We start from the raw sequence: 57,671 nt of genomic DNA on the forward strand, positions 1-57,671 counted from the left end.
AATCAAAACGGACTGGGCATCCCAGATCAATCCCGCGAATGTGTTGCCCGAATATCCTCGTCCCATCATGGAACGGAGTGACTGGAAGAACTTGAACGGACTGTGGAATTATGCCGTTATAAATAAAGGTGAGCATCTTCCGGCAGAGTTCGAAGGGCAGATACTTGTTCCTTTTGCCATCGAATCCTCCTTGTCCGGAGTTGGAAAAAGAATCAATGAAAACCAGGAACTGGTCTACCAGCGCAGTTTTGAAATTCCTTCTGCCTGGAAGGGAAAACAAGTGCTGTTGCACTTTGGCGCTGTCGACTGGAAAACGGATGTATGGGTGAATGATGTGAAAGTAGGCAGCCATACGGGGGGATTTACTCCGTTCTCTTTCGATATTACTGCCGCCCTTTCTGGCAAAGGCAATAATCAGTTGGTCGTAAAAGTTTGGGACCCAACGGATAAAGGACCTCAACCCCGTGGAAAGCAGGTCAGCAATCCGGAAGGTATCTGGTACACTCCCGTAAGCGGTATCTGGCAGACGGTATGGATGGAGCCGGTTGCCGGAAAACATATCAAGAACCTCCGTATCACTCCCGATATTGACCGTAATCTGTTGACAGTGAAGGCTGAATTGAATAGTGCATGTCCTTCCGACTTTGTGGAAGTGAATGTGTATGACGGCAATCAACTGGTAGCCACCGGCAAAAGTATCAATGCAGAGCCGGTGGAGGTGTCCATGCCCCGGAATGCCAAGTTGTGGAGTCCGGATTCCCCCTTCCTCTATACGCTGAAAGTGACTCTGAAAAGCGGAGGCAAGGTAGTGGATAAGGTGGACAGCTATGCTGCCATGCGTAAGTACTCCACCCGTCGTGACGCGGATGGCATCGTACGCCTGGAACTAAATAACGAGGCTTTGTTCCAGTTTGGACCGCTGGACCAGGGTTGGTGGCCCGACGGACTGTATACAGCTCCCACAGACGAGGCTTTGCTGTATGATGTACAGAAGACGAAAGATTTCGGTTTCAATATGATTCGCAAGCATATCAAGGTGGAACCGGCACGTTGGTACACACATTGTGACCGTTTGGGTATCATCGTATGGCAGGATATGCCGAGCGGTGACCGTAATCCGGAATGGCAGAACCGCCGCTATTTCGACGGAACAGAACTGAAACGCTCCGCCGAATCCGAAGCCTATTATCACAAGGAATGGAAGGAAATAATGGATTGTCTCTACTCTTATCCGTGTATCGGTACATGGGTACCGTTCAACGAAGCCTGGGGGCAGTTCAAGACGGTAGAGATAGCCGAATGGACGAAACAGTATGACCCGACCCGTCTGGTGAATCCGGCAAGTGGCGGTAACCATTATACTTGCGGTGACATGCTCGACCTCCACAACTATCCCCAACCGGAGATGTATCTGTATGATGCACAGCGTGCCACGGTTTTGGGTGAGTATGGCGGCATCGGCCTTGTCTTGAAAGACCATATCTGGGAACCGAACCGCAACTGGGGATATGTTCAGTTCAACTCTTCCAAAGAAGTGACTGATGAGTACGTGAAATATGCCGATATGCTGTATCAGATGATAAAAAGAGGTTTCTCGGCAGCCGTCTATACACAGACCACGGATGTGGAGGTGGAAGTGAACGGTCTGATGACTTACGACCGCAAGGTGATAAAGCTGGATGAGAAACGCGTGAAAGAGATAAATACACGTATCTGCAATTCACTTAAGAAATAGGGGCATTTACAATTTACCATTTACAAAGTACAATTTGGCTGCGCTGTCATCTGCATAGTTAAATTGTACTTTGTAAATGGTAAATTGTACATTAAAAATGTTGTTATGAAACGATTGATTATAAAGCTTTTCCTTAGTCTGTGCCTATGGGCGGTATTGCCGGTCTGTGCGCAGGATGCTGTTCATTACTATTTCAGAACGATGGATATCCGGAACGGTCTTTCGCAGAACACCGTGTATCAGATTTTGCAGGATAGGAAAGGCTTTATGTGGTTCGGAACCAAGGACGGTCTGAACCGTTATGACGGATTGTCTTTCCGTATTTACAAGAAAGAGAACTCCGGTTTAGGAAAGAACTTCATAACTGCGCTCTACGAGGACCGCCGGGGAAATATCTGGATTGGTACCGATGGGGGAGTCTTTATTTACGACCCGGTACTGGATTCCTTTACCGCTTTCGATGAGGCCAGTGATAACGGCAGTATCATCAGGGATTTCGTCACCATGATTGGAAGTGACGAGGACGATAATATCTGGATATCGGTAGAAAACCAGGGGTTGTTCTGCTATAAACCGGATGAAGGGAGGCTGCTGAACCATCTGCACGATTCGGGACTGCCCAATGTAACCCGCTTTTGGCTGAATGGGAATACGTGTTGGCTGGCCTTGTATGCGGATAATCTTTACTATACGAAAGCTGACTTTGAAACTCCTCTGCAGCCTTTCAAGGACGCGGAAGGAAATGAGATTTTCAAGAATGATATTATCAACTGGCAGGTCAGCGGACCCCATAACTGCGTGTATATCGCTTCGCTGAACGGGTTGACAGAGATAAATCAGACTACAGGCAAGACGCGGAAACTGCTGAACACCTATGTGAGGGCTTTGCAGTTCAAATCTGACAACGAGCTGTGGGTGGGCGCAGAGTCCGGCTTGTATATTTACAATCTGACGAATGACAAGATTACCCATTTAACCGTTCCCGACCAGGATGATTTGTATGCATTGTCGGACAATGCCATTTATTCGCTCTGTTGCGACAAGGAGAACGGCATGTGGATAGGTTCTTATTTCGGTGGAGTGAATTATTGTCCTTATCAGTGGACTTATTTCGAGAAATTCTATCCGAGAGACAATCTCAGGCATTTCGGCCGTCGTGTACGGGAAATCTGTGAAAGTAATGATGGCACCTTGTGGATAGGTACCGAAGACAAAGGCTTGTTCAATTACAATCCGGAAAACGGAAAGATAGAGCCTTTTGAGCATCCGGCCATTTATCAGAATGTCCACGGCCTTTGCCTGGACGGGGATGATTTGTGGGTGGGTACGTTCTCCGGTGGTCTGAACCGGGTGAATCTTCGGACCAGGCAGGTGAAACATTATGCCAAGGGTGAGAGTGAGAATTCCATGGTCGCCAATGACGCCTTTACCATTTGCAGGACCACTACGGGAGACGTGTGGATAGGCACCACGTCCGGTCTGTTGAAGTACAATCGCTCTACAGATGACTTTACCCGGATTCCTCAGCTGAAGAATATGTTTACTTATAACATTCTGGAGGACTTCAACGGAAATCTGTGGTTTGCTACTTTCTCCAATGGAGTGTTCTGCTACAATGTAAGAAGCCAGCAGTGGAGGAATTATCTGTCTAATGAGAATGATTCGACCTCTCTTCCCTACAATAAGGTAATCAGTATCTACGAAGACAGCAGGAAGCGTCTGTGGTTCATGACGCTGGGTGAGGGCTTTTGCCGCTACAATCCGGAAACGGACAATTTTACCCGTTATGACATGTCGAAAGGATTTCCGAGCAACACTATCTACAAGATGGTCGAGGATAAGCGGGGTAACTTATGGATTACTTCCAATTATGGTCTGGTCTGCTTCAATCCCGATACGGAGAGCAAACATGTCTATACCACGGCAAACGGGCTGCTGAGCAACCAATTTAATTTCCAGTCCGGTTACATTGACAAGAAGGGACGCATCTATTTGGGAAGTATCAACGGATTCATAGCCTTTGACCCGGAAACTTTTGTGGAGAACACTTTTCTCCCTCCCGTAGTGATTACAGATTTTTATCTGTTCAACAAACGGCTTTCGGTGGATAGTCCGGATTCTCCTTTGGAGAAGAGCATCACCTATGCGGATGAGATAGAGCTGGATGCCGACCAGAATTCTTTCTCTTTTCAGGTTGCAGCCCTGAGTTACCAGGCACCCGAAATGAATGGTCTTGAATGTAAGCTGGAAGGCTTTGACCGCGACTGGTATACGGTAGGGCGGAATTCCATCATCAACTATTCAAACCTTCCTTATGGAAGCTATACATTGCGTATAAAAGGTTCCAACAGCGATGGCAAGTGGAACGCGACGGAACGTGTGCTCGACATCCATATTCATCCTCCTTTCTATCTCTCCACTTGGGCGTATGCTGTTTATACGGTATTGGCGTTATGTTCACTGGCTGCTGTAATTATCTATTTCAGAAAACGGACCCGGCAGAAGCATCAGCAGGCTATGGACAAGTTTGAGCGGGAAAAGGAACGGGAGTTGTATACTGCGAAGATAGACTTCTTCACGAATGTGGCGCATGAGATACGTACACCGCTTACACTGATAAAGAGTCCGCTCGAGAATGTATTGGCTTCCCGTTCTGTTTCGGATGACATCAGGGATGATTTGGAGACCATGGAACTGAACACCAACCGACTGCTTGATTTGGTGAACCAGTTGCTGGACTTCCGGAAGACGGAGACACAAGGCTTCCAATTGAATTTTGTGGAATGTGACGTGTCTGAGCTCTTACAAAAGACGTATAAGCGTTTCAAGCCTTTGGCACGTGAAAGGGGGCTGGCATTGAGTATAGAGACTCCCGAAAGCTTGTATGCTTCGGTTGATAGGGAAGGGCTTACCAAGATTATCAGCAATCTGCTGACCAATGCGATAAAGTATTCGGAGACCTATATACGCATCAGGCTATATTCGGAAGGTGAAAGACTGCTGCTTTCTGTATGCAATGACGGCCTTGTCATTCCGGTAGAGATGCGCGAGGAGATTTTCAAGCCGTTCATCCAGTATAAAACCGGTACCTTGCGCTCTGTACCCGGCACCGGTATCGGGCTTGCACTTGCCCGTTCATTGGCCGAACTCCATGAGGGTACGTTGTACATGGAAGATTCGATGGAGAACAACTGTTTCCTGCTGTCACTTCCGCTGAAGCACGAGCAGACGGTGGCTATGGAGCATAAAGAACCGGTAACGGGCGGGGAATCCTCTGAGGAAAGTGGTGCAGGTACTGCCTTGGAACAGCACCGGTATACTCTTTTGGTGGTGGAAGACAGTCTGGAAATGCAGGCATTTGTTGTGAAACAGCTCTCTTCGGAATATCGTGTGCTGACTGCCGTGAATGGGGTGGAAGCTTTGAAGGTGTTGAAGGAACATACTGTAAATCTTGTCATTTCAGACATTATGATGCCCGAGATGGATGGATTGGAGCTGTGCGAGCATCTGAAGTCCGAGCTTGACTATAGCCATATACCGATTATCCTGCTTACGGCGAAGACGACTCTTCAAGCCAAAATAGAGGGAATGAAGCTGGGGGCTGACGTATATATAGAGAAACCTTTCTCCGTGGAATATCTGAAAGTTTGTGTGGCCAATCTGCTGAACAACCGTGAGAAGCTACGGGCTTCTTTTGTCAATTCTCCCTTTGTGCAGACGGGCAGTATGGCAATGACAAAGGCAGATGAATCTTTCCTTAAAACATTGAAGGAAGTGGTGGTTGCCAATATGCAGAATCCGGATTTCTGCCTGGATGATATGGCAAGCCTGCTGAACATGAGCCGGTCGAGCCTGAACCGGAAGATAAAGGGCATATTGGATATGACTCCCAATGACTACATCCGTCTGGAGCGGTTGAAGAAAGCGGCGCAGCTTTTAAAGGAAGGAGAGTGTAAAATCAATGAGGTTTGCTATATGACCGGCTTCAATACTCCTTCCTATTTTACCAAGTGCTTCCAAAAACAATTTGGTATTCTGCCCAAAGACTTCGTGAAATGATAGCATGGAATGCTTGCTAAATATAACAATCCAATCAAATGCCCCTGAGGTGTCTCTCAGGGGCATTTTTTGGATTTATAATTGCATAGATTGAAGCGATATTTGCATTAATTTTAGCTTTATGCGGATATATTTGCATCCGAAAGCCAACAATTTATAATACTATGACCCCTATGCCTATGACGTAACAAATCCTAATCAATGTTCTATGATTGGCAGAAGTGACTAATCACTTTCTGCGGTGTATTTAAAAAGCGGGCGTTAGTTTCCGCATAGTTTTAAAATCTAATTCTATAAAAAATGATCAAGAAAATCTTATTCTTATTCTTTGTTGTGTTTGCAGCTACCGCTTATTCACAAGATGTGACCATAACGGGAACGGTGACGGATGCAAATAGTGAGCCTTTGGTGGGCGTGAATGTATTGGTGAAGGGTACTACCACGGGTGCCATTACCGATATTGACGGTAATTTCTCAGTGAGTGGAAAAAAAGGAAGTACACTCGTTTTCTCTTATATCGGTATGCTTACGCAGGAAGTTGTCTATAAGGGAACTGCCTTGCGCGTGGTGATGAAAGATGATTCGAAAGCACTGGAAGAAGTGGTTGTCATCGGTTATCAGACCGTGAAGAAGTCCGACTTGACTGGAGCGGTTGCCGTTGTTGATACCAAGGAAATGAAGAAAAGCGCTGCAGGAACACTGGTCAGCCAGATGCAGGGTTTGGCAACCGGTATTAACGTACGCAGTAGCGGTAGGGCGGGCGAAGATGCCTCTATTGAAATTCGCGGTGTCGGTTCTTTGAGTAATAACTCTCCGTTGTGGGTAATTGATGGTATGATTACAGATCCGGGAGTTGACTTCAACCCTGCAGATGCAGAATCCATCCAGATTCTGAAGGACGCTTCTGCTGCTGCCATCTACGGTTCGCGTGCTGCCAATGGTGTGATTATCGTTACTACCAAGAAGGGTACGAAAGGTCCCATGAAGGTGAATGTAAGCGTAAAGGAAACATTGGAATGGAGCCCGAAATTTGATTTGATGAATGCGGCAGAATATATCAAGTATAATGATATTGCCTATAATGAAGCTATCAAAGATGGCATTGCTACTGTAAACAGCACTCAGAAACACTCACAGTATGATACCAACTGGCAGGATGAAGTGTTGAAGACCGCATTGGTGCAGGACTACAACGTATCACTCTCCGGTGGCGGTGACTCCGGTAGTTATTTTGTATCAGCCGGCTACTATAACAATGACGGCGTTTCTTATGGAAATACTTTCGACCGTTATAGCTTCCGTGTCAATACACAAGGTAAAAAGGGCTGGTTCTCTTTTGGTGAAAACTTGGCTTATTCACTCACAAACACAGACCCGAACCAGACCAATACCTACAATGACTTTTTGCGTATGATGCCTACTATTCCTATCTATGATGAGAATAATCCGGGTGGATATGGCTATGGTGATGCTGCCAAATACAATACTTTTGGTGTGAACCCGATTGCCCGTGAAGATTTGGAATACCGTCATTTCCGCCAGAATCGTCTGAATGGTTCTTTATGGTTGGAATTCAAGCCATTCGAATTCCTTTCCTATAAATTCAATGGTGGTATTGACCTTTACTTTTATGAGAATTCATGGTTCCGTGGAGAAGGTAACTGGACTCAGAATCAGGAACACCGTGATCCGGAAAGCCAGAAGGCGCGTGACAATACCTACAACATGTTGATTGAGCACACGTTGAACTTCAATAAGGATTTTGGCAAGCATCATGTGGATGCTGTAGTCGGTACTACTTACCAGCACCATGAATGGGAAGGCTTGTGGGCTTCCCGTCTGAACTTCCCGATGTTGGGTAACGGTGATTATCTGACTGTATTGAATGCCGGACAAAGCAACCAGCAGAATTCAAACAGTATCAGTGAGAATGCGATGATTTCTTATTTGGGACGTGCGAACTACATTTATGATGATAAATACTATCTGACTGCCACCTTCCGTCGTGACGGAACCTCCCGTCTGGCTAAGGAAAACCGTTGGGGTAATTTCCCGTCATTCTCCGGTGCCTGGAGAATTTCAAAAGAGGAATTCTTTGATGTGCCTTGGATTAATGATTTGAAGATTAGAGGTAACTGGGGCCGTCTTGGTAACTCTTCCATTGGCGATTGGGATTATATTGGAACTATCAATCAGAGTATTGTAACTGTATTCGGAGGTGCTATTGTTCCGGGTTCTACTCAGGTGAAACTTGTGAATGCAGGTCTTGTTTGGGAAACGAAAGAAACGGTGAATGTAGGTTTTGATGCCAGCTTCCTTAACCAGCGCTTGACTGTCAGCGCAGAGTATTACAACTCAAAGACCAGTGATGTATTGGCAGAGACTCCGATTGCCATTTCTACCGGTAACCAAGGAGGTTCTCCATGGAAAAATGCTGCCAGCTTGCGCAACAAGGGCTTCGAGTTTACACTTGGTTGGAAAGACCAGATTTCGGACTTTAAGTATAGCGCTTTGCTGAATGTGACTACTATGGATAACGAAGTATTGAGCTTGGGCCGTGATGGTACTAATAGGGATTATATTGATTCCGGTCAGGCAAGAACCAAACCGGGCAGATCTTTGGCTGAATTTTATTTGAGAAAGACAGACGGTATTTTCAAGACACAAGAACAGATTGATAATTATGTGACATCTACGGGTACCCCCATTATGATTGAGGGAAAGCGTCCTCAATTGGGAGATGTCAAGTATCTCGATTTGAATGATGATGGAGAGATTACTGATGCCGACCGTGGTTATTGTGGTAGCCCCTGGGCCAAGATGCAAATGTCATTGGTATTCAATGCAGAATGGAAGAACTTCGATTTCAGTATGATGTGGAATGGTCAGTTCGGCAATAAGATATACAACGTATCCCGCTGGCAAGGACGTCTGTTTGCAGACAACTCCAACTATATCCGTTTTAAAAAGGGTGAAGAACCTTACCAGGTAAATCCTAACTCCAATACCCCGCGTATCATTTACGGTGATTTCCGCAACTCCCGTGATGCCGACCGTTTCCTGGAGAATGGCTCTTACTTCCGTATGAAGAACATTTCCATTGGATATAACTTCAGACAAGATTGGTTGAAGAATTTGGGAGTCGAGAAGCTCCGTCTGTTTGCTACCGGCAGCAATTTGATTACCATCACCGGATATTCCGGCTTGGATCCTGACTTCAAGGGTGCGAATTCCGTTTGGAACAGTGGTACGGACAGCTTTGCATATCCCAATACCCGTTCGGTAATGTTTGGATTGGATTTGACCTTTTAACTTATAAATCAGCTTATAAATTATGAAAAAGATATATTATGGATTAATGCTTGCAGGTGCCTTGACGTTGTGCACCGGATGCAGTTCGAGTTTATTGGATATTGATAATCCCAATGAAGTGACCAATGATACTTATTGGAATAAGCCGGAAGATGCGACAGCCGGTGTGAATGCCTGCTACAGTTTTCTTTATAAGGAAGGTACTTGGATGCGTTGGCTCTCTTTCCGCTATGATTTGACTTCGGACGAAGGATGGAGTTCTTCTCCTTGGATTGAATTGGGCGACTGGACACGTTTCCTTTACAACAACTATAATTTTTATGAAGGCAACAACATACATTGGGAGCATTTCTATGTAGGTATTTTCCGTTGTAATCAGGTGTTGGCTCATGTTCCTTCTATTGAAATGGACGAGACGACGAAAAACCAGGTACTGGCACAAGCTTCTTTCTTGCGTGCATTGTGGTATTTTCAGGTAAATCTGTTGTGGGATAAAGGAACTATGCCGTTGGAGCCTAAAGATGCTTCCTATATACCGGAAGATGCTTCCGAGCAGGAAATATGGGACCAGGTAGAGAAAGATTTGACTTTTGCCATGCAGTATTTGCCGGAATCTTGGGATGCTGCCAATCTGGGACGTGCTACCAAAGGTGCTGCCAAGGCATTGTTGGGCAAGGCTTATATGCAACAACATAAGTATGACAAGGCAAAGGAACAGTTGCAATGGCTGATTGATAAAGAGGGCTCTTTGTACGGTCTTATTGCCAACCGTGAGGATAACTTCACCGACTTGGACGAGAACAACAAGGAAGGCATCTTTGAAATTCAGTTCGATGACCAGAACAAGGGTGGCACGGGTAATGACGCCAGTATGGCATTCGGTTTCCAGCGTACTCAGTTCTATGCTCCGAGTGGTATAGGTTGGGGAGACGGTAAGGCACGCCGCTGGCTGGTAGACGAGTTCTTGAAAGAGAAGCGTGTGGACGGAAAGAACGACTTGCGTTTGTACGGTAGCATTTTGTACCGTGGATTCTCACAAGACTTCCCCGACCAGCCGAAAAGTTACTATAGATTTGAAAATGCCGATTGGAATGACGGTTGGGGAACTGACCCGGAAGACTGCTATATCCGTAAATACAATACTTCGTACTATCGTAGTGCAGAAGATTATTTTGCCCGTAACAACTATCGTATCATGCGTTACGCAGATATACTGATGAACTATGCAGAGTGTCTTGTTGAAACGGGAACCAATCCTGCCGATGCTGCTGTTTATGTGGACAAGGTAAGAGAACGTGCCGGTCTGGCCAAGTTGGAAGACAGTCAGTGGAAAGACTGCTTGAGCTCTAAAGATGCCTTTATCAAGCGTCTGCAGATGGAACGTACATTGGAACTCTGTTTCGAAGGTTGGCGTTGGGCTGACTTGAAGCGTTGGGGATTACTTGATTCCCAGGCTGGAATTGATGAACTGAAAGCTCGTGACAAGGACTTTGACAACTTTATTGTCGGCAAGCACAGACGTCTGCCTATTCCAAGAGATGAGGTGGAAAACAGCACAGTAGGTGGTGTTGCACATCTTACTCAGAATCCTAACTATTAATAACCGAAGAAGGCTATGCCCGGAAGCCTGTTCCCATTCAGGATGCTTCCGGCATAGCCTTTTCTTTCTTAAATCTTATACCATATGCTTGTCTGTAAAAAACTACTATTACCATTCGCTTTTGCCTGTTGCGGCGCTTTGTTTGCGCAGAACATCCAGAATCCGGTACTTCCGGGAGTGGCGGATGCCGGCGTAATGAAATACAACGGCAAATACTATATTGGCGGGGTCCGTACAAACGGGGATTTCTATGTGTCCGATGACCTGGTTCATTGGGGGAAACCTATCCATGTCGTATCCATGGACAATGACTGGACCAGAGGCAGCGGAGCCGGAAATGACCAGATTCATGCCAATGACATGTTCTATCTGAACGGAGATTTTCATTTGTACTGGTCGGTCAATTATTGGGGGAAGGACAAGCATGCCGTTCACATTGTACATGCGCAGAGCAAAGATGCCCTGGGCGCTTACACAGAGCCGAACAAGAAGACATGGATGGATAACCGTATCGACCCCAAAGTTTTCAGAGATGATGACGGGCAACTATACATGTATATGGTACGCTTTACCGATGGGAATACCATCTGGGGACGTAAAATGAAGAACCCGGCAGAATTTGCCGGCGAACCGGTGTGCCAGTTCGCCTCATTGCCGGACACATGGGAAACGATGGATAACAGAGTGGCGGAGGGACCGTGGGTCATGAAGTATAGAGACCGCTACTATATGATGTACAATGCCAACCACACCTCTACAGAGTGGGGCAATTATCAGTTGGGAGTTGCTGAGGCAGACTCTCCTTTAGGTTTTCAAAATGGTAATAAATATAGCTATCCGGTTGTAGGCTGCAATCAGACACAACTGGAGGAGAAGCAAGTGGATTTATTGCGGTATGGCCGCACGTATGAGCCGTTGTTTGCTTATACGGAGAGCAAACCGGGAAGCGATTGGACAAAAGTGACCTACGATGACTCCGGCTGGGCGAGGGGGGAGACCGGCTTTTCGTCCCGTGAAGTGAAAGGTTCCACCACCCGGCATCTGGGCACCTTGTGGAATACGCCCTCCTTATGGTTGCGAAAGACTTTCTCTGCCGGTAGCGAAACCGGCAACCTGGCATTGCGTGTCGCTCACGACGGAGATACCCGGATTTATCTGAACGGAACACTTGTCTACGAGAAGCAGGGGCGTGATTATTGTATCGTGAACCTGGACAAGAAGCTGCGTGCTGCTTTGAAGGAAGGCACGAATCTGCTTGCCGTAGAAACAAACAAGGGACGTTCGCAATTCTTCGACGTTTCTCTGTTCGATATGAAAGACGGTATTGCCGATGATATTCTGATGACTCCCGGTCAGCCCAATATTTTGAGAGGCCCCAACGGATTTGAATGGTGGCTGATTTATATGGCAAACAAGAACGATGAGCATCGGGGGCAATATATCAACCGTGTCCAGTTCTTCGACAAGACGTTGTTTGTGGATGGTATCACCGGCCCTCGCACGGCAGGTTATCATCCCGAACCTTCGATGCCTACCTTTGCGGGTAAAGGCGAGACAGCTTCGTTCGGTGTGTTGCAACAAGTACAGCCGTCCGTGGCTTACTTGTTCGAGACGGGAGTCAAGACCGAGGGTGGAGCCGGCATCGTTGCCTGGTGGAAGGATGCGGATAACTGTGCCTATGTCGGTCTGGATGCCGAGAACCGGAGCTGGTACCTGCGTACACTTGTCGGCGGTAAGGAAAATAAGGAATCCTATGCCCTGCCTGAAGATTTCCGTTGGGGTGTGTACCATCATCTGCGCATTGAGCGTAACGGTGGCTGTCTGAAGATTTGGCTGGATGAGATTCCCGCACCGGGGAGACATGTCTTTGCAGAGGCTCTTCCGGTAGAAGAAGCGGGTGTTCCCGGAGTATTTGACGAGACAAAGTCTGCCTTGTTCGAAGGGGCTACCTATACCATCGGCTTCGATGATGTGCATTTCCAGCTTTCGGGGAATGAGGAGTTGTTGAAGGGCGATTTCTTGAACGATTATGAATTCAGCTTCCAGTTGTCCGGCTTGTCCGGACAAGACAAGGCAGGAAGCTATCCGGTTTATGTGGATAAGGATAACTATGTGAAGGCTCAGTTCGATGGCATCACCCGTATGCTTGAGGTGACAGCCGTGAAGAAAGGGAAAACTGCCTGGAAGAAGGAATTCCCGTTGGGATGCCTGCAAACGCTCTATCCGGATGTGAAGTATACCGACTTCATTGAGAAAGGTTATCGTTTTGCCGCACCTGCATGGTTGGATACACTTTACCTGAATCGTCACGAAGCAGGCAATAAATCCGAATTTGTGGATGACATGTTCGGCAAGTTCGACATAGAATACCTGAATGGCGGCGAATGGCATCCGATAGAAAACAAAGATAGGGGGATAGCAGAACATCCTGCATATAATTATTGTACCTTTACTCCGGTAAAGGCAGAAGGCATCCGCTTCATCAACAAGGAGGCGGAGGATTTGGAACGCCATATCTATAAGATAGGTGTACATGAATTGTGGAAGGAATCCTATAATTTCCGTGCCGTGCGTCGTGCAGACAAGCTGTATCTGTTTGTCGACGGCAGGGAGCTGGGAGCTTTGGATATACGCTACCCTGCATCCCGCATCGGATTCTGTTCGGAGGGCGGCTCTCCGGTTTATAGTGGTACGTTGTATTATCATGTAGGGCAGAGGCGCGATTAGACGCAATCGTGGGATGTGCCGTTCCGTATATATGTAATGAAAAATGTATATAGAAGCTGGTGTTTGTATTTCCTTGTGAATCAGTGTGATGGACTGGGGTGATTCAGTATACGACTGAATGTATTTCAGTATACGATTGAATAGGATTCAGTATACGACTGAATAGGGTTCAATATACGGGTGTAACGGAACATCTTCTTGAAAGTAAATATTTATCATCATAACAATTGTTTAAGAAAGAATCATGAAAAAGAATTTTATATGTATGTATCTGTTTCTGTTGGCCACGCTGGCTTCCTGCCAGTCCTGCTCTTCAGACTATAAGGATGTGGACGATATTGTTGTCGAAGGAGTTGAAACGCCGGTGCTTTTGGGCGACCCGTTCATCATGTTGCACGATGGCACTTACTATGCCTATGGCACCCATGCGGATGACGGCATCGAAGTCTATACCTCCGATGATTTGAAGACTTGGAAGTATAAGGGCATGGCGCTCCAGAAGAAGGATGTCTGGGCCGATCGCTGGTTCTGGGCACCGGAGGTCTACGAAGTGAACGGGAAGTTCTATATGTATTACTCGGCAGACGAGCATATCTGTGTGGCAACAGCAGACTCACCTGCAGGACCATTTACCCAAAGTAAGAAGGAACCGATGATTGCCGATGAGAAATGCATTGACAACTCTCTGTTCATTGATGATGACGGCACGCCTTATCTCTTCTTCGACCGTTTCAACGACGGGCTCAACATCTGGGTGGCCGAATTGGAGAAAGACCTCATGACTATCAAGAAGGAGACCATGCACCCTTGCATCCACGTCTCTCAGGCATGGGAGGAAGTGTGGCCCCGCGTGAATGAAGGTCCGTTTGTCATCAAGCACAATGGACTCTACTATATGACCTATTCCGCCAACAGCTATGAGAGTCCTTTCTACGGCATAGGTTGCGCCACAGCTACCGATTTGATGGGTACCTGGACCAAATACGAGGAGAATCCCTTGCTGCAGAAACCCGGAGAACTGGTTGGGGTGGGGCACAGTGCCACCTTCACCGACAAGGCGGGCAAGCTTCGTATCGTTTTCCATGCCCATAAGGACAAGAGTAGCATCCATCCGCGCGCCATGTACATCAGTGACGTTTCTTTCGAGAAAGTGGACGGTGTGGACCGCATGAGAATCAGCAAGGACTATATGACACCCAAAATAGTAAAATAAGAGATGGATATGAAGAAGAATTATATATTGCTGCTGTTGCTTTGTCTTTGCTTTGCAGGCTGCAAGGAGAAGACGGTTGTAGAATCAGACTATCTGCCGATTGCCGACCCTTACGTAATGCTTTACGACGGCAAGTATTATGCTTACGGCACCGGAGGTACGGTGGAGGGGGAGGGCTTTGCCTGCTTCTCTTCCGATGACCTGAAAAGCTGGACGCGTGAAGGCCAGGCATTGTCGGCTACCGACTCCTACGGCACGTGGGGATTCTGGGCACCGGAAGTCTACTACATCGGGTCGAAGAAGAAGTTCTATCTGTTCTATTCCACCGAAGAGCATATCTGCGTGGCAACGGCAGATGCTCCCCAAGGTCCGTTTCGTCAGGAGGTGAAGCAGCCGATATGGGATGAGAAGAGTATCGATACCTCTCTCTTCATCGACGATGACGGCACGCCTTACCTCTATTTCGTGCGTTTCACGGATGGCAACGTCATCTGGGTGGCAGAGATGAACGATGACCTGACCGGCATCAAGCAGGAGACACTGACGGAGTGCATCAAAGTAGGGGAGCCTTGGGAACTCTCGCAGGACAAGCCCGCCAAAGTAGCCGAGGGGCCTTCCATCTTGAAGAGAGAGGACGTTTATTACCTGGTTTATTCGGCCAATCACTTTGAAAGCAAGAACTACGGAGTGGGTTACGCGACTTCGAACAGCCCGATGGGACCGTGGAAGAAATACGAGGGAAATCCGATTCTGCAACATGCCGACGGCTTGATGGGTACCGGTCATGGAGCACCCTTCTGCTGTAAGGACGGTAGCTGGAAATACATTTTCCATGCACATTGGGATTCCACGAAAGTACAGCCGCGCACTTCGTATATCAAGGATTTTGCCATTTCCGACCAGGGAACGGTTTCTATCGGTGGCTCTCTTATCCGTCCGCAGGTATTGGGCAGTACATCACTCGAAAAGTAAAATGAAAGAATGAAAAGAATACATTGTATGAAGAAGTTTCTTGTATTATCAGTGTTATGCAGTCTGATAGCCTGTTCCTCGTCATCGGCTACAAAAGAGGATAAACCGGAAGAACAACAGCCGAAGAATGTCTATCGCAATCCGGTGATAGATTATAGTTTGCCAGACCCTTCTGTCATTGAGGGAGATGATGGATACTACTATTTGTATGCCACCGAGGACATACGCAATCTGCCGATTCACCGTTCCAAGAACCTGGTGGATTGGGAGTATGTAGGTACTGCCTTTACGGACCGTACGCGGCCTGATTTTGAGCCGAACGGCGGTTTGTGGGCGCCGGACATCAACAAGATAGGTGATAAATACGTGCTCTATTATTCTATGTCTGTTTGGGGAGGCGAGTTAACTTGCGGCATCGGTTGTGCTACTGCCGATAAGCCTGAGGGACCTTTTACGGACCACGGAAAGATGTTCCGCAGCAATGAAATCAATGTACAGAACTCCATCGACCCTTTCTATATAGAGGATGGAGGGAAGAAATATCTTTTCTGGGGCAGTTTTCGAGGAATCTATGCGATTGAACTGTCTGATGACGGACTCTCTCTGAAGGACGGCGCCACACCGCAGCAAGTGGCAGGAACCGCTTACGAAGGTACCTATATTCACAAGAAGGACGGGCATTACTACTTCTTCGCTTCCATAGGAAGTTGTTGTGAGGGATTGAAGAGTACTTACACTACTGTTGTAGGCCGTTCAGATAATCTTTTCGGCCCCTATGTCGACAAGAATGGCGGTAGCATGATGGATAACAAGCACGAAGTGCTGATTCAGAAAAGCAATTCCTTTGTGGGTACCGGTCATAATTCGGAGATTGTGACGGACAATGCCGGCAATGACTGGTTCTTTTATCATGCGGTGAGCACAAAGAAGCCTGAAGGCCGTGTATTGATGTTGGATAAGATTAGCTGGGAAGACGGATGGCCGACGGTAGAAGGCTCCGTTGCATCCACGGAAGCGGAGAAACCGAAATTCTGACAAGTATGAAGAAATCTATTTTAATCTCCTTGTTGGCCCTATTGATGATGGGCTGTCAAGTATCGGGTGGCAGTTCCTTGAAAGTGGAGGAAACCACTGTTGAAATGCGGAAGAATCCCGAAGGAGTAGCTGTATCGGCTCCCCGTTTCTCATGGCAACTGGTAACCGACAAGCAGGATGTGATGCAGACTGCTTATCAGATTGAAGTGGCGGACTCGGAAAAGGGCTTGCAGGCCGGCTCCGGGCTGGTATGGAACAGCGGTCGTGTGGAGTCTGGCCAATCGGTGCTAGTGAAGTACGCAGGGGCGTCTTTGGAGTCGGGACAGAAATATTGGTGGCGTGTCACTGTATGGACAAATACCGGTGACAAGGCGCAAAGTAGTATCCAATATTGGTCAATGGCTTTGCTGGACAGTTCGGACTGGAAAGCCGGCTGGATTGGACTGAACGACAGTACAAACTTGAAACTGGACGGTGAGCGGACCATCCTTCCGGCACGTTATCTGCGGAAGGAGTTTGATTTGCCGTCACAGCCGAAGCGTGCAGTCCTTTATGTTTCGGGAGTAGGCTCTTCCGTATGCTATATGAATGGCGAGAGGATTGGAAACGATGTATTCGGTCCTTTGCCTACCTGGTACGATGCTTCTGTATCTTATCTGACCTATGATGTCACCCCCTTGTTGAAGTCCGGTACCAATACGATAGGCGTGGCTCTGGGCAACGGCCGGTATCTTTCCATGCGTGCCAATGGGATGGTAGGTTTTGGTTTACCCCGTCTCATGGCGCAGTTGAATATAGAGTACGACAATGGTGAGACGGTGTCGGTAGCCAGCGATGACTCCTGGAAAGTGACGAACTGCGGTCCTATAACCGCAAACAACGAGTTTGACGGTGAGTGGTATGATGCCCGCTTGGAATTGGGCAAATGGGCGGAAAGCGGCTATGATGATTCCGGATGGAAACCGGCCGAACGGATGGAGGCTCCCAAAGGAAAACTTGTGGCACAGCTCTCTCCGAGTCTGAAGGTGATGGAGGAAATAAAGCCAATATCCGTTAAATCGGTAGGTGATGGAAGATATATCGTGGATATGGGGCAGAATATGGTAGGAATACAGCAGGTGAAACTGCGTGGCAAGAAGGACAAGCCCATTACCATGCGTTTTGCCGAAGTGCTGAAGGACAATGGTACGGAACTGTATCTTGACAACCTGCGCAGTGCCCTTGTCACGGATATTTATACTCCTGCCGCTGACGGTGAGTTTGTTTGGGAACCGTTGTTTGTTTACCATGGTTTCCGTTTTATGGAAATATCCGGTTTGGACTATGAACCGGCAGCGGATGATTTCATCGGTAAGGTGGTGTATGATGAAATGGCAACGAACGGTACGTTCGAGACTTCCGAGGAGTTGATTAACAGAATTCACAAGAATGCCTATTGGGGAATCCGTGGAAACTATCGCGGTATGCCTACCGACTGCCCCCAGCGTGATGAACGTCTTGGATGGCTGGGCGACCGCACTACCGGTGCCTATGGTGAAAGTTTCATTTTCGGCAATGCCTTGATGTATAAGAAGTGGCTGGTGGATATAGAAGAGTCCATGAATGAAAATGGAAGTATCTCTGTGGTATCTCCCCGTTACTGGACCATCTTCCATGATGACGTGACTTGGCCGGCTGCCTATTTTTACGTAGCCGACATGCTTTACCGCCAGTTTGGCGATGATAGCTCCATCAAAGAGCGCTATCCGTCCATGAAGCGCTGGGTAAACCACATGACGGAGACCAAAATGAAGGACTATATTCTGGTGAAGGATGAATACGGGGATTGGTGCATGCCTCCCGAGTCGCCGGAGCTGATTCATTCGGAGGACCCTGCCCGTAAGACGAACGGTGAAGTGTTGAGTACAACGGTGTTTTACAGTATTCTGCAACTGATGGAGAAGTTCGCGCAAATGAACGGACTTCCGGCAGATGCTGAAGAGTATGCAGCACTTGCCATTAAGGTCAAGGACGCTTATAACAAGAAATTCTTCAATACTGAGACTGCACAGTATGACAACAATACGGTGACGGCAAACCTGCTTTCCCTCAGACTGGGTCTGGTTCCCGACGGATATGAAGATAAAGTATTTGCCAATGTCGTGGAGAAGACGGAAAAAGACTGTAAGGGACATGTCAGTGCCGGTGTGCTTGGCATCCAGCATCTGATGCGCGGACTTACCGAGTACGGCGGACTGGAACTTGCCTATAAGATAGTGACCAATGACACTTATCCCTCATGGGGTTACATGATTAAGAAGGGTGCAACCACCATTTGGGAATTATGGAATGGTGACACGGCAAATCCGGCGATGAATTCAAGAAACCATGTGATGCTTTTGGGAGACCTGCTGATATGGTTCTATGAGGATCTTGCCGGTATAAAAAATGCTCCCGCTTCCGTCGGGTTCAAGCAGATTCTGATGGAACCGGTATTCCCGGAAAAACTGAATTATGTGAATGCTTCGCATGTATCGCCTTATGGCAGGATAGGGAGTTCCTGGAAACGTGACGGCAATAAGCTGGAGTGGAACGTTGAGATTCCCGCCAATACAACCGCTACGATCAAGCTGCCGCTTGACTTCCATGTACAGGTAGATGCCGGTCAGGCGGGGATTCATTCCGTGGAGGAGGCTGACGGTAAGCTGGTAGTCGAATTGGGCTCCGGCAAGTATGTATTCATGTCTGAATGATATTTTCTAACAACAATAAAACAGATGTAACTATGAGACTAAAAAGATTGTTTTTGGGAATAATGCTCTTTACGGGCATTACGGGTGCAGGAGCGGCAAATGCTGCTCCGGAAGACATCTCTGCTTCTATTTCCTTGAAAGTGCCGGGGAATGATGCCAAGCAATATCCGCTGGCCTTGCAGAAGATGCAGGATGGTATGTACAGCTGCCGGGCTTCGGAAACGTTGCCGTTGGACATCATCCGCCAGGTGGTGGACAAGGATGGCAAACAGCGCATTACCGTCACACTCAAGGCGCTGGAAAATGTGTATTTCAACTACGGGGAACAGATAAAGACCGGTTACAAGCATTCGGACTGCCAGTTCTACATGCCGGGCTTCTGGTATCGCCGCAACCTGCGTTCGCCGAAGGAAGCTCCTTCTTTCCACACATCGGACAGTTGGCTGGTGCGTGAGGACCGTTTGAGCACTCCGCTGACGGCAGCTTTCAATCCAGCAAGCGGTACGTCCATGTCGGTTATCCGTATTGACAAGTTCGACAAGGAAGCTTTGACCACTCATAAGGAGGGAGAGGTAATCTTGTCCGGCGAGACTTCCATCGGATATACCGGTTTCTGCAATGTGGATGGTATGACTGTCTTGGCATACGGTTTCCCCTATAAGGAAGCACCGAAGACATATATCCGCAAATTGACGCTGGCTCCTGCCGTTGAGGCTTTCCAGCTGCTGCGTAAGGGCGACAGCATCTCCATGACTTGGGAGGTGTCCGAAAGGAATGCTGCCGATTTCTCGGAATGCGTACAGCGCACCTGGGAGTATTGTTATGACACTAACCGCCCGAAACCGGTTGACACACCTTACACGGTAGACCGCATGAAGGAGGTGATGAGCAACTTCTTTGTGGAAAGCTATGTCAGCAATACCCCCACTCATTATTACTCCGGTGTAGAGTTGGAGACTGCTACTTGTGCCAATACCGATGTTGCCGAAGTGGGCTTTGTGGGACGTACGTTGCTGAACGCTTTCAATGCTTTGGAGTATGGCAAACAGCAGAATCGCCAAGACCTGGTGGATAATGCCAACCATATCTTTGACACTTATCTCCAAAATGGTTTTTCGCCTGCCGGTTTCTTCAACGAAGTGGTACACTACAACCGCGGCTTCAAGGAAACCAGACATAGCATCCGCCGTCAGTCCGAGGGAGTGTATGCCATCTTGAACTATCTGAACTACGAGAAACAGCAGAAGCGTAAACACCCCGAATGGGAGAAACGCATCAAGGGCATGCTGGACAGCTTCCTCAAGTTGCAGAACGAGGACGGCAGCTTCCCGCGCAAGTTCAAGGATGATTTCTCTGTCGTGGATGCCAGCGGCGGTAGCACGCCTTCGGCAACATTGCCTTTGGTGATGGCGTCCAAGTATTTCAAGGACAAACGTTATCTGGCAAGCGCCAAGCGTACGGTAGACTATCTGGAGAAGGAACTGATATCCAAAGCCGATTATTTCTCTTCTACGCTGGATGCCAACTGCGAGGACAAGGAAGCCTCCTTGTATGCTGCTACGGCTGCTTATTATCTGGCTTTGGTTACCAAAGGAGAAGAGCGTGCGCACTATGCCGGTCTGGCGAAGAAAGCCGCTTATTTTGCTTTGTCGTGGTATTATACTTGGGATGTTCCTTTTGCCGAAGGTCAGATGCTGGGAGATATCGGCTTGAAAACCCGTGGTTGGGGAAATGTGTCGGTAGAGAATAACCATATCGATGTATTTATCTTCGAATTTGCCGATGTGCTGCATTGGCTCTCCAAGGAGTACAACGAGCCGCGCTTCTCTGACTTTGCCGAGGTGATTTCCACTTCCATGCGCCAGTTACTGCCATATGAAGGACACATGTGCGGCATTGCCAAAGTAGGCTATTACCCGGAAGTGGTGCAGCATACCAATTGGGATTACGGACGTAACGGAAAGGGATATTACAACAATATCTTCGCTCCGGGCTGGACGGTCGCTTCTTTGTGGGAGCTGTTCACTCCGGGACGTGCGGAGCAGTTCTTGTTGAAAAAATGATAGTCTAAACAGTAACCAATATTGTATTTATGAATAAGATGATGACTTTGTTGGCAAGCGTGATGCTATTGGCATCGGCTTGCACGGGCAAGCAGGCGAGTGAAAAGACTGCTTCTGGACTGGAACCTGCCAACTTCCGTACGGAAGTGGATGGCAAGCAGACAGACTTGTTTGTTTTGAAGAATAAGAATGGTATGGAAGTTTGTATTACGAATTTCGGCGGACGTATTGTATCAGTGATGGTGCCAGACAAGGATGGCGTTATGCGTGATGTGGTGCTGGGCTTCGATTCCATTCAGGACTACATCAAGTTCCCTTCGGATTTCGGCGCTACCATCGGACGTTATGCCAACCGTATCAACCAGGGTAAGATTACAGTGGATGGGGTAGAGTATCAGCTGCCGCGCAACAATTACGGTCATTGCCTGCATGGAGGTCCCAAGGGATACCAATATCAAGTGTTCGATGCCCGCCAGTTGAGCAGTCAGGTTCTGGAGTTGACTTATCTGTCGAAAGACGGAGAGGAGGGCTTCCCGGGTAACCTGACCTGCAAGGTCACTTTCTCGCTGACAGATGACGATGCCATCGACATTCGTTACAGTGCCGAAACGGACCGTACCACTGTTGTCAATATGACGAACCATTCTTACTTTAACCTGGACGGTGACCCCTCCAAGTCCAATTCGGATTATCTGCTCACTATTGATGCAGATGCTTATACCCCCGTGGACAGTACCTTCATGACTACCGGTGAGATTGTTTCCGTAGAAGGTACGGATATGGATTTCCGCACTCCTACTGCTGTTGGCGCCCGTATCGACAATGACTTTGAGCAGTTGAAGAACGGCAAGGGCTATGACCACAACTGGGTACTCAATACGAAGGGCGATGTCACCCGCCCGTGTGCCACCCTCGAATCTCCCTCAACGGGTATTGTGCTTGATGTCTATACCAACGAACCGGGCATTCAGATTTATGCCGGTAACTTCCTGGATGGCACACTGACCGGAAAGAAAGGTATCGTGTACGGTCATCGTGCGTCCGTCTGTTTGGAGACGCAGAAATATCCCGATACGCCCAACAAGCCGGAATGGCCTTCGGCGTTGCTGAAGCCGGGAGAAAAGTATGACAGTCATTGCATCTATCGCTTTTCGGTGAAGAAATAAATATAGGGGATGTGTCATCTGTGTGCTATCAACCGTTTTGATACCCTCTTATTGTATGGCCTTTTTTGTGAATCTAAAACATAATATACAATGAAACACTTTAGTGTTTTTTTATTGGCTGCTTTATTCCCTTTGATTTTCATGGGTTGCAAAAGTGAGGAAGACTCTTATCCTCCTATTCATTATGGATACAATTTAGCATTTGTCGATGAAAATGGTAATGATTTGATTGAGGGAATGCAAACCGGTCTTGGAAGAAATGGTAAGCCTGCTTTGAGAGAGAAAGATTACTCCTATAAATTGGTAGAACCCGATTCTAAAGATGACTTTACCGGACCGGACTGTATCTATGTGGAAAGCAGGGACGGACTTTTTACTTTGGCAATCTTTGATGCACTATGGGATGGATATAAATATGACAAGAAGCCTGAAGTATTGAGGCGTACGTTTGTTTGTCCCTATATCTTTGGTGACGGAGAGGAACATTCCATTATTTCCCATTGGAAGTACAATGATGGTTATGGCAGTGTTGAACTTATTAGAGTAACTATAGATGGTGTGGATGCCCGCATCGAATCAGGAGCAGACAAATATCACCCGTTAGTTGTCGTTGTGTTGACAAAGTAACTTGTTTTTCTTAAATACTCTGTCTTGGTAAAATCAGCACTTTATCAAGACAGAGTTTTTATTCTTTGGAATTACCGCATCGCCAGCGCCTTATTCTCCGCCTCCTCCATAATCTCCCGTTCTCCCGGCCCTTTGTCATTGATGCCGCAAAGGTGGAGGATGCCGTGGATGATGACCCGGTACAGTTCACGTTCGTAGTTGTTATCGGCGAACTGTTCCGCATTGGTGCGTACGGTATCGAGGCTGATGAAGAGGTCACCGCTAAGGCGGTTGCCTTCACAGTAGTCGAAAGTGATGATATCTGTGTAATAATCGTGTTGCAGATATTGGCGGTTCACTTCGAGTATCTTCTCGTCCGAGCAGAAGATGTAGGCTATTTCACCGACTCTTTTTCCGTAAGTGGCGGCTACGGATTTTATCCATTCCGTGGTTTCACGCTTCTTGATGGATGGCATTTCCACGCCGTCTGTCTGATAACTAATCATTTTATTTACGATTTAATGATTTACGATGTACGATTGGGATTACGTTCTTGCGATTAAGGCGGTTCTTTTAAAAGAAGAACAGGTAACTGATGATGATGGCGGCGATGATGCCGGAGAAATCGGCAATCAGTCCGCACGTCACGGCATTCCTTGTTTTGGTGATGCCTACGCTGCCGAAATATACCGCAAGGATATAGAACGTAGTGTCCGAAGCGCCACGTGCCACGCAACTCATGCGTCCTACAAATGAATCGGCGCCATACTGTTTCATGGTGTCAATCATCAGTCCGTTGGCACCGCTGCCGCTCAGTGACTTCATCAGGGCAGTGGGTAGGGCACCTACAAAGCTGGTATCTACACCGAATAGTCCTACTACATAACCGATACCGTTCACCAGTATATCCATGGCGCCGGAAGTGCGGAAAACGGCGATTCCAACGAGAAAAGCAACCAGATAAGGGATAATGCGTATGGCAGTGGTAAAGCCTTCTTTGGCTCCTTCTATAAAGGCATCGTATACATTGATTTTCTTCCATAGCCCCCAGAGGATGAACAGCAGGATGATGGAGAACAGCAGTATGTTGGCAATTAAAGTGGAATATACACCCATTTCATCACGGCTAATCTGTGTGAACAGATAAATGAGTGCGGCAAAGAAAAGACTGATGCAGCCAATCAGGATAAGTATGGGCTTGTTCAGCAGGTTGATGCGTTGTGCAATGCTGACGGCAATGACACCGACAATGGTCGAGATGGCAGTCGTTATCAGTGTGGGGATAAAGATGTCCGTGGGTTGGGCGGCACCCATCTGCGAGCGATACATCATGATGCTGACGGGGATAAGTATCAGTCCCGAGGTGTTGAGGACAAGGAACATTACCATCGGATTGGTGGCAGTATCCTTTTTCGGGTTTAGTTCCTGAAGTTCCTTCATGGCTTTCAGCCCCATTGGGGTAGCGGCATTGTCCAGCCCCAGCATGTTGGCAGAGAGATTCATGAATATGGAACCCATGGCAGGATGTCCTTTCGGTATTTCGGGAAAGAGACGGCAGAATACCGGACTCAGCCAACGGGAGAGGGCATTGATCATGCCGCTGTTTTCGCCTATTTTCATCACGCCGAGCCAGAGGGCGAGTATTCCTGTCAGTCCCAGGGATATTTCAAAAGCTGTTTTGGAAGAGGAGAAGGTGGAGTTGACGAGTTCTGTGAATATCTCCACATCACTCATAAAGATGAGTTTGCAGAGGGCTACGATGAATGCGATGACGAAGAAAGCTACCCAGATGTAATTTAAAACCATGTATCGTTACTTTGTTTCTAGTGGATTAATATTTGTTTTCGTTGGCAAGATTCCAGGCGTTGAGGAAAGCTGCTTTGGTTATTTCTATCATTTTTTCCCAGTTCAGCCGGTCGGTGTGGTCCGAAGGCTGGTGGTAATCGGGATGTCCGTCTGTGTGGTACCAGATGATGGGGATGTTGCACAGGGCAAAAGAAGCATTGTCACTTCCTCCCGTGGGGCGGTCCCAGGCGCGGTAGTCCGGTTGCAGGCGCAAGCTGTAGCGTGCAATGTCCTGCTTCAGCCAGTCGCCGAATACGGGGTGGGCGGCGGTGTAGAAGTAGACAACGTGTTGAGGCTGCTCGGGCTTATTGTTACGGCCTATCATGTCGAAATTGAGATAACCTTTCACCTGGCTGATGAAAGGACAGCTTTGTACAAAGTATTTTGAGCCGAGCAATCCCTTTTCTTCCCCATCCCAAAAGGCAAAGATGACCGTGCGCAGAGGCTTCTGTCCGGTGGCAAGAAATGCACGGGCTATCTGCAGGACGGCAGAGACACCGGAGGCATTGTCGTCCGCACCGTTGTATATCCGGTCGTTTGCCAGCGTCTCGTCCACACCCAGATGGTCGAAGTGGGCACCTACGATGACATATTCATCCGGTCGTTCTCCCGGGATGGTTCCCAATACATTACTCATCTGCAGGATGCGGTGGACGCCTTGTTTAAGGATGGCGATGGAGTCGGGATGCACTTGCCACCGTCCCCGTTGTTGGCGTTCCTTGTTGTAAGCCTCGAAGGGCTGGTAATAATTGTCCTTTTCCAGCGGGGCAATGCCGGCTTCTTTCAGGCAGGATGCCAGATAGCGGGCAGCCAGTCGTGAACCGTGCATGCCTGCTTCGCGTCCTTGCAGCTCATCATCGGCCAGAAAGCCGACAATAGCCTTGGCCGAAGTGCGGCTGATGCTTTGCAACCCCTTTTCTTGTGGAGATTGTGCATGTAAGGATAGTGCGAAAGAAAGGCAGCAGATTGCTCCCAAAACAGCTTTATACATGTCGTACGGTTTTAAGGATTGGACATACCGGTTGCAAAATTAAAGATAACTTTCCATAGTTTCTATATAAATGTTGTATTTTTGTCCATTGGCGGATGAATTCAAATCCGTGTAAATCAAATGAGAGAAGGATGAAAAAGAAGAATGAAGCAGTGGAAACCGTCTTGTGCGAACGTGTGCTTTCGGCAGAAGAAGTGGCGTGCATCTCGGTACAGATTCAGCAGGAATTGGAGGCGTATATCGACCCGGTGAAAAGGGAGTATCTTCCCCGTTTCTTCAAGACCGGAAAGGGGCAGTATGGCGAGGGGGATAAGTTTCTGGGAGTGGTGGTACCCAACACCCGGCAGGTGGCAAAGCAGTACAAGCACGAACCTTTTGGGGTAATGGCAACCTTGCTTCAGAGTGAATGGCACGAGTGTCGCCTTTGTGCCTTGCTGATGTTGGTGGAGCGATTCAAAAAGAGCGATGAAAAGGGGAAAAAGGAGATTTATGACTTTTACCTTTCGCAAACGGGCCGTATCAATAATTGGGATTTGGTCGATTTGTCTGCCCCCGGCATTGTGGGCGAATATCTGAAAGACAAACCTCGCAAGGACCTCTACCGGCTGGCGGATAGTCCGCTGCTTTGGGACCAGCGCATTGCTGTGGTATCTACCTATACACTTATCAAAAATGGTGATTTCATCGATATATTAGCCCTTTCGGAACGGCTGCTCCATCATAAGCATGACTTGATGCAAAAGGCGGTAGGATGGATGCTCCGGGAGATGGGTAAGCGGGACAAGGACTTGCTGGTGCAATTCTTGGAGAAGCATTGCAGGACGATGCCGCGAACGATGTTGCGTTATGCGATAGAGAAGTTCCCGGAGGAGGAACGCAAGGAGTTTATGAAGCGCTGATGGGGAATGAAAATCGTGAAACTGTATTTTTATGGGTTTGCATTTTTATGTAAAGGTAGGCTTGCTTTGGGGGAACAGTAAATACTTTTCCATTTCTATACTTTTTAGGAAATAAATTAGTTCTTTTGCAGCAAGAACTATAAAACTGCTATGAAACGGGTCGATTCAGTCATATCACTGATATATTCTATGTCCAAAGCGGAAAAGAAAGCTTTCTCCGTCCAAATGTTGAAGGATAAGGAGGAAAAAGACTATTTGGTGATATATGATATCATTACCAAAAGTAAGCAACTGGATAGTAAAAATGTAAAGGGGGAATTTCATAAGCGCAGGCCTGGTGGTTCGTTTGAAGTCTCTATTCAATATTTGTATGAAAGACTGACGGATAGTTTGCTCACTTTGCGAAAGAAGAAAGATATCTATTATGACCTACTGAACAATTTGTGTAAAGCCCGTATGCTTTACGAACGTTCTTTATTTGAAGAATGTTTTGAGATACTTTCAGACACGATAGAACAAGCAACATATTATGAAAACAATGAAGTGCTGACCATTGCCTTAAAGCTGGAGTTGGAATATTTGCTGAGACTTAATTTCCCGAATTTGGCTGAATCTGAACTCTATCATAAACACTTTATGCAAAATGAAGCTTTAAAGAAAACCCGCAAAATTGTAGAACAGTCTTCTTTGCATAACTTGTTGAAGTACCGCCTTAGCCATATCGGTTCTATCCGAACTTCAAAACAGAAGCAAGATATGAATGACCTTATGGTTAATGAACTTTCCATAGCTGCTTCTTCCGGAATAGAAGGAAATTTTGAGTTAATGCGGAATCACAGACTTTTTCAAGCCAACTATTTGATGGGAGCTGGAGAATATAAAGCTGCCTTGAATTCTTATAAAGAGCTTAGCCGGCTGTTCGAGCAGAACCGGCAGTTCTGGTCGAATCCTCCTATCTACTATTTATCAGTACTTGAGGGGGTACTTGGCAGTTTGAGGGTCTGTGGACAATATGACGAAATACCTTACTTCCTGGACAAGTTGAAAAAGCTTATCTCGGATGCTTCTTCATTTGAATTTCAGGTGAACGCCATTTGCCTTCTCTTTCAGTATGAACTGTTTCCTTATTTAGATAATGGAGATTTTCTGGATTGTACAAAACTGATGGCATATTATCAGAAGTCACTTTATGATAAGGAAGCGTGGTTGAGCCCGGTGCGTAAAAGTGAATTGCTACTCTATACTGCACTTGTACATATAGGTAATCAGAATTACAAAGCAGCAAAGAAATACATAAGCAATGCCATTATTGATCATAATATAAAGTATCAACCTCTGATGAGGACTATCCGGCTAGTGCGCCTTATAGTTTATTATGAAATGCATGAATATGAGTTTGTATATCATGAATCACGTTCTATCAATCGTAGCCTTTCTTCTCCCAAAGAGCATACTTTCAAAACGGAGCATATCATTCTGTGGTTTCTGAACCAGCAGCATCTTCCAGTTTTGAGAAAAGATCGCGAAGCTTTTTGGGAGAAACTTCTTCCTGAAGTGCAGGCTTTGTATGATGATAAATATGAGAATCAGTTATTGCATCTTTGTGACCTTACTGCGTGGATAGAAGCCAAGATATTGAAGGAAAACTTGTCTGATGTACTGAAACGGCATATGCATATGAAAGAACTGCTTCAAAAATAGAATAAGTGGCAGAGTGCTGCCATAAAATACCTTCACTTATAGTTCTCTTTTTCTCTCTTGTAATTATATAAATATGGGATAAGAATACCCATAAAATCTGTTTTATATCTATTTATAGAAAGATATATATAGTTTGTAATTATATAAATGAATTAATAGTGTAAAGTTTTCCCTCTTATTATTTATTTCATTTGCATAATCTTAATTTTTAATATTATGGAGAGAGAATCTTTTATTTATAAACCAAAGATTGTAGTCATCGGAAGTTGTAATACGGATATGGTGGTAAAGGCTGGACGTTTACCAGTTCCAGGAGAGACTGTATTGGGAGGAACCTTTTATATGAATCCTGGTGGAAAAGGAGCCAATCAAGCCATTGCAGCCGCCCGATTAGGTGCTGAGGTTACATTAATTTCAAAGATTGGCTATGATTTGTTCGGGTTGCAAGCTTTGGAGATATACCGTTCTGAAAAAATAAATACAGAGTTCATCTTTACGGACCAAAAGAGTCCTTCGGGAGTTGCTCTAATTTCTGTAGATTCTTACGGAGAAAATAGCATCATTGTTGCACCAGGAGCGAGTCGTTCCTTATCGACCGAAGATATAGATAAAGCAAAAAGTAAATTGGAGGAGGCTGATATTATACTGATGCAATTGGAAGTACCCATTGAAACTGTAGAATATGCTGCTACTATTGCCAAAAGTTATGGAAAGAAGGTGATTTTGAATCCTGCCCCGGCTTCTGTTCTGAGTAATTCATTTTTGAGTTGTGTGCATACCATACTTCCAAATCGGATTGAGGCTGAAATGCTGTCGGGCATCAAGGTGATAGATGAGGAAAGTGCTTGGCGTGCAGCGAAAGCTATAGGTGAGAAAGGAATAGAGAATGTCGTCATTACATTAGGAAAAGATGGCGCTTATGTAAAGGAAAAGGAAGAATATACTATGATTCCTGCAAAGGAAGTAGAAACAATTGATACTACTGGTGCTGGAGATGTGTTTTGCGGAGCGTTTAGTGTCTATTTGTCCGAGAACCATACGCTGACAGAATCGGTGGAATTTGCCAATGCTGCGGCAGCTCTTGCAGTGACACGTATGGGTGCACAGAGTGCCATTCCTTATAAACGGGAGATAGCTTTATGAGATAAACCAACCTGAGTTATATTTATAAATCTGATAAAAATGAAAATTGTAGTTATTGGAAGTTCAAACATAGATATGGTTGCACAAGTCAGCCATCTTCCTGCACCGGGCGAAACAGTCGGAGACGCTTGTTTCATGCAGTTACTGGGAGGAAAGGGGGCAAATCAAGCTGTTGCGGCAGCACGGCTCGGAGCTTCTGTCACGTTTATCACTTCTTTGGGAAATGATATGTATGCGGATATTCTGAAAAAACAGTTCGAGAAAGAAGGTATCATTACGGATTACATCGTGGATGATGAATGCCATCCTACGGGTACTGCCCTCATCTTTGTGGCTGATAGTGGCGAAAATTGTATTGCAGTAGCTCCTGGAGCTAATTATTCTTTACTGCCAGATGCGGTGATACGTTTCGAAAAAGTCATTGATGAGGCGGATATGATTGTGATGCAGGCTGAGATTCCTTATGAAACGGTGAAGAAAGTGGCTTTATTGGCTAATGAGAGAGGGAAGAAAGTTTTACTTAATCCTGCTCCTGCTTGCCCAATTGATAGGGAATTGATGAATTCCGTTGATTTGTTGGTAGTGAATGAAGTGGAAGCTTCCTTTATTTCCGATATGAGTTATACGGGAGATAATCTTGATGAGATAGCTACTGCATTAATGGAATCAGGAGCACGTAATGTTATTATTACGTTGGGTAGCTGTGGGGTATATATGAAGAATAAAAAAGAAACTGTCCGTATTTCTGGTTATAAAGTAAATGCTGTTGACACAACTGCTGCAGGTGATACCTTTTGTGGTGCCTTAGCCGTGGCTTGTTCGCAGAGAGGTTTGGATAGGGAAGCATTGGAATTTGCTAATGTTGCAGCTGCAATCGCAGTTACCCGGATGGGTGCTCAGCCATCTATTCCTACACTTGAAGAAGTCGGACGTTTCAGACTTGAGAGGGAAATATCTTTATCGTTTAATCTTTAATATTTTGTACTATGTTTATTGTCAGCAGTTATACGTTAGCCGTTCTTTTCTGCTTTGTCACAATGATTTGCTGGGGCTCTTGGGGAAATACCCAGAAATTGGCGGGAAAGAGTTGGCGTTATGAGCTCTATTATTGGGATTATACCATAGGCATTCTGCTGTTTGCACTTCTTTTGGTATTCAGCTTAGGGAGTTTCGGAAGTCAAGGAAGAAGTTTTCTTGAGGACATTCGTCAAGTCAGTACGGAAAATATGGTCAGTGCATTTGTAGGAGGTGTGATTTTCAATGCTTCTAATATTCTTTTATCCGCTTCAGTTTCCATGGCGGGAATGGCGGTAGCTTTTCCGTTGGGTGTTGGGCTGGCATTGGTCCTGGGAGTTTTTATCAATTACTTTAGTGCTCCGAAAGGTAATCCGCTATGGTTATTTGTGGGGGTTCTTCTTGTGGTGGTTGCCATTGTCTGTAATGGAATGGCTGCAGGTAAGAAGCAGAATAGTGGTACTATTGGGAGCAGGAAAGGGATTGTTTTAGCAACGATTGCCGGTGTATTGATGTCCTTCTTTTACCGTTTTGTTGCTTCTGCCATGGATTTGAATAATTTTATTTCTCCCACACCTGGGATGGCTACTCCTTATACAGCATTTTTCATCTTTGCTGTCGGAATCTTTTTCAGTAATTTTATATTCAATACTTTGGTGATGAAACACCCTTTTGTGGGAGTATCTGTTACTTATAAGGAATATTTTGCGGGAAAAATAGAAACACATTTGGTTGGTATCTTAGGTGGATGCATCTGGGGGCTGGGAACGGCTTTGAGCTATATTGCTGCTGAAAAGGCAGGTACTGCTATTTCATATGCACTAGGGCAGGGAGCTCCTATGATTGCTGCTTTATGGGGAGTGTTTATTTGGAAAGAGTTTGCAGGAAGTCCGCGCGGAACGAATAGACTTCTGGCAATAATGTTTGTCTTCTTTATTTTAGGGCTTTCACTTATTATATTTTCGGGAGGTAACTGATCTCTCCGATGATTTGAATATAAATTGGCTTTATTAACTTTATTAAAATAATATGAAACAGAAAAGTGTAAAATGGTGGCGGTATTTCTTTCTACTGTGTTTGATGGGAATATCAGTATGTATGTATGCTTCCGGAGGAAAAAGAACCTTAAACGGATTGGTGACAGATGTTGAGGGTGTACCTGTTATTGGTGCTAATATTCTTGTTAAAGGCCAGACTACTGGTGTGATTTCTGATGTTGAAGGTAAGTTCTCCATAACGGTTTCTTCTCCAAAAGATGTGTTGGTCATCTCATACATCGGTTATAATACCGTAGAAATGATTGTGGGCGAGAAAACAAGCATTAACGTCCAGTTGACCGAAAGTTCTAATCTTCTAAATGATGTGGTAGTTATTGGGTATGGCTCTATGAAGAAGGGGGAAATTACAAGTGCCATTACGAATGTGAAGTCTGAAGACTTTATTCAAGGAGTTGTAAAAGATGCTACCCAGTTGTTGCAAGGCAAGGTTGCTGGTTTGCAAATGGCAAGCCCATCGGGAGACCCGACAGCAGGAGTGGAAATCAATATTCGTGGTGTATCCACGATTTCTGCGTCATCAGCCCCTTTGATTGTTATTGACGGCATTCCCGGAGGAAGTCTGAATTCCATTGCTCCCGAGGATGTGGAAACCATTGATGTACTGAAGGATGGATCGGCTGCGGCTATTTATGGAACTAGAGGAACAAATGGTGTGATAATCATTACTACAAAAAAAGCAAAGCAAGGCAAAGCGTCTTTGGAATACCATGGATATGTAGCATTCGAGTCTATACAAAAGCAGACGGATGTACTGACAGCATCTGATTACAGAAGACTAGCACAGGACCCTTTGTTTAAGGATAATATCAGTGATGAAGGTGCTGATGTCAATTGGATTGATGCAATTACCCGTAATCCCGTAAATCATACTCATAATTTGTCTTTGCGTGGAGGAACTGAAAAGACAAACTATATTGCTTCGATAACCTATAGAAAGCAGGATGGTATCTTGTTGAATACAGGCAAGGAAGCTTTGACATTCAAGATTGGATTGAATCATTCGATGATGGATGACAAATTGAAAATACAGTTGAATGTCAACAATTCGACCATAAAGCAGGACGTTACTTGGTATAATGCTTATTTGCAGGCTTGCTTGATGAATCCGACGCGTCCGGTTTATAATGAAGACGGCTCCTATAAAGAATATGGAACTTCTTATAAGCCCTATAATCCGGTAGCTCTTCTGAATGAGGAAACAGACCAGGAAAAATGGAATCAACTTCTAGCGAGTGGGAAAATTACTTTTTCACCCATTGAAGGGTTGAATCTGAGTGCGATGGCGGCCATGCAGCGATATGACTCCATGAGGGACAAATGGAATACTTTCAACTATTTTACTACCACTATTGAAAATAAAAACGCTGAAGTAACCAAATGGGCAGCCGGCAGTATGGATCGGACTCTGGAACTGACAGCAGATTATTTTAAGACGATAGGAAAGCATGAGTTCTCGGGATTGGTGGGATATAGCTATCAAGATTTTGAAAGACAAGGCAGCCAGATGTATGCTATGGATTTCCCTACTGATATATTTGGCCCTTGGAATATTGGTACAGCCCAGTCTACAAAAGATGGTAAATCGACAATCAGTAGCTATAAAAATGGCAATAAGCTGATCTCTTTCTTTGGTAGACTTACCTATAACTATGATAACAAGTACATGCTGATGGGAAGTTTGAGACGTGAAGGGTCTTCAAAATTTGGCGTGAATCATAAATGGGGCTGGTTTCCTGCTATTTCAGCCGGTTGGAGAATTAGCGAAGAGAGCTTCATGAAAAATATCGGTTTCGTAGATGACTTGAAGTTGAGAGTTGGATTTGGTGTGACGGGAACAGAATTGTCAGATTCTTATCAGTCGCTGGTTTTATTGAACTATTCTGGTGTAGGCCAGATGAACGGGCAATGGACACAAGGAGTAGTACCGGCCTCTAATCCTAATCCAGATTTGAAATGGGAAACAAAATCGGAATGGAACTTAGGTATTGATTTTTCTCTTTTGAGTAGAAGATTGAATGGTACAATTGATCTTTATCAGCGGACAACTTCAGATTTATTGTCTGAATATCAAGTTCCTGTGCCACCTAACTTCATTAGTACGATGTGGGCTAATGTAGGCAAGATAAGAAATAGGGGAATTGAAGTAGCATTGGATGGAGAGGTTATCCGGACAAAGGATTTTACTTGGAGACTGGGAGGTAATTTCTCTTATAATGTCAACAAACTTTTATCTCTTTCCAATGACAAGTATCAAAGAGATTATTGGTATACGGGGTGGACTAGTTCAGGTATTCAGCAGACGACGCATATTGTAAAGGAGGGTGAACCGATAGGAAATTTTTACGGTTGGAAAGCAGTAGGACTTACCGATGATGGATTATGGTTGGTGGAAGGTGCTGATGGTAATCCTAAATTGGCCAGTGAAGCCGGACAGGAAGACAAACAAGTGATCGGTAATGGTTTGCCAAGTATGTATGCAGGTTTGAACACAACACTTTTATATAAAAAGTTTGATTTGGGAATATCTTTGAGAGGAGCTTTCGGCTTTGAAGTATTGAATGAGTATAGAATGCATTGGGAAACGATGAAGCGTATTAGTGAAGGTAATTTGCCGAAATCTGTATTGAAAAAACCTTTCGGGAGCCAGTCTTATGTTTTTGATTCTCATATGTACCATAGCTATTATGTTGAGAAGGGAGACTATGTGAAGTTAGACAATGTTACATTGGGTTATACTCTTAATCTGAATAATAAATATTTGAGAAGTGTGCGGTTATATGTGACGGGACATAATCTGCTTACTATCACTGGTTATGATGGACTGGATCCTGAAGTCAGTATTAAGGGTTTAGATCCTGGAGTTGAGCGTAAGGAGCTGTATCCTACAGTCCGTTCGTATACGGTCGGTGCTATTGTTAAATTTTAAAATGAAGAATGATGAAAAAATATAGTTTATATATATTGTTCCTGATGGGGTTGGGGGCAATGGCTGGTTCTTGCACAAATCTTGATGAGAAAATCTATGATAGGTTGGTAGACAACAACTTCTATAAAAATGAAAAAGATATCATTGCTGCCATTACACCGGTATATACGGATTATAGAGGACTTCTGGAATGGCGTAAGTGGTGGGACTTTGAAGAAACGACTGATGTGGCCGTAACACCGCGAGCAGCTTGGTTTGACGGAGGAATCTATATACGTCTGCATAAGCATACATGGAAACCGGAAGATCCCCATTTCTCAGATCTTTGGGGACAGGCCTACGGAGGAATCAGTAATTGTAATCGGGTAATTTATCAGCTTGACAATTTGGATTTCGAAGTTACTGGTAAGGAAAGTGTAATAGCTGAGTTGGAGGTAGCCCGTGCTTATTGGTATTACATACTATGTGAGGCTTTCGGTAATGTACCTATTGTAGACCGGTTTGATGTTCCGGAAGGTTTCTTGCCGGAAACCAGTAGCCGCGAAGAGGTGTTTGCATTTATAGAGAATAGTATAAAAAATAATGTTGATAAGCTGAGTGACGATACAAAGACTTACTATGGCAGATTCAATAAATGGAATGCCAAGATGTTACTGGCACGTCTTTATTTGAATGCAGAGTCATGGATAGGGAAGAATATGTATACGGAATGCATGGCACTTTGTACAGAAATAATGAACTCCAATAAATATGCCTTGGAGAATGATTATAGTGCACCTTTCTATGCCCAGAATGAAGGCTCCCAAGAGATTATATTTGCTTATCCGGCAGATGAGGTGAAGACTGGAAGTACCATTTACATGGCTTTGCAGAAAACTCTTCATCCTTCAAATGTAAAAACCTTTAATTTGCAGACATGGTTGGATAATGGGGTGTGTGCTGTTCCTACTTTTATAGATACTTATGAGGAAGGCGATAAGCGTTTACCGAAAACCTGGAGAATGGGGCAGCAGTATGGCAGTGACGGGTCTATCTTATATTGCACTGGACTTGTTCCTGGTTGGGAAGGAAAACCCTTGATTTATACAAAGGAAGTCAGCAATCTTGAAAATGGAGGAGAGGCTGAAGGTTACCGTTGCGGTAAGTATGAAATTAAAATGGGAACCTCGCGTGCGTTGGATAATGATTGGGTGGCTATGCGTTATGCAGAGGTTTACTTGATGAAAGCTGAGTGTATTTTACGTACAAATGGCAATGCGGAAGAAGCGGCACAGTTAGTCAATGAAGTACGGAAACGTGCTTTTGACGGTGACAACAAACTCTCTGGAGCTGATTTGTTGAAAACAACTAATGTAAATGGTGTTCCTGTACGTTTTGGAATTTTATTGGATGAATGGGGCCGGGAATTTGCTTTGGAAGGTTTGAGGCGTAGCCAATTGATACGTTTTGATAATAATTATACAAAAGGAGAATGGACTTTTCACGAACCTTCTAAAGAAACTTATTTAAACTTATTTCCTATTCCTTTGTCAGAGATACAAGCTAATAATAAATTGGAACAAAATGAGGGGTATAAATAGGGTGGTATATTGAAATATAAATTAAAAAATTAATTATGAAAGAACTTAGAATCTTTGGAATATGTATATGCGTGCTGCTGGGGACTGTAATGGGTAATGCAGCTTCAAAATTGCCTTCATCAGTGACGATGAGTAAGGTTCAATTAGAGAATAAGATAAAGGGAGGTTGGGCCGGCCAGACTATCGGGGTTAGCTTCGGTAGTTATACGGAATTTAGGTATCAAGGAACTTTTATTCAGGATTATCAGACGATTCCTTGGGGGGAAGGTTATGTGCAAAGATTGATGGATTCCTGGCCTGATTTATATGATGACATTTACATGGACCTCACTTTTGTAGATGTATTGGAGAAAAAAGGGCTGGATGCTTCGGTGAAAGATTTTGCTGTAGCTTTTGCTACGGCAGACTATAATTTATGGCATGCCAATCAGGCTGCGAGGTATAATATAGCTCATGGAGTGGACAATCCTGGACATTGGCTGAATAACCCACATGCCGATGACATTGATTATCAGATTGAAGCAGATTTTGCCGGACTGATGAATCCGGGTATGCCTAATTCAGCTTCTCAAATCAGTGATAAGGTGGGGCATCTTATGTGTTATGGCGATGGCTGGTATGGTGGTGTTTATGTCGGTGCCATGTATAGTCTTGCTTTTGTGTCTGATGATATCCAGTTTATTGTTACTGAGGCTTTAAAGACGATTCCGGAGGAAAGTGGTTTCTATAAATGTATTGCAGATGTGATAGAGTGGTATAAAATGTATCCTGATGATTGGAAACGTACTTGGTTCGAAATTCAGAAACATCATGCGGAAGAGATCGGTTGTCCGGATGGAGTATTTCATCCATTAGATATTGATGCTAAAATTAATGCCGCTTACATCGTTTTAGGATTATTGTATGGCAATGGTGATTTCACTAAGACAATGGAAATATCAACGCGGGCAGGTCAGGATTCAGATTGTAATCCGTCTTCTGCAGGAGGGATATTAGGCACAATGATAGGCTATGATGCTATCCCTGAATATTGGATGAAAGGTTTGAGAGGGGCGGAAGGCAAGAATTTCAAGTATACGTTACTCTGTTTGGATCAGATTTACACTATCAGCAATAAACATGCTTTGGAGATGATTCGCAGGAATGGAGGAAAAGTGGAAAAGGAGAATGTGACAATTGCCGTACAGAGGCCCGAGACTGTACGTTTGGAGCAGAGTTTTACAGATATGTATCCCACGGCTAAGGTTGAATTGTCTAAACACGATATAGATATACTGACTTTTGAATTTGAGGGTACGGGATTTGTACTCCGTGGGGAGGCTATTCGTAGGGACATGAATCGGCCGGATGCAGTACTGAAAGTTAATCTGTATCTTGATGGGGAGTTGGTCGAGAAGGCTGCTGCATTTCCGACTTACTTCCATGATCGGCGGTTAGATATATTTTGGAAATATCAGCTGCCTGAGGGTAAACATCAAGTAAAGGTAGAAGTCATAAAAGATGGTGCTAATGCTTTGTTGAAGTCTTGGGATTATATCGTTTATTCGAAAGGCAAGAAATGATTGTGAAATACTATGCTGATTAGGAACCATATCAAAAACAATAAATAGGTATTAATATGTAACATAGTATTGCATAGGGTAAGGTAAGCAAGATTAGCTTATGGATGATTTTAAGAACTGTATGAATGAGTTTTCTTTCATGCAGTTTTTTTTGGGTAGGAGAGATAGCCATGAAAAAACTAACTTCTATCGCTTATCTCAAAATAAATTAGTTATTTTGCAGAAAACAAAGGAATCTGGAATGGAACAAGAAGATTTTGATATACGCAACCAGCAGCCCGTCACCAGCCGAGAACGTGATTTCGAGAACGCTCTCCGTCCGTTGAATTTTGAGGATTTCAGCGGGCAGGACAAGGTGGTGGACAATCTGCGCATATTTGTGAAAGCTGCCCGCCTGCGTGGCGAGGCGCTGGACCATGTGTTGCTTCACGGCCCTCCCGGATTGGGAAAAACAACACTCAGCAATATCATAGCCAACGAACTGGGCGTAGGTTTCAAGATAACTTCCGGTCCGGTACTTGACAAGCCGGGGGATTTGGCGGGAGTGCTTACCAGCCTGGAGCCCAATGATGTACTTTTCATCGACGAAATACACCGGTTGAGCCCCGTAGTGGAGGAATATCTGTACTCAGCCATGGAGGACTACCGCATAGACATCATGATAGACAAAGGCCCTTCTGCCCGAAGCATACAGATTGATTTGAATCCTTTCACGCTGGTGGGAGCTACCACGCGTAGCGGTCTGTTGACAGCTCCGTTGCGTGCCCGTTTCGGTATCAACCTGCATCTGGAATATTACGATGATGATGTGTTGAGCGGCATTATCCGTCGTTCGTCCGGCATCCTCGATGTGCCTTGCTCCGTAAGGGCTGCCGCCGAGATTGCGAGCCGCAGCCGTGGCACACCGCGTATTGCCAATGCATTGCTGCGGCGTGTACGCGATTTTGCCCAAGTGAAAGGTTCGGGGAGCATTGACACGGAAATCGCACAGTTTGCCCTTGAGGCTCTGAATATCGACAAGTATGGTCTGGACGAGATAGACAATAAGATACTCTGTACCATCATCGACAAGTTCAAAGGCGGTCCGGTGGGATTGACTACCATCGCCACTGCTTTGGGCGAAGATGCAGGTACGATAGAGGAAGTCTATGAACCGTTCCTGATAAAAGAAGGTTTCCTGAAACGCACTCCCCGTGGGCGTGAAGTGACGGAGCTTGCCTACAAGCATCTGGGGCGAAGCCTCTATAGTAGCCAGCGTACCTTGTTTGGCGACGAGTGATTCATTTTAAGAAAACGAATACAGAGATGCGGAGACATAAAGTCTCTCTTTCCTCTTATCCTAGAAAACTTTGTGCCTCCGTGCCTTTGTGTTCATAACAACCATTAAAGAAGTGGCCGGATTAAAATCATTGGCAAAAGAAACTGCCATTTATGGGTTGAGCAGCATTGTGGGGCGTTTCCTCAATTACCTGCTGGTGCCCGTATATACCATGGCGATGTCCGCACAAAGCGGAGGCTATGGCGTAGTGACGAATGTATATGCGTGGGTGGCGCTCATGCTGGTGTTGTTGACGTGCGGCATGGAGACCGGTTTCTTCCGCTTTGCCAATAAAGGAGAGGACGACCCGATGCGGGTGTACTCCACGACATTGCTCAGTGTGAGTGTGGGGGCGCTTACCTTTCTTGCATTGGGATTGCTGTTCCTCAACCCCATTGCCGGATGGCTGGAGTATGGTGACCATCCCTGGTACGTGGGCATGATGATGATTGTGGTGGCGATGGATGCTATTCAAAGCATTCCTTTCGCTTATTTGCGCTACAAGAAGCGTCCCATTAAGTTTGCGGCACTCAAACTGCTGTTCATCTTCCTGAACATTGCACTGAATCTGCTCTATTATGTGGGAATGAAAGGGGATGACGTGGGTTATGCCTTCCTTTTCAATCTGATATGCACCTCTACCATCATGCTTTGCATGATTCCGGAGTTGCGTGGGTTTGCCTACGTGCTGGACAGAAAACTGCTGAAGCGGATGCTTGCTTATTGTCTGCCGTTGCTGGTACTCGGCTTGGCAGGTATCCTGAATCAGGTGGCGGATAAGATTATTTTTCCTTTTGTCTATCCGGATGAGGCGGAAGCTTCCGTACAGTTGGGCATTTATGGGGCTGCCAGCAAGATTGCCATGGTGATGGCGATGCTTACACAAGCCTTCCGCTATGCATACGAGCCTTTTGTCTTCGGGAAGAGCCGGGACAAGGACAACAAGCAGATGTATGCGCAAGCCATGAAGTTCTTCATCATCTTCACACTGCTGGCATTCCTCGCTGTCATGTTCTATCTGGACATCCTGCGCCATATTATCGGTCGCGACTACTGGCCGGGGTTGCGGGTAGTGCCCATCGTGATGGCTGCCGAAATCTTTATGGGTATCTACTTCAATCTTTCCTTCTGGTACAAGCTGATTGACGAGACGCGTTGGGGCGCTTATTTCTCCCTGATAGGTTGCACGGTACTGGTAGTGATGAACGTACTTCTGATTCCCCGATACAGCTATATGGCTTGTGCCTGGGCAGGATTCTGTGGCTATGGCATCGCCATGCTTCTGTCCTATTTCGTAGGGCAGAAGAAGTATCCCATTCAGTATGACTTGAAGGCTATCGGTAGTTATGTGCTGCTTGCGGCAGTACTCTATCTGGCTGCCGAATATGTCCCGATAGAAAATATTTACCTGCGTATGGCGTACCGTACCGTTTTGTTGCTGCTCTTTGTGGCCTATATCGTGAAGTGCGACTTGCCGTTGAGGCAGATTCCGTTCATTGGTAGGCTGGTGAAGTGAGGTTAGAGAAGTTAGATTGATAAACATTGCGTATTTAACAGTTTTGTCAAGAAAAGCATTACTTTTGTACTGTTATTAAAACTGAAGTGACACAATGGACAGAAAAATCAATCGCATAAAGATTGTTTTGAAATCAAGGATTGTGCAGAAGAGCAAACAATAAATTCAGAATCAAGTATGATTAAATCAGAAGCAATTCAGAATCTCCTCGCAAGATTCGAATCCATTGCGTGTGAATACGAAGGCGTGGAGTGCTGGAGTGCTCGCGAATTATATCCCATTCTGGGCTATGCCAAATGGCAAACGTTTGAGAATGTTTTAGGAAAAGCTAAGGAGGCTTGCCAAAACGCTGGTGTAGAGACGAGTAATCATTTTACCGGCATCAGTAAAACGATACTTATGCCTAAAGGTGCATCAAAGGACATTGAAGACTTTATGCTCACTCGCTATGCCTGCTACCTCGTGGCACAAAATGGTGACCCTCGTAAGTCGGAGATTGCTTTTGCCCAAAATTACTTTGCTGTACAAACACGTGTGGCAGAGGTAATAGAGCAACGACTTCTTGACTACGACCGTGTCCAGGCTCGCCATAAGTTGGCAGAGACAGAGAAACGCCTCTCTGGTGTTCTTTACGAGCGTGGTGTGGATGACAAGGGGTTCGGAATCATACGTAGTAAGGGCGACCAAGCTCTTTTTCGCATGAACACTGCTATGCTTAAACGTAAACTTGGAGCACCGGAAAAACGTGCTTTGGCAGATTTCTTGCCAACTCTTGGCATTAAGGCAAAGGACTTTGCTGCCGAGATGACCAGCAGTGTTTTACGAGGCGTTTCATTGAGAGAAAATTGAAAACTGATAATTGATAATGGAAGAAAAGACGACCGACAACAGAAATACCTTCGCTATCAAGACTTTTCTGAAAGACTATCTTGATTTGCGTAAAGACAAGGACAATGAACTGGAAACTGTAGATTCCATCCGTAAGGGAGTGGAATTCAAAGGAGCCAATCTTTGGATTCTGATATTCGCCATATTCATGGCCTCGTTGGGATTGAATGTAAACTCCACAGCCGTGATTATCGGTGCCATGCTCATCTCGCCGCTGATGGGGCCTATCATGGGCGTGGGGCTTTCTGTGGGGTTGAATGATTTTGAATTGATGAAGCGGTCTTTGAAGAGCTTCTTGATAACTACCTTGTTCAGTGTGACCACTGCTACCATTTTCTTTCTGGTGAGTCCCGTTGCCGAGGGGCAGTCGGAATTGCTGGCACGTACGTCACCCACCATTTATGACGTATTCATCGCCTTGATGGGTGGCTTGGCAGGTGTGACGGCGCTCTCTACCAAAGAGAAAGGAAATGTGATTCCGGGTGTTGCCATTGCCACGGCTTTGATGCCGCCTCTCTGTACGGCAGGCTACGGGCTGGCAACGGGTAACTTGATTTATTTCCTCGGTGCATTCTATCTTTATTTCATCAATTCCGTGTTTATCAGTCTTGCCACTTTCCTGGGCGTGCGCGTGATGCACTTCCAGCGCAAGGAGTTTGTGGATAAGAACCGGGAGAAGAAAGTACGTAAATATATCGTCCTGATTGCTATCCTGACCATGTGTCCCGCTGTCTATCTGACGGTAGGTATCGTCCAGGATACCTTCTTTGAGAGTGCTGCCAACCGTTTTGTCAACGAGCAGCTCTCCTTTGAGAATACGCAGGTGCTGGACAAGAAAATCCATCACGAGGGCAAGGGCCACGAAATACGTGTCGTGCTGATTGGGCAGGAGGTGCCCGAAGCTTCCATCGCCATTGCCCGCAGCAAGATGAAAGACTATAAGCTGGACAATACCAAGCTGATAGTCCTCCAAGGTATGAACAATGAAGCGGTGGATATTTCTTCCATCCGTGCCATGGTGATGGAAGACTTCTACAAGAACAGTGAGCAGCGTCTGGTGGAACAGAAACAGAAGATTGCCACACTGGAGCAGAATTTGGAAAGATACAAAACCTTCGATGAATTGGGCAAGAAGATTATCCCAGAACTGAAAGTGCTCTACCCGTCGGTAAAGACCGTATCAATATCTCATGCGATTGAACTGGCGGTAGATTCTGTACGGGTGGATACTGTGACCCTTGCCGTCTTGAAATTCGGCAAGCATCCGGGTGCGCACGAGAAGGAAAAGATTGCGGAGTGGCTCAAGGCGCGTACGGGTGCCAAGCAATTGAGGCTGATTACTGAATAATACAAGAATTGACGGAATGAAAATAAGATTTATACTGATAGCTGTCTGCTTCCTTTTTTCTCTGCCGGGACAAGCGGATGAAGGGATGTGGATGCTGGGAAATCTGAACAAGCAGACACGCCAGACCATGAAAGAGTTGGGCTTGCAGATGTCTGTCAACAAGCTATACAATACGAAACGCCCGTCTCTGAAGGATGCGGTAGTCAGCTTCGGAGGCTTTTGTTCCGGAGTGGTGGTGTCCGGGGACGGGCTGGTGTTTACCAATCATCACTGCGGCTTCAGCAGCATACAGCAACACTCGTCTGTGGAGCACGACTATCTGAAAGACGGCTTTGTGGCACGTAATCTTAGTGAAGAACTGCCTAATCCGGAACTTTACGTCCGCTTCCTCTTGCACCAGCAAGACGTGACCCGTCGGGTACTTGGAGCAGTAAAACCGGATATGAACGAATCTGAGCGTACAAGTGTAGTAGATTCGGTGATGCTGGTCATTGGCGAAGAGGTTTCTCGTAAAGACTCCACGCTGATAGGCATTGTGGATGCTTACTATGGAGGCAATGAATTCTGGCTTTCCGTTTATCGCGACTACAATGATGTGCGTCTGGTATTTGCACCCCCTTCTTCAGTGGGCAAGTTCGGCTGGGACACTGACAACTGGGTATGGCCACGCCATACGGGCGACTTCGCCGTATTCCGTATCTATGCCGGCAAAGACAACCGTCCTGCCGACTACTCTCCCGACAATGTTCCCTACCATCCCGAATACGTGGCTCTGATATCCCTGGACGGCTATCGTGAGGGTTCCTTCTGTATGACGATGGGCTATCCGGGCAGTACGGAACGCTATCTTTCCTCTTTTGGCATCGAAGAGATGATGACCACCACCAACCAGGCTCAGATAGATGTCCGTGGTGTGAAGCAGGCCATCTGGAAGCGTGAAATGGATAGCCGTGACAGCATCCGCATCAAGTACGCTTCCAAATACGACGAAAGTTCCAATTATTGGAAGAACAGCATAGGAGTGAACCGCACCATCAAGAAACTGCATGTGCTGGACAAGAAGCGTGCCATGGAGACCGAACTCCGTCGCTGGATACAGCAGACACCGGAGGAGCGGGAACATCTGCTGCATCTTTTTTCCGACCTGGAGCTGAACTACAAGAGCCGCCGTGATGCTTATCGTGCCAGAGCTTACTTTGCCGAATCTTTCCTGAACGGTCCGGAACTGGTGCAGCTTGCTTTGTCCATCCTCAACTTCGACTTTGAGGGGGAAGAGAAAACGGTGGTTGCCAATCTGAAAGCTATCGTTGAGAAATATGCCAATCTGGACTTGGGCATTGACAAGGAAGTGTTTACAGCACTGTTGAAAGAATACCGCTCCCAAGTGGATTCCACCTATCTGCCCGAGCTCTACCAGACGATTGCGACAGAATACGGAGGTAACGAGCGTACCTATGTGGATAGTCTTTATGCCCGCTCGGAGCTGACCACCCCCCGTGGATTGAAGCGTTTTCTGGAGCAGGACACCACCTATCAGATATATAATGACCCTGCCATCAACTTGGGCATCGACCTCATCACGAAGCTATTCGAGATGAATATGCAGGTACAGCAGGCTTCCGGTGAAATCGAGCGGAATGAACGTTTGTTCAACTCTGCCGTGCGACGTATGTACGCATCCCGTAACTTCTATCCCGACGCCAACTCCACCATGCGTTTGAGTTTTGGCACTGTCTGCGGTTATGCCCCCTTCGACGGAGCGGAATATGATTATTATACCACCGCGAAAGGTATTCTGGAGAAAGTCAGAGCCCATGCAGGCGATGTGGATTTTGAAATGCAGCCTGAGTTGCTATCCCTTCTTTCCTCCGGTGATTTCGGTAGATATGCCGATGAGAAGGGAGAAATGAATGTCTGCTTTATCTCCAATAATGACATTACGGGAGGCAATTCCGGCAGTGCCATGTTCAATGCCAAAGGAGAACTTCTGGGGCTTGCCTTCGATGGGAACTGGGAAGCCATGAGCAGCGACATCCTTTATGAGCCGAAGATGCAGCGCACCATCGGGGTAGATGTACGCTACATACTGTTTATGATTGAGAAGTATGGGAAGGCAGGAAATCTGATTCAGGAACTGAAGCTTGCCAATCCTTAACGTGTGCCCCCTGCCTATACTTTTATGGGTGATATTTTCTAAATCACTCCACGGATACGGTCATCGAATGCCGAGAGTGCTGCCTTTGCCCCTTCGCCCATGGCAATGACTATCTGCTTGTAGGGAACATTCGATACATCCCCTGCCGCATATACCCCCGGAAGTGTGGTACGGCAGAAAGCGTCAATCTTAATCTCCCCGGTCGGAGTCGTTTCCAGCTTGTCGCGGAAAGGAGCGCTGTTGGCTGCCAAACCGATTTGCACGAAGATGCCGTCTAACGGGAAGTCGCGTTCCTCGCCGGTAAGGCGGTCCTTGATGCGGATAGAAGTTACTTTTTCCCCGTTTCCATCGACTTTTACGGTCTGTGACGAGGTGAAGATTTCCACATTCGGCAGGCTCCGGGCTTTCTCTTGCAGCACTTGGTCGGCTTTCAGTGTATCGGCAAATTCGAATACCGTTACCTTCCGGCAGATGCCTGCCAGGTCGATGGCAGCTTCAATCCCCGAGTTACCTCCACCGATAACCGCCACATGCTTGCCTTGATAGAACGGACCGTCGCAATGCGGACAGAATGCCACGCCGCGTCCTATGTATTCCGCTTCGCCCTCCACATTCAGTTTGCGCCAGCTTGCCCCTGTGACAATGATTACTGCCGGTGCATGGAACACCTCGCCGCCTACGGTGGAGACACTTTTTTCCGTTCCCTGCAACTTTACTTTCTCTATCTTACGCTCCTCGAAAATCTCTATCGGATAGTGCTCTATATGTGTGCGGAGTGCGTTGGCAAGTTCTGCACCAGTAGTCTGCGGCACGGAGATAAGGTTTTCTATGCCTACCGTCTCTTTTACCTGTCCGCCTATGCGCTCGGCAACAATCGCCACCCGTAGGCCCTTGCGTGCAGAGTAGATGGCTGCGGAAGCTCCGGCTGGTCCACCGCCCAATACCAGCACGTCGAAATCTCTCTCTATCGGTGCTTCGTCCTCTTGCGGAGCACTGCCGAAGGCTTCTTCCAGCTTCTGCAAAAGCTCTCCTAAAGAACCGCGACCTACGTGAAGCAGCTTGCCATTAGCGTAGACTGACGGCACGGCTTGTATCTTCAGCGCATCCACTTCCTCTTGATTAAGCGCCCCGTCCACCATCTCGTGGGTGACGTGCGGATTCAGCAATGCGATGATGTTCAGTGCCTGCACCACATCCGGACAGTTGGTGCAAGTAAGCGATACATACGTTTGCAGGCTGATGTCGCCTTGCAACGCCCGGATGCGGCGACGAATTGCTTCGTCCGGCAGATTTTTCCCCTTTCCATCGGCATTCAGCACGGCAAGCAGGAGGGAAGTGAACTCGTGTCCGCCGGGGATGCCGCGGAACTTGATGCCGGTTTCCACATCGTCTTTCAGCAATGTGAACTCCAACACGGGGTTCTCTATCTCACTCATCCGGCAGGAGAGCTTGTCGGAACAGCTTGCCACATCCTTCAAGAATCCGATAAGCTCTTGTGCCTGCTCGTGACCCGGATGATAGGTGATGTGAAAGACGTAGCGGGCTTCCAAATGCTGGAATACGCTCCGCACCTGGTCTAATATAGTTGTTTCTAACATGATTAATAGGGTGTTTGGGGTGAGAAAATAGTCTTTTAATATGTTTGATATAGAGTAGTTGCAGAACTTGTGAGGAAGTACTCCAATACTCCTTCGAAAGTACTGCGGTACTCCTTTGAAAGTACTACAGTACTTCTGTACAAGTACTGCGGACGTCTTAAAGGAAAGCGGACGTCTTTCTATGGTGAAAGCGCCCGCTCCTCCTATTACTTATCAAATCTTTCCTACAAGGTCGATGCTCGGCTTCAAAGTTTCCGCTCCTTTCTTCCACTTGGCAGGGCAGACTTCTCCATCGTGTGTGGCAACAAACTGTGCAGCTTCTACCTTGCGCAGCAGCTCGTCGGCATTGCGTCCGATGTTGTTGTCCTGTATCTCGGCAATCTTGATTTTACCCTCGGGATTTACGAGGAATGTGCCGCGATATGCCATGCCTTCCTCTTCAATCATCACGCCGAATGCGCGGCTCAGTACGCCTGTGGGGTCGGCAAGCATGGGGTACTTAATCTTGCGGATGCTTTCGGAAGCATCGTGCCATGCCTTGTGCACAAAGTGCGAGTCTGTGCTTACAGAATATACTTCTACGCCCATTGCTTGGAATTGGTCATATTTCTCTGCGATGTCTACCAGCTCGGTAGGGCATACGAAGGTAAAGTCTGCCGGATAGAAGAAGAAAATGGCCCATTTACCTTTTACGTCTTCGTGGGATACTGTTTTGAAACTTCCGTTTTGGAAAGCCTGAACCTTGAATTCAGGGAGTTGTGAGTTGATGATCGGTTCCATAATTTTTCTCTTTTAATAGGTTTAGTTTTTTGTTTTACCAATGCGAAGATTGTGCAGACAGAATGTAGAAGCCAGTTTGCTTGATGATGCTGAGGTGCAACCGACCTTCGCTTTTTCTGTTTGCAAAAATATAGCATTTTTCCCCGATAGAACAAAAAATCCGATTGAAAGATTTTATGGAGCGATAGATGAAATCTATACGACTGCTTGGGTTGCTTTCAGTGAGAGCATTTCCTTGGGTACGGAAAGTTTTATCTCCTTAACCAGCACTTCGAGCAGCGTGTGGCGGATAAAGTTCTTATTGGTCAGCAGCACGACCTGGCGGGTGGGGCAGGGGATGGCGAAGGAACGTACCAGCTCTTTCTGGGCATCGCCCAGTTGCAGAACGGCCAGTTCGGGGATGAAGGTCACGCCTTTGCCGCTTTCTACCATGCGCATAAAGGTCTCCATGCTGCCCAAGTGATAGGCAAGCTGGCTGGCACGTGCCGACTTCATCTGGCAGAAGCGCACCAGCTGGTCGCGGAAGCAATGGCCCTCGTCGAGCAGCCAAAGCTGTTCGCCGTTCAGGTCGGAAGTACGGATTACCTCGTTGTTGAAGAGGGCGTCTTCGCGCGACACGTAGGCAAAGAACTGTTCATAGAACAACGGCGTCTGCTGCAACTCTTCCATACCTGCCAGACTCGCTACGATACCTGCATCTATCTCTCCCGTCTGCAGGGCTTTCTTGATGTCGTTTGTTTTCATTTCGACTACCCGGATGTCGAGGTCGGGGTATTTCTTCATCAGCTGCGGAAAGAAACGGGGCAGGAGGTAAGGAGCTACGGTGGGAAGTATGCCCAGCTTGAAGGTGCCGGTCAGTGAGTGTTTTTCTTCTTCTATAATATTCTTTATACGGTTGGCTTGAACCAATATATTCTGTGCTTGTTCTATGATGTGGATACCGACGGGAGTGGGGCATACCGGCTGCTGGCTGCGGTCAAAAATCCGGGTGTCCAGTTCCTCTTCCAGTTTCTGAATCATGGCACTGAGGGTGGGCTGTGTCACGCGGCAATATTCGGCTGCTTTGGCAAAGTGGCGGAACTGGTTGACGGCAAGGATGTATTCCAATTGTTGTAAAGTCATGATGAACAAGGCATTTGAAGGTTATGTATAGACTTCGTCTATGCAAAGATAGAAATTATCTGTTTGACAAGCCTTGATTTACCCCTTATCTTTGCAATATCCAAAAGAAAAATAGTATAAATATTTAAAACAATAGAATTATGAAAACTTTAGATTACTTGCATTTGAATGAAAAGAAAGTGGCTGGCGTAGCATCAGCATTGCACCAATTATTGGCCGACTTCCAGGTACATTACACCAATTTGCGCGGTATGCACTGGAACATCAAGGGACACGGCTTCTTTGTGCTGCACGAGAAGTTCGAGAGTATGTATGACGATACCGCCGAGAAGATTGACGAGATTGCAGAGCGCATCTTGATGCTGGGTGGCGTGCCCGAGAATAAGTTCAGTGAATACCTGAAGGTTGCCAACGTGAAGGAAGTGTCCGACATCTCTTGCGGCAGTGAGGCTGTGGACCATATCCTCGAGACTTACGGCTACCTGATTGGTGAAGAGAGAAAGGTAATTGAACTGGCAAATGAAGCTGGCGATGACGTGACGGCAGATTTGATGACCGGCTACCTGAAAGAGCAGGAGAAAATGGTTTGGATGCTCGTTGCATTCAGTACGAAAAGCTGCACGAAATAAAGGATAAAGAGTCGTGAAAAAGGATAGGGTGATAAAACGGTAGCGGATGCTGCCGGTTTTATCACCCTATTATCTTTCTATAGTTTATATCACTTCTTCTTCGGTGTCCGTCTTGCCCACCCTTCTTCACTGAAGTCGGGCTCTGCATCCTTAAAGTCATTGTTGCCCTGGAAGAACTGTTTCCAGTCATCCTTTTTGCCACGGGCTTTGGTGTAACCCCGCTCTTCGCGGCTGGGCTTGCCTTTCTTCTTGTCGTTTGCAGGACTTTCGGCCTTTTCGCTGCGTTTGCCGGTGGCATCGTTCCGTTTGCCGTCTTCCTTGTAACTGCGCTTCTTGCTGTCAAACTCTTTTTTCCCATGGCTTCCGGCTGTACCCGGACGTTTGCCCCTCGGAGCCTCCTTACCCTCGTCTCCAGCAACCTCTACGGATACTTTACGGCCGTTCCAGCTGGCGCGGTTCAGGGCCTTCACTACATTGGTGGCTTCCTTTTCCTCCACTTCGAAGAAGGAGAACTTCTGCATCAGGTCAATTCGTCCCAGCTCTACACGTCCACGTGTATTGTTGTTCAGCAGGCTGATTAATTCGTTGGGGAAGAAATTGTCCATTTTACCCAGGTTGATGAACAAGCGGGTAAAGCCGGGTTCTGCTTTGCGGCTGCTTCTACGGTCGTTGCGGTCGCCCCTCTCGCCACTTCTTGCACCACGCTCACTACCGGTTGCTGTCTCTATCTCGTCACGGCCGCGATAGTAATCCAGGAAACGGTTGAATTCATGCGAAACCATGCGTTTAATCAGGTCCTCTTTGCTCAGCCAATCCAGCTTGCGGTAGATGTCGGTCATAAAGTCGGCGATTTCCTCCTCGTTCACTTTCACCTTTTCAAGATCGTCTATCACTTTGAGCAGTTGCTTTTCGCATATCTGTTTGCCGGTGGGCATTTCGCCTGCAATGAATTTCTTGCCGATGATGCGCTCAATCTCGCGCATTTTGCCTTTCTCTCGCAGGTTGATGATGGCGATGGAAGTCCCGGTTTTGCCGGCACGTCCCGTACGGCCGCTGCGGTGGGTATAACTCTCGGTGTCATCGGGCAATCCGTAGTTGATGACGTGTGTCAGGTCGTCCACATCGAGGCCGCGTGCGGCAACGTCCGTGGCAACCAGCAGTTGTAGGTTGCGGATGCGGAACTTTTGCATCACGGTGTCACGCTGCGCTTGACTCAGTTCGCCGTGCAGCGAGTCGGCATTATAGCCTTCCTGCATCAACTTGTCAGCTATTTCCTGCGTTTCTTTGCGGGTACGGCAGAAGATGATGCCGTATATCTGCGGATAGTAGTCCACAATACGTTTCAGGGCAGCATACTTGTCTTTGGCATGTACACAGAAGGCTACGTGTTTCACGTTGCTGGTGCTTTCATTTTTGCGTCCGATGGTGATTTCCTTGGCATCGCGCAGGTACTTCTTGGAGATGCGTGCGATTTCCGGGCTCATGGTAGCGGAGAACAGCAAGGTGTTGCGCTCCTGCGGCACATCGGCGAGAATGGCGTTGATGCTGTCTGTGAATCCCATGTTCAGCATTTCGTCCGCTTCGTCCATAACCACGTTCTGTATGGTGGCGAGGGACACGGTTTTGCGTTCCATCAGGTCCAGCAGTCGTCCCGGTGTGGCTACGATGATGTGTACACCCCGTTTCAGGGCGCGTATCTGGCTTTCGATGGACGAGCCTCCATATACGGGCAACACTCGCAAGCCATCGGTATATTTAGAATAATCGTTCAAGTCGCCTGCTATCTGCAAACAAAGTTCGCGGGTGGGGCAGAGAATAAGTGATTGGGGAATTCGGTTGTTGACGTTAATCTTCTGTATGAGCGGCAGGCCGAACGCTGCGGTCTTTCCTGTTCCTGTTTGTGCCAGTGCTACTACATCATTGTTTTCTCCTAAAAGGTAGGGAATTACTTCCTCTTGTACCGGCATGGGCTGCTCGTAACCCATTTCTTCGATGGCGCGGCGTATCTCCGGCGACACACCGAGCTCTTCAAATGTCTTCATTAAATCTTCTGTATATCTTTATCTTTATATTTCGGGCGCAAAGATAGTGCTTTTCAATGGATAATTGATAATTGATGGTTGATAATTATGCAATTACATGATAAAATCGTTTTTTATTGGCTACTCATTATCCATTATCCATTGTCAATTATCCGTTAAAAGAATGTCTTGCAGTCTCTTTCTTTCTTCTTTTGTCAGACCGATGCCTCTTTGCAGGTAGGTGTCGGTATCTCCATACCTTCGTTTCATTTCTTCAATGGCGGCATTCAGGAAATCTTCGCGTGCCGAGAATACGGTAGTGATGGCCTCTTGCGAGCGTGCCGGAAGCTGGTAAGCATATCGGGAGGCCGCCGGGATGTTGAAGTAGTCGTTGCTGAGGCGATAATCTTCCATGATGATGTCTTCGTCCACTCCAAGGGAGGCAAGCACAAGTGCCGATACGATGCCCGTGCGCCCTTTGCCCGAAGAGCAATGGATTACGACGGGATAATTGTTCTTGTCCAGCAGGATATCGAAAATCCGGCGATATTCTTTGGTGTAGTTGTTGATGAGTTCGCGGTTCATCTGCTCCACGATTCGGTAGACAGTATCGCTCTTGATTTTCTGTTCCTGTACACCTTTCAGGATATACTCCATGTCGCCGGTAGGAATGGGGATATGGATCACTTTGAATGCCTGTTGCAAAGGGCTTTGTCTATTCGCTTCGACAGATGAACGCAGGTCGATGATAGTCCTTATGCCTATGTTCTTGAGCTCTTTGCGCGAACACGGTTTCAGTTTATCTATTTCGGCAGAGCGGTACAGCATGCCCCAATGCACTTTCTTTTGGGTGGGATAGGAGGAATAGCCTCCCAGGTCTCGGAAGTTCTGTATGCCGGGGATGTTGATGTTGCGGGTGGCAATCTTTACCCGGTATTTGTCAGCGAATACAAGTGTGTAGTAGTATCGTTGTGTAGGGTCGGTAGTGATGACAGTCATCTTCAGGTCGGAGATGTTGGCGACGGCAACGGGAACATCTTCGGGGATATGGTTGGGATTGGTCGAAGCATATACCTTCACATTTCCTTTGATGAGAGGGGCCATTTCCCATTTTACAATGCAGTTGCCCACGTTGTTTTCTTCGCATACAACGGAAATGTGAGGGGCAGTGCCATTGCAGGAAGGGAGCAGCACTGCCAAAACAAGCAAGTTCAATAAGTTCTTATACATAATTCGTAACCTCTCTGATGTCGTTAATCACAAATATATGTAATTTACCCACAGAAGGTAACAGCAATGCCAAGCTTTTATATTTCTTTTTTGAACTTTAAAAAAACTGCTATAGATTCTTTCGTGCATAGGCAGGTTGGTTTACAATGTTACATCAGCGAACCGGGAGGTGGTAATGGGGGGAGTTTCCCTTGGGGCTTTTGTCTCCATGACAGCATGATGTAATTGAGTTGTTTTCCCACTTCTCCGGGTTTAAAGTGTATTTGTTCTTTCAGTTTTACTTCGATTTCCCTATATACATGCAGTGGTACTCTGGCGTATGGGCTAAAGGTCGTGAAATTGAAATTCACTTCCATTACTTTCCCCGTATCCGGACTGAGTAGCATGGTTATTGTGAACTCACGCTTTCCGAGTTCATCTGCCATGGCTTTGGTAAAAGCTTCGTCCACAATGAAGTCTGCTTGTTTACTCATGGAGCTATTGTATTCAATTACTTTTTTTTCATTCCAGCTACCGATGTATATTTTTCCTGTGGCTTTATATACAATATCTTTGTATGTCAACTTGTTCTCTTTGTTATAAAGAGTCACAAACTGGCTACCGTCATCTACGTCACATTGATACGTATAACCATCTACCTCGAAAGTGGTGGTTTTTTTATAAATGACTGTTCCTTCAAGCGATTCTTCTGTTCTGATAGGTTTATCCTGTGCTACACAAGGGTAGATGTATCCTATAAGCAGTGTAATAAGCAATAGTCTTTTCATTCGTCACAATTTTTAGTTGTTAATTTTGTATGTTGCTTACATTAGCGAACCGGGAGGAGGTAATGGGGGGAGTTTCCCTTGGGGCTTTTGCATCCATGCCAGCATAATGTAGTTGAGTTGTTTTCCTTCCTCTATGGGTTTAAAATGAATTTGTTCTTTCAGTTTTACTTCGATTTCCCTATATACATGTAGTGGCACTTTGGCGTATGGCTCAAAGGTGAAAAAATTGAAATTCACTTCCATTACTTCTCCCGTATTTGGACTGAGCAACATGGTTATCATAAGTTCCGTTTTCCCAATTTCATCTGCCATGGCTTTGGTGAATGCTTGGTCTACTATGAAATCTGCTTGCTGACTCATGAATCTGTCATATTCAATTACATTGCTACTCCAGCTGCCAATATATGTCTTCCCCGTGTCTTTATACACAATCTTTTCGTATGTCAGTTTGTTTTCTTTGTTATAAAGAGTCACAAACTGGCTACCGTCATCTACGTCGCATTGGTACGTATAACCATCTACCTCGAAAGTGGTGGTCTTTTTATAAATGACTGTTCCTTCAAGTGATTCTTCTGTTCTGATAGGTTTGTCCTGTGCTACACAAGGGTAGATGTATCCTATAAGCAGTGTAATAAGCAATAGTCTTTTCATTCGTCACAATTTTTAGTTGTTAATTTTATGTTGGGAAAAATATTGGTGATATCCGAATACTCTTTAAATGGATAATTGTCGTATCCTTCCTGACGGAAAGCATTAACGACATTATTAGATATATAGGTTTCAAAGATATCCAAGAATGAAGTTGTAACATGACCTTGCTGATTTACATATTTAGTCAATGAAGTTGTTGCTCTTAGGCGTTGGCTTTTTGCATATTTATCTTGTTTTTTGTCCGTCCACTCCACGCTCCTCCTCAAGAACAGGTATTGCGCATAGTGCGCTTCTATCTCTCTGTTCATCATAGAACTTTTGAACGATGATATAGGCTCTTGTGTGGTTTGGAAAACATGGAACATTTCATGCAGAAGGTTGTTTGCTTCCAATTCTTCCAATCCGATGTGCAAGGTATGCTCTTCCCAATTGTAGGAATACCCTTTGCCGAAATCGAATTCCAGATTGATTTTGTTGTTTTTGACTTTCTCTTTCAGTTGGCTGTATAGGTCTCCTCCCAAACAGTCTTCCATGATTCGGGCTGTCATGTTTTCGGTGATTACCCATAAAAGCGAGTCTTGGTCGGCTTCTTTCTTGAATATATTTCCTGCCGGAGTACCCGGTGAAGAGCCGGAACCTCCAGAACTTCCTCCTCCAATCCACACATCGCCACTTCCTCCTCCACCACTGTTCCAGTTGCTATTATTTATAAAGGCATCATCCACCCAATAGGAATGACTAACGCAGTTGGTATAGCTGTATTCCAGCTGGTCTTTAGGTCCGGTATATACATCCCAGCATTGGGTGACGGTTATTACCGAACGGGTCTGGGCATGAGGCTTGAATGTGAGTCCTTGCGCATTCTCTTCGCCAAATACTAGATAGCTTAACAAGTCGAATATGAACACTTGGTCGCTTTCTCTTATGAGTTCGTCATCACGCTTCAATGGAAAAAACTTCATCCATCCGTCTTTGATGTGCAACAGCCAGATGGCATCGATGCAGTGTGGCTTGTCAAGGCGGTAGAGGGGAACGAAGATACAGGTCTCTTCTCCAGTCAATTTATAGGTGAAGTTCCAGAGAGGAATGCCGTATTTCAACAGGAAAGAAGCGGTGAAATGCTTTTCTTCTTCCACTCTGCGTAGTGCGGAAATCACGGCTTTTAGGGTAGAGTCGGTGTAGGCAAAGAAGTTTTCCGGCTTGAATAACGCTTGCCGGGTCAACGGGACATCGTTTGCCGGGAATCGGGGTTGATAGAAGGATTCTTCTGTTTCGCAAGAGGCGAGTATTCCTAAAAGAATGCACAAGGCAAGGCAGATGTTTTGCCATTTCTGCTTAGGAGGGGTTGGAGAGTGCTGTCTGCTTCCTTTTGTATTCATAGCGCGAATGCTTAAGGTATAAAGGATAGACAAATAAAGCAAAAAAAAAGCAGAAATGAAAGGAAAAGCGGGAGAATTTTGTTAATCCGGAAGCTGTTCTACCACAGATTGCATGGATTTTCAGGCCATGTAATCTGTGGTGAACACCCTTTTGTAAGGGTGTCTATGGCTGGTATTTTCGTGCTTCTGCAAATTCCTTTGAAACGGAGTTGTTGAAACTCTTGCATACCTCGGCGGCAAACTCAATGCCGTATTGGATAACTTGGTCCCAAGTAGCCTCGTCCATGGTATCGAGGTCCTCGTAGCGTACATTATATTTCAGCAGCCCGAAGATGATGCCTGCGTTGAAGTTGTCTCCTGCACCGATGGTGCTGACCGCCTCCAGTGGGGGGATGGAATATTCCTTGGAAATCGTGCCGGTGCGCAATGAAACCTGCTCCGCGCCGGCTGTGCAGAGGAAGTTGCGGCAGTAGAACTTTACTTTGTCTTTGTATATCTTGTCGGCCTCCTGCAGGCCCCACATATAGAAGAAATCCTCTTGCGAGCCGCGTACAATGTTGGCGTATTCCAGATTCTCGATGATGGTGGGAGCCAGCTTGATGGCCTCCTCTTTATGGGACGAACGGAAATTGGGATCGTAGTAGATGATGGCATGCATGTCGTGTGCGCGTTCCAGTAGCTCCACCACTTTGTCGCGCAGTACCGGATTCAGGGCATAGTACGACCCTATGATTACGATGTCGTCTTCCTGAATCTGCGGATATTCCACGTCCAGGCGCTGCTTGGGATAATCTTTGTAGAAGATGTATTCCGCATCGCTCCGGTTGTTCAGGAAAGCGAGTGATACGGGGGACTTCCCGTCGGGGAACACATTGACATGGTCTGTGGGAATATTGTTCTCGCGCATGAAGTTGAGGATGATATTGCCCACGTGGTCGTTGCCCGTTTCACTGATAAAGCAGATGGGAACACCGATACGTCCCAGTGAAACGATGCCGTTGAATACCGAACCGCCCGGAACGGCTGCTGTGGGCTGTCCGCCACGGAATATGATGTCCAGTATGGTTTCTCCGATGCCTATTACTTTACGCATAGCGATCTTGATTTTTCTCCGAGGTAACCACCGTGATGGCGCTTGGAGTAGTCTTCAATGGTGAATCCTGTTTCTTTCATGGTCTGTACCACCAGGATGTCGCCGATGACGGTCATGGCGGTGGTCGAAGTCGTAGGCGTCATGCCCAGTACACATACTTCTTGCGGTTTCCCGGTGCTGAGGCATACATTGGATTCGTGTGCCAGGGGGCTGTCGGGGTTTCCGGTGATGACGATGAACTTCAGTCCCGGGTTCAGGTTATGTGCCAGCTGTGTCAGCTCCACGATTTCGCGAGTTTTGCCCGAATTGGAGATAAGTAGCAACAAGTCGTTCTCCTGAAGGATGCCGAGGTCACCATGCTGTGCTTCGCTGGGGTGCAGGAAAACGGAAGGAATGCCGGTGGAGCAGAAGGTAGTGGCGATGTTCATGGCTATCTGTCCGGCCTTGCCCATACCCGAAGTTACCAGTTTCCCTTTTTTGCGGTGCACTTGTTCTACGATGAGTTCTACAGCTCTTTCATAAGCGTCCGTCACTGGAATGTTCAGTACGGCCTGTGCCTCTTTCTGCAAAAGCTCTTGAATGGATGCAATCATATACCTATAATGTGTTAATGTGATTAATGTGCTAATGTGCTAATTGGCTGCGCTGTGATGCCGCATGGTCATTGGCACATTGGCACATTAGCACATTTGTACATTGCAAATATCTGCAATTTTCTATAAACGGCAATAAGTTTTATTGTATTTTTGTCGCCTCAAATAGTTTGAAACGTCAGAATGAAGAAGTTAAAAGAGAATTTACCGTCGGCTTTCAACCGATATATCCTGCCCAACGGCTTGCGCATCATTCATGAACCCTCGGCCTCCAAAGTGGCTTATTGTGGTTTTGCCGTAGATGCGGGTACGCGCGACGAGCTTGAAAACGAGCAGGGTATGGCGCATTTTGTGGAGCACCTCATATTCAAAGGTACCGCCAAGCGCAAGGCATGGCACATCCTGAACCGCATGGAGAATGTGGGCGGTGACCTCAACGCCTACACCAACAAGGAAGAGACGATGATTTACTCTGCTTTCTTGACCGAGCATTTCGGCCGTGCCTTCGAACTTCTGACGGATATTGTATTCCACTCCACCTTTCCGCAACGCGAGATAGAGAAGGAGACAGAGGTGATTATCGACGAGATACAATCCTACGAAGACAACCCTTCCGAGCTCATCTTCGATGATTTCGAGGACTT

Annotated in this window: 39 protein-coding genes and 1 pseudogene (2 of these 40 cut by a window edge); 27 read left to right on the plus strand and 13 right to left on the minus strand. The window is 46.4% G+C overall.

Going from position 1 to position 57,671, the window contains the following annotated elements:
* The 12 genes from NQ510_RS05160 to NQ510_RS05215 form a co-directional block, all read left to right on the plus strand.
* A protein-coding gene (locus tag NQ510_RS05160; protein ID WP_005826156.1) for a glycoside hydrolase family 2 protein crosses the window boundary here: on the plus strand, positions 1-1,735 show its 3' portion. The gene continues 83 nt to the left of window position 1, outside the view; only the last 1,735 of its 1,818 coding nucleotides appear in the window; the start codon falls outside the window, past its left edge; its stop codon occupies positions 1,733-1,735.
* A 105-nt stretch (positions 1,736-1,840) separates the two neighbouring features.
* Complete coding sequence (locus tag NQ510_RS05165) at positions 1,841-5,794, plus strand: hybrid sensor histidine kinase/response regulator transcription factor (RefSeq protein WP_005826155.1); 3,954 nt, start codon at positions 1,841-1,843, stop codon at positions 5,792-5,794.
* A gap of 300 nt (positions 5,795-6,094) precedes the next feature.
* A complete protein-coding gene (locus tag NQ510_RS05170; RefSeq protein WP_005826152.1) occupies positions 6,095-9,106 on the plus strand; it encodes a SusC/RagA family TonB-linked outer membrane protein in 3,012 nt (1,003 codons plus the stop codon).
* 22 nt (positions 9,107-9,128) lie between these two features.
* Positions 9,129-10,706, plus strand: coding sequence for a RagB/SusD family nutrient uptake outer membrane protein (locus NQ510_RS05175; RefSeq protein ID WP_005826150.1), 1,578 nt, complete (start codon positions 9,129-9,131; stop codon positions 10,704-10,706).
* Between the two features lie 84 nt (positions 10,707-10,790).
* Entirely contained in the window at positions 10,791-13,433 is a 2,643-nt protein-coding gene (locus NQ510_RS05180; protein WP_005826148.1) for a family 43 glycosylhydrolase, read from the plus strand.
* A 244-nt stretch (positions 13,434-13,677) separates the two neighbouring features.
* Positions 13,678-14,646, plus strand: coding sequence for a glycoside hydrolase family 43 protein (locus NQ510_RS05185; RefSeq protein WP_005826146.1), 969 nt, complete (start codon positions 13,678-13,680; stop codon positions 14,644-14,646).
* Positions 14,647-14,649: 3 nt separating this feature from the next.
* Positions 14,650-15,618 carry a glycoside hydrolase family 43 protein gene (locus tag NQ510_RS05190; RefSeq protein ID WP_005826144.1) on the plus strand — a complete coding sequence of 323 codons (969 nt, stop codon included), beginning with the start codon at positions 14,650-14,652 and terminating at the stop codon, positions 15,616-15,618.
* Positions 15,619-15,645: 27 nt separating this feature from the next.
* Positions 15,646-16,653, plus strand: coding sequence for a family 43 glycosylhydrolase (locus NQ510_RS05195; protein ID WP_005826142.1), 1,008 nt, complete (start codon positions 15,646-15,648; stop codon positions 16,651-16,653).
* 5 nt (positions 16,654-16,658) lie between these two features.
* Positions 16,659-19,385 (plus strand): alpha-L-rhamnosidase, encoded by a 2,727-nt coding sequence (locus NQ510_RS05200; RefSeq protein WP_074668535.1) that lies wholly within the window; start codon positions 16,659-16,661, stop codon positions 19,383-19,385.
* 32 nt (positions 19,386-19,417) lie between these two features.
* Positions 19,418-21,448, plus strand: a complete 2,031-nt coding sequence (locus NQ510_RS05205) for a hypothetical protein (protein ID WP_034525481.1) — start codon at positions 19,418-19,420, stop codon at positions 21,446-21,448.
* Between the two features lie 29 nt (positions 21,449-21,477).
* Positions 21,478-22,614, plus strand: coding sequence for an aldose epimerase family protein (locus NQ510_RS05210; RefSeq protein ID WP_005826133.1), 1,137 nt, complete (start codon positions 21,478-21,480; stop codon positions 22,612-22,614).
* Positions 22,615-22,704: 90 nt separating this feature from the next.
* Entirely contained in the window at positions 22,705-23,241 is a 537-nt protein-coding gene (locus tag NQ510_RS05215) for a hypothetical protein (RefSeq protein WP_005826131.1), read from the plus strand.
* A 71-nt stretch (positions 23,242-23,312) separates the two neighbouring features.
* Here NQ510_RS05215 and ybeY read toward each other — a convergent pair whose 3' ends face one another.
* The 3 genes from ybeY to NQ510_RS05230 form a co-directional block, all read right to left on the minus strand.
* A complete protein-coding gene (gene ybeY / locus NQ510_RS05220; protein ID WP_005826129.1) occupies positions 23,313-23,726 on the minus strand; it encodes an rRNA maturation RNase YbeY in 414 nt (137 codons plus the stop codon).
* 67 nt (positions 23,727-23,793) lie between these two features.
* Positions 23,794-25,026 carry a nucleoside recognition domain-containing protein gene (locus tag NQ510_RS05225; RefSeq protein ID WP_005826127.1) on the minus strand — a complete coding sequence of 411 codons (1,233 nt, stop codon included), beginning with the start codon at positions 25,024-25,026 and terminating at the stop codon, positions 23,794-23,796.
* Positions 25,027-25,051: 25 nt separating this feature from the next.
* Complete coding sequence (locus NQ510_RS05230; RefSeq protein ID WP_005826125.1) at positions 25,052-26,056, minus strand: M28 family metallopeptidase; 1,005 nt, start codon at positions 26,054-26,056, stop codon at positions 25,052-25,054.
* 131 nt (positions 26,057-26,187) lie between these two features.
* Between NQ510_RS05230 and NQ510_RS05235 the strand changes: the two genes are divergently transcribed.
* The 13 genes and pseudogenes from NQ510_RS05235 (at position 26,188) to NQ510_RS05295 (ending at position 45,164) form a co-directional block, all read left to right on the plus strand.
* Positions 26,188-26,955, plus strand: coding sequence for a DNA alkylation repair protein (locus tag NQ510_RS05235; protein WP_005826124.1), 768 nt, complete (start codon positions 26,188-26,190; stop codon positions 26,953-26,955).
* A 150-nt stretch (positions 26,956-27,105) separates the two neighbouring features.
* On the plus strand, positions 27,106-28,656 hold the full coding sequence (locus NQ510_RS05240) for a hypothetical protein (protein ID WP_008662136.1): 1,551 nt from the start codon (positions 27,106-27,108) through the stop codon (positions 28,654-28,656).
* 216 nt (positions 28,657-28,872) lie between these two features.
* On the plus strand, positions 28,873-29,799 hold the full coding sequence (gene rbsK, locus NQ510_RS05245; protein ID WP_005826122.1) for a ribokinase: 927 nt from the start codon (positions 28,873-28,875) through the stop codon (positions 29,797-29,799).
* A 39-nt stretch (positions 29,800-29,838) separates the two neighbouring features.
* The gene (rbsK, locus tag NQ510_RS05250) at positions 29,839-30,774 is read left to right on the plus strand and encodes a ribokinase (RefSeq protein ID WP_005826121.1); all 936 of its coding nucleotides are present in this window, start codon (positions 29,839-29,841) and stop codon (positions 30,772-30,774) included.
* An 11-nt stretch (positions 30,775-30,785) separates the two neighbouring features.
* The gene (locus NQ510_RS05255) at positions 30,786-31,790 is read left to right on the plus strand and encodes a GRP family sugar transporter (protein WP_005826120.1); all 1,005 of its coding nucleotides are present in this window, start codon (positions 30,786-30,788) and stop codon (positions 31,788-31,790) included.
* Between the two features lie 52 nt (positions 31,791-31,842).
* Positions 31,843-34,797, plus strand: coding sequence for a SusC/RagA family TonB-linked outer membrane protein (locus NQ510_RS05260; protein ID WP_005826119.1), 2,955 nt, complete (start codon positions 31,843-31,845; stop codon positions 34,795-34,797).
* 8 nt (positions 34,798-34,805) lie between these two features.
* On the plus strand, positions 34,806-36,377 hold the full coding sequence (locus NQ510_RS05265; RefSeq protein ID WP_005826118.1) for a RagB/SusD family nutrient uptake outer membrane protein: 1,572 nt from the start codon (positions 34,806-34,808) through the stop codon (positions 36,375-36,377).
* A 35-nt stretch (positions 36,378-36,412) separates the two neighbouring features.
* Entirely contained in the window at positions 36,413-37,939 is a 1,527-nt protein-coding gene (locus tag NQ510_RS05270) for an ADP-ribosylglycohydrolase family protein (protein ID WP_005826117.1), read from the plus strand.
* A 241-nt stretch (positions 37,940-38,180) separates the two neighbouring features.
* Entirely contained in the window at positions 38,181-39,218 is a 1,038-nt protein-coding gene (gene ruvB / locus NQ510_RS05275) for a Holliday junction branch migration DNA helicase RuvB (RefSeq protein WP_034525480.1), read from the plus strand.
* 112 nt (positions 39,219-39,330) lie between these two features.
* Complete coding sequence (locus NQ510_RS05280; RefSeq protein WP_034525489.1) at positions 39,331-40,773, plus strand: lipopolysaccharide biosynthesis protein; 1,443 nt, start codon at positions 39,331-39,333, stop codon at positions 40,771-40,773.
* A 180-nt stretch (positions 40,774-40,953) separates the two neighbouring features.
* Positions 40,954-41,586 (plus strand): annotated as a pseudogene (dinD, locus tag NQ510_RS05285) (DNA damage-inducible protein D); the annotation flags it as partial.
* 52 nt (positions 41,587-41,638) lie between these two features.
* Complete coding sequence (locus NQ510_RS05290; RefSeq protein WP_005826112.1) at positions 41,639-43,009, plus strand: TIGR00341 family protein; 1,371 nt, start codon at positions 41,639-41,641, stop codon at positions 43,007-43,009.
* 16 nt (positions 43,010-43,025) lie between these two features.
* Complete coding sequence (locus tag NQ510_RS05295; protein ID WP_005826110.1) at positions 43,026-45,164, plus strand: S46 family peptidase; 2,139 nt, start codon at positions 43,026-43,028, stop codon at positions 45,162-45,164.
* Positions 45,165-45,202: 38 nt separating this feature from the next.
* Here NQ510_RS05295 and ahpF read toward each other — a convergent pair whose 3' ends face one another.
* The 3 genes from ahpF to NQ510_RS05310 form a co-directional block, all read right to left on the minus strand.
* Positions 45,203-46,762: an alkyl hydroperoxide reductase subunit F gene (ahpF, locus tag NQ510_RS05300; RefSeq protein ID WP_005826109.1), complete on the minus strand. Its 1,560-nt coding sequence runs from the start codon at positions 46,760-46,762 to the stop codon at positions 45,203-45,205.
* A gap of 213 nt (positions 46,763-46,975) precedes the next feature.
* Entirely contained in the window at positions 46,976-47,542 is a 567-nt protein-coding gene (ahpC, locus tag NQ510_RS05305; RefSeq protein WP_005826106.1) for an alkyl hydroperoxide reductase subunit C, read from the minus strand.
* A gap of 195 nt (positions 47,543-47,737) precedes the next feature.
* Complete coding sequence (locus NQ510_RS05310; RefSeq protein ID WP_005826104.1) at positions 47,738-48,664, minus strand: hydrogen peroxide-inducible genes activator; 927 nt, start codon at positions 48,662-48,664, stop codon at positions 47,738-47,740.
* 140 nt (positions 48,665-48,804) lie between these two features.
* On the opposite strand from NQ510_RS05310, the gene NQ510_RS05315 reads away from it, so the two are divergent.
* The gene (locus NQ510_RS05315) at positions 48,805-49,293 is read left to right on the plus strand and encodes a Dps family protein (RefSeq protein WP_005826103.1); all 489 of its coding nucleotides are present in this window, start codon (positions 48,805-48,807) and stop codon (positions 49,291-49,293) included.
* Between the two features lie 89 nt (positions 49,294-49,382).
* On the opposite strand, the gene NQ510_RS05320 is transcribed toward NQ510_RS05315, so the two are convergent.
* The 7 genes from NQ510_RS05320 to NQ510_RS05350 form a co-directional block, all read right to left on the minus strand.
* A complete protein-coding gene (locus NQ510_RS05320; protein WP_009037442.1) occupies positions 49,383-51,335 on the minus strand; it encodes a DEAD/DEAH box helicase in 1,953 nt (650 codons plus the stop codon).
* A 144-nt stretch (positions 51,336-51,479) separates the two neighbouring features.
* Complete coding sequence (locus NQ510_RS05325; RefSeq protein WP_005826099.1) at positions 51,480-52,544, minus strand: tyrosine-protein phosphatase; 1,065 nt, start codon at positions 52,542-52,544, stop codon at positions 51,480-51,482.
* Positions 52,545-52,693: 149 nt separating this feature from the next.
* Positions 52,694-53,311, minus strand: a complete 618-nt coding sequence (locus tag NQ510_RS05330; protein WP_005826097.1) for a DUF5043 domain-containing protein — start codon at positions 53,309-53,311, stop codon at positions 52,694-52,696.
* Positions 53,312-53,347: 36 nt separating this feature from the next.
* On the minus strand, positions 53,348-53,962 hold the full coding sequence (locus NQ510_RS05335; RefSeq protein WP_005826095.1) for a DUF5043 domain-containing protein: 615 nt from the start codon (positions 53,960-53,962) through the stop codon (positions 53,348-53,350).
* On the minus strand, positions 53,959-55,341 hold the full coding sequence (locus NQ510_RS05340; RefSeq protein WP_005826092.1) for a hypothetical protein: 1,383 nt from the start codon (positions 55,339-55,341) through the stop codon (positions 53,959-53,961). The genes NQ510_RS05335 and NQ510_RS05340 overlap by 4 nt, the downstream gene beginning before the upstream one ends.
* A gap of 163 nt (positions 55,342-55,504) precedes the next feature.
* Positions 55,505-56,434, minus strand: coding sequence for a carbohydrate kinase family protein (locus NQ510_RS05345; RefSeq protein WP_034525479.1), 930 nt, complete (start codon positions 56,432-56,434; stop codon positions 55,505-55,507).
* Entirely contained in the window at positions 56,422-57,027 is a 606-nt protein-coding gene (locus NQ510_RS05350) for an SIS domain-containing protein (protein WP_005826081.1), read from the minus strand. The genes NQ510_RS05345 and NQ510_RS05350 overlap by 13 nt, the downstream gene beginning before the upstream one ends.
* 183 nt (positions 57,028-57,210) lie before the next feature.
* On the opposite strand from NQ510_RS05350, the gene NQ510_RS05355 reads away from it, so the two are divergent.
* A protein-coding gene (locus NQ510_RS05355; protein ID WP_005826079.1) for a M16 family metallopeptidase crosses the window boundary here: on the plus strand, positions 57,211-57,671 show its start. Its footprint extends 787 nt past the window's final position; 461 of the gene's 1,248 nt are visible here — the first part of the coding sequence; it begins with the start codon at positions 57,211-57,213; the stop codon falls past the right edge of the window.

The organism is Bacteroides uniformis (assembly GCF_025147485.1).
In the GTDB taxonomy this organism is placed as follows: domain Bacteria; phylum Bacteroidota; class Bacteroidia; order Bacteroidales; family Bacteroidaceae; genus Bacteroides; species Bacteroides uniformis.

Bases quoted from the DNA above. Each gene is read 5' to 3' on its own strand.
- NQ510_RS05165 (WP_005826155.1), top strand. From the start codon at position 1,841: ATGAAACGATTGATTATAAAGCTTTTCCTTAGTCTGTGCCTATGGGCG.
- NQ510_RS05170 (WP_005826152.1), top strand. From the start codon at position 6,095: ATGATCAAGAAAATCTTATTCTTATTCTTTGTTGTGTTTGCAGCTACC.
- NQ510_RS05175 (WP_005826150.1), top strand. From the start codon at position 9,129: ATGAAAAAGATATATTATGGATTAATGCTTGCAGGTGCCTTGACGTTG.
- NQ510_RS05180 (WP_005826148.1), top strand. From the start codon at position 10,791: ATGCTTGTCTGTAAAAAACTACTATTACCATTCGCTTTTGCCTGTTGC.
- NQ510_RS05185 (WP_005826146.1), top strand. From the start codon at position 13,678: ATGAAAAAGAATTTTATATGTATGTATCTGTTTCTGTTGGCCACGCTG.
- NQ510_RS05190 (WP_005826144.1), top strand. From the start codon at position 14,650: ATGGATATGAAGAAGAATTATATATTGCTGCTGTTGCTTTGTCTTTGC.
- NQ510_RS05195 (WP_005826142.1), top strand. From the start codon at position 15,646: ATGAAGAAGTTTCTTGTATTATCAGTGTTATGCAGTCTGATAGCCTGT.
- NQ510_RS05200 (WP_074668535.1), top strand. From the start codon at position 16,659: ATGAAGAAATCTATTTTAATCTCCTTGTTGGCCCTATTGATGATGGGC.
- NQ510_RS05205 (WP_034525481.1), top strand. From the start codon at position 19,418: ATGAGACTAAAAAGATTGTTTTTGGGAATAATGCTCTTTACGGGCATT.
- NQ510_RS05210 (WP_005826133.1), top strand. From the start codon at position 21,478: ATGAATAAGATGATGACTTTGTTGGCAAGCGTGATGCTATTGGCATCG.
- NQ510_RS05215 (WP_005826131.1), top strand. From the start codon at position 22,705: ATGAAACACTTTAGTGTTTTTTTATTGGCTGCTTTATTCCCTTTGATT.
- ybeY (WP_005826129.1), bottom strand. From the start codon at position 23,726: ATGATTAGTTATCAGACAGACGGCGTGGAAATGCCATCCATCAAGAAG.
- NQ510_RS05225 (WP_005826127.1), bottom strand. From the start codon at position 25,026: ATGGTTTTAAATTACATCTGGGTAGCTTTCTTCGTCATCGCATTCATC.
- NQ510_RS05230 (WP_005826125.1), bottom strand. From the start codon at position 26,056: ATGTATAAAGCTGTTTTGGGAGCAATCTGCTGCCTTTCTTTCGCACTA.
- NQ510_RS05235 (WP_005826124.1), top strand. From the start codon at position 26,188: ATGAAAAAGAAGAATGAAGCAGTGGAAACCGTCTTGTGCGAACGTGTG.
- NQ510_RS05240 (WP_008662136.1), top strand. From the start codon at position 27,106: ATGAAACGGGTCGATTCAGTCATATCACTGATATATTCTATGTCCAAA.
- rbsK (WP_005826122.1), top strand. From the start codon at position 28,873: ATGGAGAGAGAATCTTTTATTTATAAACCAAAGATTGTAGTCATCGGA.
- rbsK (WP_005826121.1), top strand. From the start codon at position 29,839: ATGAAAATTGTAGTTATTGGAAGTTCAAACATAGATATGGTTGCACAA.
- NQ510_RS05255 (WP_005826120.1), top strand. From the start codon at position 30,786: ATGTTTATTGTCAGCAGTTATACGTTAGCCGTTCTTTTCTGCTTTGTC.
- NQ510_RS05260 (WP_005826119.1), top strand. From the start codon at position 31,843: ATGAAACAGAAAAGTGTAAAATGGTGGCGGTATTTCTTTCTACTGTGT.
- NQ510_RS05265 (WP_005826118.1), top strand. From the start codon at position 34,806: ATGATGAAAAAATATAGTTTATATATATTGTTCCTGATGGGGTTGGGG.
- NQ510_RS05270 (WP_005826117.1), top strand. From the start codon at position 36,413: ATGAAAGAACTTAGAATCTTTGGAATATGTATATGCGTGCTGCTGGGG.
- ruvB (WP_034525480.1), top strand. From the start codon at position 38,181: ATGGAACAAGAAGATTTTGATATACGCAACCAGCAGCCCGTCACCAGC.
- NQ510_RS05290 (WP_005826112.1), top strand. From the start codon at position 41,639: ATGGAAGAAAAGACGACCGACAACAGAAATACCTTCGCTATCAAGACT.
- NQ510_RS05295 (WP_005826110.1), top strand. From the start codon at position 43,026: ATGAAAATAAGATTTATACTGATAGCTGTCTGCTTCCTTTTTTCTCTG.
- ahpF (WP_005826109.1), bottom strand. From the start codon at position 46,762: ATGTTAGAAACAACTATATTAGACCAGGTGCGGAGCGTATTCCAGCAT.
- ahpC (WP_005826106.1), bottom strand. From the start codon at position 47,542: ATGGAACCGATCATCAACTCACAACTCCCTGAATTCAAGGTTCAGGCT.
- NQ510_RS05310 (WP_005826104.1), bottom strand. From the start codon at position 48,664: ATGACTTTACAACAATTGGAATACATCCTTGCCGTCAACCAGTTCCGC.
- NQ510_RS05315 (WP_005826103.1), top strand. From the start codon at position 48,805: ATGAAAACTTTAGATTACTTGCATTTGAATGAAAAGAAAGTGGCTGGC.
- NQ510_RS05320 (WP_009037442.1), bottom strand. From the start codon at position 51,335: ATGAAGACATTTGAAGAGCTCGGTGTGTCGCCGGAGATACGCCGCGCC.
- NQ510_RS05325 (WP_005826099.1), bottom strand. From the start codon at position 52,544: ATGTATAAGAACTTATTGAACTTGCTTGTTTTGGCAGTGCTGCTCCCT.
- NQ510_RS05330 (WP_005826097.1), bottom strand. From the start codon at position 53,311: ATGAAAAGACTATTGCTTATTACACTGCTTATAGGATACATCTACCCT.
- NQ510_RS05335 (WP_005826095.1), bottom strand. From the start codon at position 53,962: ATGAAAAGACTATTGCTTATTACACTGCTTATAGGATACATCTACCCT.
- NQ510_RS05340 (WP_005826092.1), bottom strand. From the start codon at position 55,341: ATGAATACAAAAGGAAGCAGACAGCACTCTCCAACCCCTCCTAAGCAG.
- NQ510_RS05345 (WP_034525479.1), bottom strand. From the start codon at position 56,434: ATGCGTAAAGTAATAGGCATCGGAGAAACCATACTGGACATCATATTC.
- NQ510_RS05350 (WP_005826081.1), bottom strand. From the start codon at position 57,027: ATGATTGCATCCATTCAAGAGCTTTTGCAGAAAGAGGCACAGGCCGTA.